This window comes from Mesorhizobium sp. B2-3-13 (assembly GCF_006442195.1).
In the GTDB taxonomy this organism is placed as follows: domain Bacteria; phylum Pseudomonadota; class Alphaproteobacteria; order Rhizobiales; family Rhizobiaceae; genus Mesorhizobium; species Mesorhizobium salmacidum.
The window spans coordinates 164,689-220,315 of sequence record NZ_VFVQ01000006.1; the positions used below are offsets into that span (position 1 = coordinate 164,689).

Sequence of the window (55,627 nt, forward strand, 5' to 3'; positions counted from 1 at the left end):
CGCGCATCATCGAGGCGATCTCCGAGGCGCGCTCGCATGGCGACCTGTCCGAAAATGCCGAATATCATGCCGCGAAAGAGGCGCAGAGCCTCAATGAGGGCCGCGTCAACGAGCTCGAAGATTATATCGCGCGCGCCGAGGTGATCGACGTCACCAAGCTCAGCGGCGACAAGGTCAAGTTCGGCGCCACCGTGGTGCTGGTCGACGAGGACACCGAGGAGAAGAAGACCTACCAGATCGTCGGCGACCAGGAAGCCGACGTGAAATCGGGCCGCATCTCGATCTCCTCGCCCATCGCCCGTGCGCTCATCGGCAAGGAAGTCGGCGACGCCATCGAGGTCAATGCGCCTGGTGGCGCACGCGGGTACGAGATCGTCCAGGTGCAGTTTATTTAGGACCTTTGATAATTCTACTCTGGCCGCCAACTAGCCCGGTTTTCTGCGCTTCCGGTGCTCAACGTACTTTAAAGTACGCTCCGTTCCGGTTCTCGAAGAACCACGCTATTTGACTCGCCAGAGCGAATTCTGAAAGGTCCTAAGCCGGCGCTTGTAATTTCAGTGCCAACAGTTTCTCCGCCTCAGCCACAACCTCGGTCGGCGTCACGCCCCTGCCGGCCGGCGCCAGCAAAGTCGACGCATAAGGCCCACGCGGCCCGGTCAAGCCCGGCTCCGTCGCCAAAAACACCGCAACCGTCGGCAGGCCGAAAGCGCTGGCGAGATGGGTCAATCCCGTATCGGCGCCGATGACCAGTGTCGAGCGCCCGAGGATGGCCGCGATGTCGGCCAGCGGCGATTTGGGCACCACGACCGTGGATGGCACGGCCTTGGCGATCGCTTCGGCCACCGTCTTCTCACGCTCGTTGGACCAGGTGGTGACCGGCGTCATGCCGCGCTCGACCAGCAGGCTGGCGGTTCCGATCCAGTCCTCGACCGGCCATTTCTTGTCCTCGCGGCTGGTGCCGTGCAGCAGGAAGGCGGTTTTGCCGTCGATGCCGGCCAGACTGCCGGAGGGTGGCACAATGCCGGAGTCGAGGGTCGACAAATCGGGCTGGTAGCCAAGCGCCAACCCGAACAGCCGCCGTGTCCGCTCGATGGCGTGCAGGTCGCGCGGCACGGCGTGGGTGATGTCGTAGAACAGCGTCGCCGAGGGTTCGCGCGCACTCGACCGGTTGAAGCCGGCAATCGGCGCACGTGCCTGGCGCGCCACCAGGGCCGACTTCAGCAGGCCTTGCGCATCGATGATGAGGTCATACCGGCAGGCGCGCAAAGCACGGCGCAAGGCCGCCGCCTCGCGCCAGGTGTTCGTGTCGAAAAGGGTCTTTCGCCAGCGCCTTATCGCCACCGTATGGATGGTGCCGATCGCTGGATGCAGGGCGACGATGCCGGCAAAAGCCTCCTCCACGCACCAGTCGAAGATCACGTCCGGCCGGTTGAGGCTGGCATCCTCGAGTGCCGGAAAGGTGTGGATGACGTCGCCCATCGACGAGGTCTTGACGATCAGCACCTTCATGCCGCGGCCGGAAGTTCCAGCAGCCGGTCGGCCGCCGCGGCGACCTGCCGGACTTCCAATGCCTTCAGGCAGTTAAGGTGGCCGAGCGGACAGATTTTCCGGTGGCAGGGCGAACAGGACAGGCCGAGCCAGACCAGTTCGCGTCGCTCCGCCAGCGGCGGCGTATTTTCAGGCGAGGTCGAGCCGTAGACGGCAACGATCGGCGTGCCGACGGCGGCCGCGACATGCATCAGCCCGCTATCATTGGAGACCGCGAGCCTTGCCGCCGCGATCAGGTCGATGGCGTCCTCCAGCCGCGTCTGGCCGGCGAGGTCGACGATACCGGGGGCAAGGGCGGCGATCTCCGCCGTCACGTCGCGATCGTTCTTCGAACCGAACAGGGCGACCTTCAAGCCTTTGCCCATGAATTCGCGGGCAAGGCCGGCATAGCTTTCACTTGGCCAGCGCTTGGCCGGACCGAACTCGGCGCCGGGCATCAGGGCCACGAATTCCCGCGGCGCCAGACCGACCCGGTCGAGCAGGGCGGCTTGGTTTTTCGGATCCACGGTCAGCCGGGGCGCGCGGAAACTGCCGCCCTGGGCGAGCCCGAAATAGGCCTGAGCAGTGCGCCGTTTCACGGCGTCGGGCAATGGCACGATGTCGGTCAGCAGGCCGTAGCGCATTTCCCGAAGGTGGCCGAAACGACGCGGAATGCGGGCAAAGAACGGGATCAGCGCCGACTTCCAACTGCCCGGCAGGACATAGGCCATGTCGTAGCGGCCGCGCAGCAGGCGGCCGAAGCGGCGGCGATGGGTGAATTCGAGCGCGCCGGGCTGCAGCGGAAAGTCGATCTGCTGGCGGATTTCGGGCATGCGCTTGACCAGTGGTGCCGCCCAGGCGGGCGCCAGCACATCGATCGCGGCGTCGGGATGGCGTTCCTTCAGCGCCGAGAACAGGCACTGCGCCATCACCATATCGCCCACCCAGCGTGGGCCGATCACGAGGATCGTTGGGCTTTCAGCCATTCGACATAGTCTCTGACGCCGGTTTCTACTGTGCGGAATTGCCCGTTATAGCCGGCCGCGCGCAAGCGGGACATATCAGCCTGGGTAAAACTCTGGTAGCTGCCCTTGAGATGGTCGGGGAAGGGGATGAACTCGACCTCGCCCTTGCCCAGCGTGTCGATGACCGTTTCGGCGATGGCGCGGAACGGCTGGGCGTGCCCGGTACCGCAGTTGAAGATGCCGCTCGCGCCGCGCTTCCACAGCCACAGATTGACGTCGGCGACATCGCCGACATGGATGAAGTCGCGGCTCTGTTCGCCTGGCCCGAAGCCGTCATGGGCACCGAACAGCTTCGGATTCTCGCCGCGCTCGACCTGGTTGAACAGATGGAAGGCAACCGAGGCCATGGCCCCTTTGTGCGCTTCGCGCGGGCCATAGACATTGAAGTAGCGCAGCCCCGCGACTTGCGAATGATCGGCGTCGAACACCGTGCGCCTGACATAGTCGTCGAAGAGTTTCTTGGAATAGGCATAGACGTTGAGCGGCCGCTCGAGCGCAGCCTCCTCGCGAAATTCGGCGCCGCCGCCATAGACCGAAGCTGAGGAGGCGTAGAGGAAAGGCACGCGCAGCGCCTGGCAGGCATGCAGCAGCCGTTTCGAATAGGCGTAATTCACCTCCATCATGAACTTGCCGTTCCACTCGGTGGTGGTCGAACAGGCGCCCTGATGGAACACTGCTTCGATGCGGCCGAGCGAGCCGGCCTCCATGCGGGCCAGGAAATCGTCCTTGTCGAGATAGTCTGCTATCGTCAAATCGGCCAAGTTGGCGATCTTGTGACCGTCGGTGAGATCGTCGACGACCAGGATGTCGTCATGGCCTTCCGCATTGAGCGCGGCGACGATGTTGGAGCCGATCATGCCGGCGCCGCCCGTGACGATGATCATGAAGGCCTCTGCTTGCGTGCGATTCCGGTCCTTATAAGGGAGGCTGGCCGGGCTGTCGACAAAGCAGGTGATTGCGTCACAGTGGCGCCGCAAAGCTGCCGCTTCTGTCGGTTCGCCGCTGGACGGGACCATGAGGGCCAAGAAATGCCGTCGACCGAACTGCTGATCGCGTTCTTCGCCACCACGGCGATCTTCGCCTACATTCCGGGTCCCGCGATGCTCTACGCCGCCGCGCAAACGATGGCGCGCGGGCGCTGGTCGGGGCTGACGGCGGCACTCGGCATTCATCTCGGCGGCTATGTGCATGTCCTTGCCGCCGCCGCCGGCTTGTCCGTGCTGTTCCATGCCGTGCCGCCGCTCTACATGGCGGTCAAGCTGGTCGGCGCGCTTTACCTCATCTGGCTCGGCATTTCACTGTTTCGCAAGCGCGTGGAGGGCGACGTGGCGCTGCCGGCGATCGGGCGCAAATCGGCCCGCCGGGCGTTTTTCGAGAGCATCACCGTCGAGGTGCTCAACCCCAAGACCGCGATCTTCTTCATGGCGTTCCTGCCGCAGTTCATCGATGCCTCGGCGACCTTGCCGGTCTGGCTGCAATTCGTCGTGCTGGGCACGATCGTCAACCTGATGTTCTCCTCGGCCGACATCGTCTGCGTATTCCTGGCCGGCCTCGTGATCGGACGGCTGCGGCGTTCGAGCGGGGCGCAGCGCCTGATGCAGCGGGCCGGCGGCGCGGTACTGGTCGGCCTCGGCGTCCACGTCGCCCTGCAGAAAACCTGACCTGTCCGGGTTTGCCTCTGCCCCTGGCGTTGCGCTGTGCCGAATTGCGGTATATCGGCAGGCATGACCGGCCGGCCTCGCAAATCTGGTGTTTCGACCTATCTGAGATCGGCGTTTTCCGCACGTGGCAGATGACATGATCAAGCACAATCCGCCTTCACCCGAGCCCCTGCACCGCGCCGTCGCGCGCTTCGGCGACGTCGCCGTGCTGGTGGCCGGCGACCTCATCCTCGACCGCTTCGTCAATGGCGTCATCGAACGGATCTCGCCGGAAGCGCCGATCCCGGTGCTGCATGGGCGGGGCGAAAGCTCGGCGATGGGTGGCGCCGGCAATGTCGTGGCCAACATCGTCTCGCTTGGCGCACGCGCCGTTCCGGTCTCGGTGATCGGCACTGATCCTGCCGGCGACAGCCTGGCGCGGATGCTGGGCGAGCTTGGCGCCGATACGGCGGGGCTTGTGCAGCAGCGCGGCCGCATGACCTCGTCGAAGAGCCGCTTCAGCGCGCTCAACCAGCAGGTGCTGCGTTTCGACGAGGAAGAGATCAAGCCGCTCGGCGAAGCCGAACGGGCGGAGCTGATCCGCCGTTTCCGGGATGCGTTGAAACAGGCGGACATTGTCATCCTGTCCGATTACGGCAAGGGCATATTGCTGGACGGCGTCGCCACCGAACTGATTGCCATCTGCCGAGAGGCGGGCAAGCCGGTGCTGGTCGATCCGAAGGGTCGCGACTATGCGCGCTATGCCGGGGCGACCGCCGTCACGCCCAACCGCAAGGAGCTTGGCGAGGCCGTCGGCCATGCGGTGTTCGCCGATGACGAGATCGTCGCGGCGGCACGCGAGCTGATTTCGGCGCACGGCTTCGACTTCGTCGTCGCCACCCGCAGCGAAAAGGGCATGAGCGTGGTCGGCCCCGACGAGGCACGCCACATCGCCACCCAGGCGCGCGAGGTGTTCGACGTCTCGGGCGCCGGCGATACGGTGATCGCGACCTTCGCGCTGGCGCTTGCCGCCGGTGCCGATCCTGTCGCCGCGGCCTCGATCGCCAACGCCGCCGGCGGCGTCGTGGTCGGCAAGCGCGGCACCGCGCGGCTGAGTGTCGAGGAACTCACCGGCGCGCTGTTCCGCTCGCACGGACCGACCGCGCACAAGGACGCCATCCTCGACGTTACTTCGGCCGCGCGCATGGTGGCGGGATGGAAGGCGGAAGGTCTGAGCGTCGGCTTCACCAATGGCTGCTTCGATATCCTGCATGCTGGCCATGTCAGCCTGCTGCACGCGGCGCGCAGCCAGTGCGACCGGCTGGTGCTCGGGTTGAACAGCGATGCCTCCGTGCGGCGGCTGAAAGGTCCGGGCCGCCCGGTCAACGACCAGCATGATCGCGCCTGCGTGCTCGCCGCGCTCGCCTCGGTCGATGCCGTGGTGGTGTTCGAGGAGGATACGCCTTTGGCGCTGATCGAGGCGCTTCTGCCCGACATACTGGTGAAGGGCGCCGACTACACGATCGACACCGTGGTCGGCGCCGATGTGGTGCAGAAGGCGGGCGGCCGCGTCGTGCTGGTCGACCTGGTCGCCGGCAAGAGCACCACTGGCACCATCGGCAAACTACGCGCCGGCAGCGCCACCAACTGAGGGATCTCATGTCCGAATTGAACGATTATCTGGTCCGCTCGGCGGCCGCCATCACTGCCACGGTCGCGCGGGATTTGACCAGCGAGATGGAACAAGCGGTGAGCGCTGTCGTGTCGGCGCTTTCGTCTGGAAAGGCATTGCTGGTCTGCGGCAATGGCGGCTCGGCCAGCGACGCCATCCATATCGCCACTGAACTGGTCGGCCGCTTCCTGAAGGAGCGCAAGGCCTACAATGTGATCGCGCTGCCGGCGAACGCCGGGATGCTGACCGCCTGGGGCAATGATTACGGCTTCGATACGGTGTTTTCGCGCCAGGTCGAAGCGCATGGCGCTGCAGGCGGCGTGCTTTTGGCGATCTCGACCAGCGGCAATTCGCCGAGCATTCTCGCCGCGGCCGAACAGGCGCGCATGATGGATATGACGGTGGTCAGCCTGACCGGCGATACCGGCGGCAAGCTGAAGCCGCTCACCGACATCCTGCTCAACGTACCCTCGACCTCGACGCCGATCATCCAGCAGGGCCATTTGTGCCTCTATCATTATCTGTGCGAGGTGGTCGAAGCGCGCCTGTCGAATGGCTGACAGGATCGGGAAGCCGCACCCATTGACCGAACCGGGCCTGTGGGTGGAGCGGATCGGCGGCCGGGTTTTCCCAGCACGGTCGCCGGCGCTGTTCCTGGACCGCGACGGCACCATCAATGTCGACACGGACTATCCCAGCGATCCGGCCGAGATCGAGCTGAGGCCGCAGATGCTGCCGGCAATCGCGGCCGCCAACCGGGCCGGAATCCCGGTCGTCATGGTCACCAACCAGTCCGGCATCGCGCGCGGCTATTTCGGCTGGAGTGCCTTTGCCGCCGTGAACGGCCGGGTGCTCGACCTGCTGCGCGGGCAGGGCGTGTCCGTCGACATGGTGCTGGCCTGCGCCTATCACGAGGCGGGCGTCGGGCCTCTCGCTGTAGCCGATCATCCGATGCGCAAGCCCAATCCGGGCATGCTGATAGAGGCGGGCAGGCGCCTTGATCTTGACCTCCAGCTCTCCCTGATGGTCGGCGACAAGCTGGCCGACACGCAGGCCGGCCAACGTGCGGGCCTTGCGCAGGGGTGGCTGGTCGATGGTGAGGCGGCACTTCAGCCCGGCTTCGTCATCAGGCGCTTGCATGACGACCACGATCTCGGCGGCCTGCTCGCCGCCATCGACGCGCTCGGATCGTAGGGCCTACGCTTGGTCGTTGCGTTGCGAGGCTTCGTAGAGCTTGGCCTCGGTGGCGAAGGAATAGATCATCACCGACATCGAGTAGACGAAGCCATGGCGGCCGCACAGGAAGTAGCGCTTGGCCAGGTAGAATTTGAGGAAATTGCCGAACGGCGATAGCACCAGCCGCACCAGGCCGGGCTTCTTGCCTTTCTCAACCAGCGTGACCGCCTTGAGGCCGGAATAGGCGTTGGCCCTGGCAAGATCCTCCTCGACCGATATTTCACGGCGATGCAGCAGGACACCGTCTTCGATCGTGTCGGTCTCGCCCGGCACGCGAACGGATTCATGCACCCGCGCGGTGAGATCCATGGTGGCGCCTTCCCTGCGGAAAAGCCTGAGCAGCCTGTTGTGCAGCACCCAGCGATGGGCATAGCCGTAGCCCTTCAGCCAGTCGCGGCGGCGCATGTACCATCCGCTGGCCTTGCCGCCGGCCGCCTGGGTGATGGCCACGATCGACTGCCGCAACCGGTCGTCGACGCGCTCGTCCGGGTCGATCGAAAGACACCAGGGCTGGTTGGCGTGGTCGAGTGCGAATTGCCGTTGGCGGGGGAAGCCGGGCCAATCATTGTGCAGCAGCGTTATCGGATAGCCCTTTGCGATATAGCTTTCAATGCATTCGACGGTGCCATCCGTCGAGCCGGAATCAACGATGATGATCTCGGCACAGAAATCGATGCTTTCCAGGCACGGGCCGATCATGTCGGCCTCGTTCACGCAGATGATGAGCGCCGAGACCGGACTTGCAAAACGGGTCATGGTCCCCTTCCCATGGCGGATTATCTCGGAATTCACGCTGCTCGTGCCATCTGTTCTCAAGCAATTCCGGGCGGAAAACCGTTACACACCCTTCCTGGAATTGCTTGAGAAACCAGTCAAGCGCCCAGTCGAGCAGTGAAGTCCGGCAGAGCCGTTCAGCCTTGCATATCGGCGTCTTTCGAATACCAACGCGGCGCCGATGTGGCGAACGCAAGGAATTCGCCCAGCGCACGGGCGTTCGCCTGGCCTCAGGGGCGTTCGAACGACACCAAACCCTCATCCTTGACGCGGCGGATGGTGAGCGCCGTGCGCACCGTGTCGACGTTCGGCGTCGAGGTCAGTTCCTCGATGACGAAGGTCTGGAAGCTGCCGAGGTCGCTGGCCACGCAATGCAGCAGGAAGTCGGACTCGCCCGACACCATCCAGGCATCGCGCACGATCGGCCAGCCGCGCGTGCGCTCGGCGAAAATGCGCAGTTCGGCATCGGCCTGATGATGCAGCCCGACCAGGCAAAAGGCGACGACATCGAGGCCGAGCGCAGGCGCGTTGAGCAGCGCGCGATAGCCGCGGATGATGCCGGCTTCCTCCAGCCGCTTGACCCGGCGCAGGCAGGGCGGTGCGGAAATGCCGACGCGGTTCGAGAGCTCGACATTGGTCATGCGCCCGTCCGACTGAAGCTCGCGCAGGATCTTCCAGTCAATGGCGTCCAGATCGGCCTTGAGGGGCATTGGGTTCTCGATGATCGGTATGGCGCAAGAATCTTTCGCGATTTGTAGTTAAACGACTTTTGTCTCGAAGCCAGCCCCCGTCGACGGGATTTTAGAGAGGTAACGAAAGCGCTCGTCGCGCGAAAATCCATATGGGCCGAAGCTTTCCGGGGACGACGGTCCGTTCGCCTTGCTGGCGTGGCTGGCAGCCCTTACATTAAGCGCGATATTCCACGTCTTTTTCCAAGGCACACCCGTGTCCGCCCCGCAGAGGCTCCAGATGATCACCAAGCATGCGCCCGTTCTCATCATCGGTTCCGGTCCGGCCGGCTATACGGCGGCGGTCTATGCCGCGCGTGCGATGCTGAAGCCGATGCTCGTCGCCGGCCTGCAGCAGGGTGGCCAGCTGATGATCACCACGGATGTCGAAAACTATCCCGGCTTCGCCGATCCGATCCAGGGGCCGTGGCTGATGGAGCAGATGCTCAAACAGGCCGAGCATGTCGGCACCGACATCATCAACGACATCATCACCGAGGTGGACCTCAATGTGCGGCCGTTCCGCGCCAAGGGCGATTCCGGCACGACCTACACGGCTGATGCGCTGATCATCGCCACCGGCGCGCAGGCCAAGTGGCTGGGCATTCCGACCGAGCAGGACTTCATGGGCTTCGGCGTTTCCGCCTGCGCCACCTGCGACGGCTTCTTCTATCGCGGCAAGGATGTGGCGGTGGTCGGCGGCGGCAATTCGGCGGTGGAGGAGGCGCTCTATCTGTCCAACCTCGCCAAGAGCGTCACCGTCATCCACAGGCGCTCGGACTTCCGTGCCGAGCGCATCCTGCGTGAGCGGCTGTTGAAGAAGGACAATGTCCGCGTCATCTGGGACACGATCGTCGACGAGATCACCGGGCGCCCCGGCAAGGCACCGCTGCCGCCTTCGGTCGAGGGGCTGAAGCTCAGGCATGCCGTGACCGGTGCCGAGAGCCACCTCAAGGTCGACGGCGTCTTCGTGGCCATCGGCCATGCGCCCGCGGTCGAGCTGTTCGCCGGCAAGCTGAAGCAGAAGCCGAACGGCTATCTGTGGACAGCACCGGATTCGACGCGCACCGACGTGCCTGGCGTCTTCGCCGCCGGCGACGTGACGGACGATATCTACCGGCAGGCGGTGACGGCGGCGGGGCTCGGCTGCATGGCCGCGCTCGAAGCGGAAAAATATCTGGCCGGCATCGAGGTGCATCGCGAGGCAGCGGAATAGGCGGCTCGCAAAACTGGTAGAAAATCGGCTTAGAAGCGCCGTGTAAAAGCCTGATTTTTCATTCAAACGCCAACCGGAACGAGGGGAAATCATGGCGTTGGACTGGGACAAGCTACGCGTGTTTCACGCTGCGGCGGAAGCGGGGTCGTTTACGCATGCGGCCGAGACCCTGCATCTGTCGCAATCGGCGATCTCGAGGCAGGTCAGCGCGCTCGAACACGACGTCGGCGTGCCGCTGTTCAACCGCCATGCACGCGGCCTGGTGCTGACCGAACAGGGCGAGATGCTGTTCCGCACGGCGCATGACGTGCTGATGAAGCTGGAAACCATCAAGTCGCGGCTGACCGAGACCAAGGACCGGCCGTCCGGCGTGCTCAGGGTAACGACGACCGTCGGCCTCGGCGCCGGCTGGTTGACCGAACGGGTGCAGGAGTTCATCGAACTCTATCCCGAAGTCAGCCTGCAGCTGATCCTCGCCAATGAGGAGCTCGATCTCACCATGCGCCAGGCCGATTGCGCCATCCGGCTGCGCCAGCCGCAGCAGCCGGACCTGATCCAGCGCCGCCTGTTCACCGTGCATTTCCATCTCTACGCGGCGCCATCCTACGTCGCCAAGCACGGCAAGCCGGGCTCTATCGCAGAGTTGAGAAGCCATCGCATCGTCACCTTCGGCCTGCCTGTGCCGTCGCATCTGTCGGAGTTGAACTGGCTGGAGACGGTCGGCGATTTCGAGAGCGGCCAGCGCGTGCCGTCGCTGCAGATCAACGACATCCTGTCGATCAAACGCGCCGTGCAGGGGGGCGCCGGCATCGCCATGTTGCCGGACTATGTCATCAGCAAGGATTCCGGCTTGGTGCAGCTGCTGCCGGAAACCGAGGTGCCGTCCTTCGACACCTATTTTGCTTATCCCGACGCGATGAAGAACCAGGCCAAGCTGCATGTGTTCCGCGACTTCATCATCGCCAAGGCCAGAAGCTGGTCCTTCTGATCCAAGGTCAAAGCCTATTCTTTCCAAGGCGTAATCCGCGGCAGCCAGCCCGGTACGTTGCGGCGGTAGGCTTCGTATTCGGCGCCATAGCGGCCGGCGAGCGTCGGCTCCTCATAGAGCTTGACGAAGGTCACCATGGCAGCCGCTGCGATTGCCGCGTACGCGGCGATCGACCAGCTCGAAAACAGCAGCGCCTGGCCGAGAATGATCGACAGCACGGCGACATACATCGGATTGCGGACATGGCGGTAGATGCCGCCGATCACCAGCCTTTCGGTCGGTGCGACAGGGGCGGGTGTGCCCAGCCCCTCCAGTGCGAAGCGGGCGAAGGCATGCAGCAGCACGGCGGCGGCGGCGACGATGAGCACGCCGCCGGCGAAGACAAGGCCGGGCAGGGGCGACCATGGCAGGCCCCAGCGAGCGCTGAGCAGCCAGGGAATCAGCCCGGCGACCACGCCAGGGGCCGCAATCAGGAAAATGCCGCTGCCGGCAATCGCCGAAAACCTACGCATTGGTTGATCTCCGCCTGACTGCCTTTGAATTAAACCATTGCTGCCTCATTCCACATCATCAGTGTTTTTCGGCATTTGGGGAGCAGAATCGGCCGGCATCGGCGTTTTCGAGACGACAATGACCCGAAAGCGAGCTTCATCTTCACGATTCTGCTGGTCCTATTGGCTTCTGGAACGGGTTGGACCACAGCCTGTGCCTTTTTGCATGCGTGTGTTGCAAAATAGATGCTTGTTTCTTGGGCATGATGAGCACATATATAAATCATCTCCTGGGCGCGTTCTCCTCCCATTAGCGCCCTCGAGTGTTCCCCTCTGGAGGTTAGCCTTAACAGGCACTTCCAATCAAACTCAGCCGGATCTTCATTGATCCGGCTTTTTTGTTGCCTGCATGCCAATGGGATGGCTGAAAAGTTCACCAGAATTGCCGCGTAACAGTGTCATGTAACCTCTGGTAACATGACAAGGACACCCCTCATCTGCTAAATGGATCATAGGACGCGGTGTGGTTCGGACGGGAGATGGGGGCATCACTCGGACGACCCGGGCTCAGGCGGCTACCGCGTCCGAACCTTTTCTCGCCGAAGCGCGGCGATCTTGCACGCGGCGGACCTGCCGTTTTTCCTCCCAAGAAAACGGTCCGCAAAACAAAACGGCGTCCGGCCCCCCCCGGACGTCGTTTTTGGTTTGTGCCCCCCTCGATCCTTCGAAGGGGGCGCTTCACATGCATTCCAAATCGGCCACCGGGCGAAATCAGGCGGCCTTGCCGTTGGCGTTCATCGCCTCGTCGGCGAGACGGCCAGTCAGCTCGGCCATGTGGTCGAAGGCGGCCCGGTAGCTGGCAACGCCTGAAGTGGCCGACCGCAGCTCGATGATCAGATCACCGATCTCGGCCTGCGGCATGGTCGCCTCGACGACATCCCATCCAGGCCAGTCGGGCCGCGCGTCATAGCCGAGGATCTGGCCGCGCCGTTGCGGGATCAGCGCGATGATCTTCGACGTCGCGTCCGACGGCGTGACGATCTCGACCTTCATCACCGGCTCCAGAAGCACCGGTGAGCAGGCGGCCATGCCTTCCTTCATGGCGAGCTTGGCGGCCATCTGGAAGGCCATGTCGGAGGAATCGACCGCATGGTACGAGCCGTCCGACAGGTTGACAGCGATGTCGACCACGGGAAACCCGAGCGGGCCGGACTTGAGGTAATCGCGTATGCCTGTTTCAACCGACTGAATGTAAGTCTTCGGGACGACGCCGCCGGTGATGGTGTCGGTGAACTGGAAGCCGGAGCCGCGCGGCAGCGGCTTGATCTCGATCACCACATCGCCGAACTGGCCGTGGCCGCCCGACTGTTTCTTGTGGCGGCCGCGCTGCTGCACCGGTTTGCGGATCGTCTCGCGATAGGGCACCGCCGGAGCATGGCCCTCGACCGGGATCTGGTTCTTGCCCTCCAGCCGCTCGCGCACGACGCGCAGATGCATCTCGCCATGGCCTGACAGCACGGTCTCGGCCGAGTCCTGATTGTGGTGCAGGCTGAGCGAGGGATCTTCCTCGGCCAGGCGCTGGATGGCGGCCGACATCTTGACCTCGTCCTTGCGCTCCTTGGGGCGCAGCGCGAAGGCGAAGACCGGCTGCGGCGGCTCGACATCGAAGAGCTGTTTGGCCCCGCCCTTGGCCGAAGTCAGCGTCTGGCCGGTCTTGACCGCGTCCAGCTTGCCGAGCGCCACGGTATCGCCGGCCCTGGCGGTGGTCAGCTTGACCTGGTCCTTGCCCAGCATCCTGTAGATGCCGGAAACCTTGGCGGTGTCGCCGCCGGGCAGCCATAGTTCCGAGCTGTCGGCGACCTGGCCGGACAGGATGCGCGACACCGACAGTTTGCCGCCATGCGGCGTGTGGATGGTCTTCATCACCTGGACCACCGTCGCATTGCCGTCCGGAGCGCCGAGCCGCTTGCGGGTCGCCTCGATGTCGGGCGCGTCGTGGCGGATCGTTTTCAAGAGGCGCAGCACGCCATTGCCTTTCTCGGCGGTGCCGATCAGCACCGGCGTCACCGCGCCGTCGCGCAGATCTGCGGCGAGATCGTCGAAGATCGCGTCCTTGGGCGGTTCGATCTCTTCCAGCAACTGCTCCATCAGCTGATCGTCATGGTCGGCCAGCGTCTCCAGCATGGAGAAGCGGGCCTCCAGTTCGCGCGCCTTGTCGTCGCTTGGTATCTGAGCCACCTCGCTCTCGGCATATTCGCGGTAGATGTAGGCGCGCTCCAGCGCCAGATCGATCGAGCCGATGACGACGCCGTCCTTGCGCAGCGGGATCTGACGCAGAAGCAGGGGCGCGGCACTTGTCGGCTGCAGCATCTTCAGCGTGTCGCGCACGCCCGCGATCGCCTTGTCGACCTTGTTGAGGAACAGGATGCGCGGCACGCCGAGATCGTCGAGCTTGCGCATGATGAGCTGCAAAGCGGGAATCTTCTTTTCGTCGGCCTCGGCCACGACCACCGCGACATCGCAGGCGGCCAGCACCGGTTCGGCCTCGAAGGAGAATTCGATCGACCCGGGGCAGTCGATGAAGGTGAACTGTTCGCCCATGAATTCGGTGGTGGCGATCGACGCCTCGACGCTCATGGCGTGGGCGCGGGCTTCGGGCGAATGATCTGAAACGGTATTGCCAGAGGAAACCGGGTTCTGGCGGGGAATGGCGCCGGTACGGGCCAATATGGCTTCGAGAAGTGTCGTCTTACCGCTTGCGAAGGGACCGACTATGGCGATGCATTTCGGTCCCGTGCGTCGTCCTCCGGCGCGATTACCCATGGCTGACCTCCACTCAGGCGTTTCCTGGGGACCGACTGGCATTCATGGTTCAGGCCAAGGTCAATCGGTCCTGAGCGGCGGCCGGCCTGTTCGACCGTCGCGGGGGGTCTGTTTCGACCTGCCCGCGATTATCGTCCCACTTGTTTGCCGGGAGGGCAAGGAAAATAGGAGGCCGGTGGGGCTGGCCGGCTCAGGCGCTGAGCGCGAGCGGTTCGACCGAGCGGCCGGCAAGCAGCGCGAGCTTGCCGCGAGGCGCCGGCCTGCCGAAGAAATAACCTTGGAAACGATTGCACCCGGCAGCCTTGGCGAGAGCGAATTCTTCCGCCGTCTCCACGCCTTCCGCCACGATGGTGACCTGCTGGATGCGCGCGATCTGGGCCAGCGCCGAGACGAATATCTGCGCTACCTGGTCATGGGCGAGGGCGCGGATGTAGGAGCGATCGATCTTGATGATATCCACGGGCAAGGTCTTCAGATAGTTGAAGCCGCAATGGCCGGTGCCGAAATCGTCGAGGGCTATGTGAAAGCCGAGGCCACGCAATGCCTCGAGGCGCCGCAGGATCTCGGGCGTGGCGGCGGTCGCCACCGTCTCGGTGATCTCGATGATGAACTGTGATGCCGACCGGCCAGTGTCCTTCAGCACGCGGTCGCACATGGTGACGATCTCGTCGCGCTTGAGCTGCTCGCCGGAGACGTTGATGGAAATGCGGTGGCCGGGGAACTGGCCGATATCGGCACAAGCCCGTTTGAACACCCATTCGCCGAGCATGTCGATCAACGTCGACCGTTCGGCGATCGCAATGAACTCGGCCGGCGCGATCAGGCCGCGAACCGGGTGGCGCCAGCGGATCAGCCCCTCGAACGCCTCGGTGGAACCGTCCGGGCTGACGATCGGCTGATAATGCAGTTCGAGTTCGCCCAGATAGACCGCGGCGCGCAATTCCCGTTCGACCAGACGCCGGTAGCGCTTGTCGGACAGCATCTCCTCGTCGAAGACGGTGACGCGGCCACGGCCCGCCGCCTTGCTTTCATAAAGCGCCAGATCGGCAACCAGCATCAGTTCCGTCGTGTTCGAGGCGTGGGCCGGCGCCAGGGCGACGCCGATCGAAATGGAGAGCGGAATGGTCTTGCCTTCATGCGATTTGCCGTCGCGCATGGCATCCAGCAATCGTCTGACATCCTTGTTGATGGCCGCCAGGTCGCCATGGGGAACGATGACACCGAATTCGTCGCCGCCGAGGCGTCCGACCATGGCGCCGGCAAAGACGCGCTCGGCGGTCTTGACCAGATGCGCCAAGGTAAGGTCGCCGAACTGGTGTCCGAACGTGTCGTTCAACTGCTTGAAATGGTCGAGGTCGATCAAGAGCAAGGCTGCCTCGCGCCTGTCGCGCCTGGTGCCCAGGCCTTCGCGCAGCGCTTCGAGGAAATAACGTCTCGTCATGGCGCCGGTCATCGCATCCCTGGTGAGGAAATGATGTTTCTCGGCCTCCGCCGCGGCGGCCGACTGGAGACGATGGACGACGCTGCTGCGCATGTACATCAACGCCAGCAAGGCCAGGCTCGTGGCCAGGATCGAGATGGCGAAGGCACCGCCGGCGGACAGGTTTTGCGAGACGTCGAAAGCACCAAGCACCGCCGCGCCGATGCTGATCACGAGCAGCGACTGGATACCGCGATAGATCCGGCCGCTGTGGTCCTTGATCGTTGCCAGTATGCTCATCCGCCAGCCCCCGCAATGCAGGCTAACGGCTAGTGCGCAGCCGTTAACAAGACATTGAATTCGCCGGCATTTCGCTTGGCGGTCCCGTGCCGGCAAGGGTCATGGTTAAGAGAAGAATCAGGCCTTCGTCCAAGCGAGGTGACAAGGGCGGTTGCATCAGGGCCAATCCAGACCGAGAATGCGGCTCACTTCAAGGGGCCGGCGTCTCGCCAGCTCCCACCAACTCCAGGGTCAGACGATGAAGATCATTGCTTGCGGCAGCGTGCCGACCATCATAGCGCCGGACAAATACTTCACCGGCCGGGTTCTGCAGACGCCGATCATCGAGACGGAGGCGCCGGCGCGGCTCAGGGCCACGCTGGTCAGTTTCGAGCCCGGCGCGCGCACCTACTGGCACACGCATCCGCTTGGCCAGACGCTTTATGTGACTGCTGGCGCCGGCCTGGCCCAGACATGGGATGGACCAATCCAGGAAATCAGGGCCGGTGACGTCATCTCATTCGCGCCCGGCGAGAAGCATTGGCATGGCGCGGCGCCGAAATCGGCAATGACGCACATCGCCATGCAGGAGGCGCTTGACGGCGTCCATGCCGATTGGCTGGAAGCGGTGACACCGGCGCAATATGGCGGCTGAGTGCTGAGCCTGGGTTGACAAAACCCGGCGGTAACGCCTGAAAGCGGTGACGCCGGGTTTGTTTTGGACTTACCTGATCAGGTCAGCGATGCCGTGAAGCGCTGGATGCGCGTGCAGGCTTCCTCCAGCAGCGTCTCCGAGGTGGCGTAGGAGATGCGGAAATTGGGGCCGAGGCCGAAGGCCGAGCCGAACACCACCGCGACGCCCTCTGCCTCGAGCAGTTCCGAGCAGAAGGTCTCGTCGGTGTCGATCACCTTGCCGGCCTTTGTCTTCCTGCCGATCAGCTGGGCGCAGGACGGATAGACATAGAAGGCGCCTTCCGGCGACGGGCACGTGATGCCACGCGCCTGGTTGAGCATCGATACGACGAGGTCGCGCCTGCCTTGAAAGATCGCCTTGTTCTTGGCGATGAAGTCCTGCGGGCCGTTGAGCGCCTCGACGGAAGCCCATTGCGCGATGGTGCAGGCGCCAGAGGTCTGCTGGCCCTGGATCATGTCCATCGCCTTGATCAACTGGACGGGACCGGCGGCATAGCCGATGCGCCAGCCGGTCATCGCATAGGCTTTCGAGACACCGTTCATGGTCAGCGTGCGCTCGTAGAGCCTGGGCTCGACCTCAGCGATGGTCTTGAAGACGAAGTCGCCATAGGTCAGGTGCTCATACATGTCGTCGGTCAGCGTCCAGACCTGCGGATGCTTCAACAGTACATCGGCCAGCGCGCGCAATTCGGCCTCCGTATAGGCCGCGCCCGACGGGTTGGACGGCGAGTTCATCAAGAGCCATTTGGTCTTCGGCGTGATCGCCTTTTCCAGCACCGCGGGGGTCAGCTTGAAGCCGTTGTCGATCGAGGTGTCGGCAAACACCGACGTGCCGCCGCAGATCGCCACCATTTCGGGATAGCTGACCCAGTAGGGGCGAGGGATGATGACCTCGTCGCCGGGGTTCAGCGTCGCCATGAAGGCGTTGAACAGGATCTGCTTGCCGCCGGTGCCGACGATGGTCTGCTCGGGCCTGTAGTCGAGATTGTTCTCGCGCTTGAACTTCTTCGCGATCGCCTCGCGCAGCGGCACGATGCCCGAAACCGGCGGATATTTGGTCTCGCCACGGCGAATGGCCTCTATCGCCGCATTCTTGATGTTGTCGGGCGTGTCGAAATCAGGCTCGCCGGCGCCAAGGCCAATGATGTCCCTGCCGGCATTTTTCAGCTCGCGGGCTTTCTGCGTCACCGCGATGGTGGCGGAAGGCTTAACGCGGGAAAGGGTGTCGGCAAGAAAGGCCATGACCTTTTGTCTCTCCAAAGGATCGGCGCGGCCAGGAGCGGCCGCGGCGCTTCTCATGTCGCAACATTCCCGTCAGCGCAAGCCTTGTCGGCTGGGCCAGGTGGCGTGGCGCGGTCAACGAGGCGTGATCGGCAACAATAAATTCATTAACGGGCGGTAGAGGCTTGCATGGCAGGATCGCCGTTCAATTCCGCCTGGTCGCGGAGCGAGGAACGCTTGTCACGCAGCATCGGACTTGCCCATATCATCCGTCATGATGGCTCGCAAGTTGCTCGCTGACGGCGACGGTCGCTCTCAGGTTCGCTCCCTCAACGACACCCTCCGGGCTGTCTACATGGGCAAGGTCTCGCTGCGTCTGACACCAGCCGTTTGCCCGACAAAGATATCTAGTCATGGTGGTCGGGACGAATGATGTGTGAGACATCAATTATCAAGCGTAGTACATCAACACTAACGGCCTGACCATCAGATGAGGCTCGCCGGGCGGGGGTACAAGGGGGGACGCCCCCGGCTGGTGCTATAGGTATGACCCCCTGAAAGTTTCTCCAAGAATTTACTGGAATCTGGACCCTCGGCGGGAGCGGGGAGAAATCCCCTTGCTTGGTTCCCCGGCGGGATGACGACGAAGACGGGCTTCCGTTGTGACCAGATTGTGACCGGGACGCCTAAAGGTGGCAAACCTAGAGGTGGCAAACCTATAGGTGGGAGCTAGGGGGCGAGAGCTAGGGGGCGAGAGCTAGAGGGCGAGAGCTAGAGGGCGAGAGCTAGAGGGCGAGAGCTAGAGGGCGAGAGCTAGAGGGCTATAACAAGCACCGCAGGTTACTAGAGTAAACCACCTCCAAAAGATCGAAGGAGCTAAATTCTCTACCCTTCGGGAGTCCATCACCCCTTGAATGATCATAGAACACGGTTCGCTGATGTTATACAATCATTCTACTAGACCTATAGAAAGGAATGATAACATTTCTTTGTCGTGGCAAGCCCGAAGGGCGACAGAGGCAATTACCTTTGACGTTGCGACGACAACATCAGGCCATACGGAATACACCGGGCTTGCCACGTATGAGAATGATCCCCTTGGCCGCCAATGCGGGCATGAAGTCCCGATGGTCGATAACACGGTTCTTGAAGTTGCCCCCGGTCATTTTAAGATATTCCATTACCTCCGTCGTCTTCACGGCGCCGTAAGCGTGAATCTTCGACACAATGAACTCGAATGCGCGCCTGACGTTGCCGGATAGCCTGACCTCGACCGGACCGTCAGGCTTCCAATCTAGAATGTCGGCATTGGGGAAGATCACGGAAAGTTGCCCTTGCGGGAAGCCGCCCTTGCCGTTCGTCGAGAACACCACGTAGAGGTGACAGCCTTCAGGACAGCCACCATTGATCGTCTTCCGAATTGATCCACGGCCAGCCGCTTGGAAGATATGATGGCTTATCTCACCTATCCGCATCTTCTGTAGCTCTTCGGCAGGGAACGCGTCCATGACGTCCGCCTTTTTGGCACCGCGTCCGTCAGCCTCATATGAAGCATCATCGTATTGTAGCAAGCCAGCCAGAATGACGTGCTTGAAGTCGCGGTATTCGTTCGTAGCCGTGTGCCTGCCGTAGTGGAGGTATTCGACGAGAGGAAGCCTCGATGGGTTAAGCCGCCTCTCAACCAATGCCGGAAGCGTGTTGTCCTTCGGACGGTCCTCCCCTGTCGCACGATTACGATACGTCTCCCACTTGTGGGTGATCACCAAGACCCTCTCGCCAGAGGGTGTTTCCGCAATCATTTGGGCCACGTCATCGGCGACACGTTGGGCTTGCTTGTTGTCCTTCACCCGAGAGCTAAAGAGGTGCTTGCCAGCCGCCGTATTGCGGTGACGGATTGTCAGCCCGCTGTAAGATTTCTTCGGCGAGGGTAGCCTTTCAAGCGTCTGTCGATATCGCTCCCAGAAGTCATATGTCTGCCGGAGATCGCCGCTCGCATCCAAGACGAGCATAGGGGCCAGATCGGCCGGAAGAAGCTCGTTATATCCAAGCGTGATGTTATTGTTTCCATCGCGCCTCACGTTCACGACGTGCCCCGACAGCGAGTAGAGCGCGTGTGCCGTTGCCCTTTGCTCTTCGGTCTGGAACAGGCCCTTGAAGTCGACGAGTTCCATCCCCGTCGTGTACCTCTCGATATCAGGCATCGTAATGCGCTCGCCAACGTGATCTTTGAGCGAGTGTGCAAAACCAAGAATCTCGTAAGCCAAATCAGATGAGAGCCTTCTCAATCCCGACGACAGCCCGGCCAACAGGAACTGATCGGCCTTGAGTGTCAGGCTTGGCAATATGGCCTCGTCCCACACACGGACCTGCCTCACCTCCCCATGGTAGTGGAAGGCTTTCATGTCAGCAAAAGACTTGCCGGAATTCGCGTAATCCTCAAGCCGCCTCTGGGTCGTGAACAGCACACGGGCATTCTTGACGTCTGGCTTCTCGTAGGCGTCTAGCCTGCCGAGCTTGTTCACATCGTCGTCAGCCGTAAGGACAGCAAAGGCCCCCGGCTGCAAATCCATCCGTTTTACTGCATCAACAATTTGGTCTCGTCTCGACAGGAAATAGACGACAGAAACGCGGTCAAACTCGGGATCAGCCAAAAGGGCTTTGGTGCTTTCGATGGCGACCGTCGTCTTCCCCATCCCGGTAGGCAACGAAGAGATAAAGAACTTCTCGGCAGCTTGGCCTTCGGCCATCCGCTCGTAGGCCCCGATAATCGAATCCAGTCCATGCCACTGTTCTGGGTTAGGCTCATGCTCATGAACTTCGAAGAACGCCTTAGTGGCATCGTGGGCCACTGTCCCAAGCTTACCGAGTTCTACCGGCGTGTGGCCCTTCTCGGCACTCTTCAGCCACGCTTGGTATTCCTCCCACATCCCGGTTGACTTCAGGTATTGCTCGCCCGAGACCTCGACATCATTGACTCTGTAAACGACCTTTCGGCCCACAGGGGTTTCATCGGAGCCCTCTTGATAAACCTGGACCTCAGGGGCCTCGTATTCATTCATTCCTAGTGCATGCGCGATGTCGTCAAATCCGTTTATCGCCAACGTGTCTCTCCTTTCTCTTGGGCAGTTGCTCTGGATGAAGCCAAAGCCCCAGCTTCACCGGTATGATTTCGGGGTCTTGGATTATGGCAGGATCGACCTTTCTGAGTATAAACAGGCGATTTATTGCAGTGTCGTCTACCTTGCCGAAGAGGTCCCGTCCGTTCTCCCAAAGCTCGCGGACCGAGCCGTAGGCCCTGAAGTCTCGTCCGTTCTTTTGGAGAATGAAGGAGTCGCCGCGCACGACGACCCCCCAGACTTTGTTTAGCTTGACCATCACGCGGTCACCCCAGCGTCTAAAATGCCTCTGTTTGGGTGGTGGTGGTGGCCTTTCAGCGCCTCCAACGGGATCGGATGATACGAGGCAGCGGGAACATCAAAGGCCCGGTATTTTATCCGCTTCGCCACCTTGGTTTGTTCATCGACAACATCGTGATCAGCCCAATAGGCAAGGCTGTGATCCCGCTTGAAGACAGGGACGCCATCCCGCTCGACATGGATGAGGGTATCGGGTGAGAATCCTACCTCATCGCGGATGACACGACAGAGCGGCCCAAGAGGGTCTTTGTAAGTCCGCCGACCGTATGCCGAGTCAGACGTATCGATGGTATTGCCACTGTCGCGATGGGTAGCCCGATAGCTGCCAGTGTATTCGACTACGATGGTCTCGGTCATAGCGCCGTGAACATCTGGTCAAACGACATCGCAGGAGAACCCGGTTTCGCTCCTCTCCGCTTCACAGGCCGAGTGATGATAGGAACCTTGCGGTACCGTGGGGTGTAAGTCCCCGCTGCCTGAGCCAAAAGCTTCTGACGTTCGAACTCGACACAGGCATCGACCAGCATTGCCTTGTCGTGATGGATCGACGCTCCCCATTCTTGAAGACCGAGATTGTCCCGACGGAGGTTCAACGGATCGTTGTCGATAAACACGACACGCTGCCCCGGACGGGCATCAGTCAGAACTCGGGCTATCAGAACCTCGGTCCCGAATGGTCCCCTGGCACCGACTTGACCGCCCCGGAGTTGCCAGTTCGGATAGACCTTCAGATTACTCAAAGTGTTAAAGTCATCGAGGCCAACGACGGCCTCCCGTCCACCATCCCTTGCGAGGGGTACGTGGATCAGAAAGCCGTTCTTTTGGCTCCCGCTGACGCGGACAGCGCGGGGTTTCAATCGACGCTCCGACCCTGACCCTTGCGAGCAAAGACCGAATTCGTTCGGACGGGCTTGTCTTCAGCTGGAATTGAATCGATAGCCCTCTCGACACTGCCAGCCGGAATGACGCCTCGGTTTTCGAGAATCTGAAGGGCTACGATCTCATCGTTGAGGCCGCTCCCTGCAATCGATTCAGCCGCCTGTGAAGCCCGAACCTTAAGAAGCTCCCGCTCTGCGAATGACATCTTGGCAATGGGCTTTGCAAGTAGGCTCTTATCCATAAAGTGGAACTGGGTACTCATAAAAATTCCTTTCTCAAATTGCTTTCATATTGACGGACAGGTGGTTGCTCCCGTCTGCTGAAATAATCGTCATGTCGATTGTCCAACCGGCCTTCAGGGCATGGTCGCGCAGGGCAGCGATAACGAGGTTGTGGTGGGTCCACGTCCCCGAAAGCTCCCTCGGCTGATCGATGCCGATGAATTCGAGCGAAAAGAGTTGATACTCGTCTCGGTGAATCCGGGCGTGTCCGACTATCAGCTTCTCTTTGTTTGGAATTGCGATGGTGATTAACGTCAACCGGTAGGACTCACCGGCGACGTAAGTCAGTTCAGGTGCGGCCACCGTGGCTAACTTCTCCAAGGACCATCGTCCGTCTTCGTGAAATTTGGAATTAACTTCTAAAAAATGCTCTTGATCAAAAACCCCTAACAGGGAATCGGTAGACAAGTTCAATTTATTCCTTTCGTGTTGGTAGCGGTTTAGAATGGAGGAGACTTGTTGGAATATAAACTCCCACAATCCTATAATATTATAACATAAGTGCCGAGCAAAGTCAAGAAAAAACTGGAGTAGGAAATTTGAGTATTCTCTTAATACCTTGAGAAATCAGGACTTTGTCCCCCTCGAAAGTTTGCAAGAACGGGGGTAGGTGTTCGGAAAGGGAGGGATCAAGTTGCTAGTGGACGATCCGGGTAGGCTCCCTACGGTCCACAGTGGCCAAACAGGAAGGGCCAAAGGCTTTACGCCACCCATTCCCGACCAGTCCTCTTGGTGCAAAAGTGTGGAGCTATTCCCAGACTCAGAATTAGACGATACGAATCCATCATTCCTTGGGCGGGATCAAAAGATTGCAGAATCAAAAGGGGCATAAGATGACGGAAATAACCGACCCTTCCACCGAACTCTTACGGCTCTGCGAAAAACTCAAAGGCAATGACTCGAAGGACGAGACACGCAAAGCTTTGGCAAGGCAATTTGGCCTGACGGTCGACAGTCCCGAATTTTTCACTGTACTTGCAGCCATTTCTGCCAGGATCGCGCGCCTGCGCTCATTGGTAAGTTCAATGTCCTCGACCTCAGAAACGTTCCGCAAGAGATTTGACGAAGCTTGCGTCAAGGTATCGTCAGTTACATCGTCGTCCAATTTTAACAACCCGTGGCGGGCGGTCCGTGATAGCGCCTTGGATCCTGTTTCGCTCAACACTCTTGTGATGGCAGGGCACACGGTTCAAGGGGTCGCGCCGTTGCGTGTTCCGACAGAGGCCGAGCGGGCAGAGTTTGTTCAAAAGATTGACGAGGCGATCAACTCAATCGATGATAGGAAAGATGTTTTCGCCGCGATATTCGTAACATCGTTCGTTACTCTCAGGTTTATGATTGATAAGCTAGACTTCTACGGAGTAGACGGAGTATTCGAGCAGTTGTTGAACACTCACGCAATTCTCTCAAGCGTCGAATCATCGAATTCCAAAGACACACCCGGTAGGAAATTCCCCAAGGTGTGGGCTGTCCTTGCAAATATATATGTCGCTTTGACAATTCCAGACGCTGGTATAACTGCGATAGAGAACTACTACGCTGACTATCAGATGGGAATCCAATATTACTCGCAGCAAATTCCACCCGATGCTCCTAAGCTGATTGCAGGGCCAGCTTCCAACGAACAGGCTACACAGATCGATGATACGATTCCGCCCACGTCGGGAGTGGACGAACATGGCCCGGAATCCATCAACTAACGGCAAATCGGCGAGCGCAAGGGCGACGCTGGCGGCGCGTGGCAGGAGGCAACAATGATTGATGACGGCCATGCACATCTTCAGGAAACTAGTAAAGATAGTGACGATGTGGTTATTCCATCGCAAGTATATCACCCCGGTGACATCAAATGTACCAACTCTCTTTGGCAGTTCTTATCTGACTACAAGAAAGTATTAGATAGCCTTTTTTTCATAGTGACTTTGGCCACTCGAATGGATGCTGCATCAGAAACTATTGCAAAGGTGATGGGAATACTTGATGAAAATGAAAGGAAAGACAGTGATCCGCCTAAAACATTTGAGAAGCTGAAAGAATTTTCCACCCTTACTTCTCGGAACATAGTTACGAATGTAGCGGACAGCTTCCTCTGGTATCTCTCGGACGTTATACAGAGAGCTATGAGGAAGCGGCCAGAGCTTGTCAAGTCCGGGCAATCTATAAAGATTGAGGAAGTGTTCGACTTCAAAAGCCGTCGTGAGATGATCAACTATCTGATTGATAGGAAAATAAACGCGCTCTCCTATGGTGGAATGAACGAAATCGAAAGATTCATTGCTGAGTCGCTTGGAATACCTATGTTTAATTCTGATGATGAGCGCATAAAGATGAAGGTTTTGATCGAGTCAAGAAATGTTCTTGTGCACAACCGGGGAATAATCAATAGCCTATTCCTTAAAAGGATCGACAAAGCGACAGCTGAAGAATTCCGGGGACGGAGCACCGTATACATGGGACTGGATCAGCTTCTTATCTATACAGGTATCTCTGCGAAAACCGCTGTGGGACTAGATGAAAAAATAGCTAGAAAGTTCCGGTTGGAAACGAAAGCTTTGTCCGAGTGGCGAAGAGAGAAGGATGAGAAGAACAAAGGGTAAAAGAAAAGGCCCAAGACGGGTGCAAGGGCCTAGTAAGTCTGTGTGACCTTCCGATGGTCCGGAAACATATGTAATTCAGAGAGTTAGCTCTGAGGGGAGCGCCCTTTGGTCTGTGATCAATGTCGATGGCCGATCCAAGAGTTTCGCCCTGACTACCTCCTGACTGGCGTGGGAATACCTCATCAACTGGGCAAGTGTCCTGTGGCCCGAGATCGAGGCGACTTCTGGCACCGTCAGACCAAGCTCAAACAGGCGGGAGATCGCTTCGTGCCTGAGGTCATGGAAATGAAGGTCCTCAATCGTTGGCGTTGCCCGTCTGCATATCCGCGTCCATGAGGTCTTCAGAACTTCGACATGGATCGGGAATGCTTTCGTCGTCGGAATCACATGAGGTGGCCCGATCTGGTCAGGACGTGGTTGAGCGAAAGCCAGTGTGAGACAACCCCTTGCCTTGTTCGTCAGCGGGATCGTTCTGGAATGGCCGTTCTTGGTGAGAGGGATGACCAAGAGTGAGCGTTCGAAGTCGATGTGCCGGAACTCTATCCCGAGGATTTCACCCTGCCGCATGGCCGTCTCTGTGGCGAACATGATGATAGGACCGACAAAGAGTTGTGGTTGACCGTCGAGCGTCGTGAGTTTCCCGGCTTCTAGGAGCAATCGTTCTTCCTCTCCGGGACGTAGCCGGCGCTCACGCCTGACATCAATCGCGGGCAGATACAGGTCTTGGAGAGGGTTTCCGGTCGGGATGTGCCATTCGGTCCTAGCCATCTTGAACATGTGATAGAGCGGGGCGAGTTCCCTCCGGAGTGACTTCGCAGTCACGGGGCGACCGGTCAGCCTCGAAACCTCTTTAAGCCTTTGGTCACGGTAGTGTGCGAAATCCATCGGCTGGAGGTCGTTCAAGCTTTTCGAAGCGATGGGGTAGCGGATGAACCTGTCCAGCAAGATGGTTTCAAATCGGCATGACCGCTTCTTGGGCAAGACCTCATCACGGTATCTGGTGACGAGTTCAGCCAGGGTGACCGATTTCAGTGTCCTTCGGTCGGGGCCTAGCTCTTGTCGGTCCAATGATCGTTCGATCTCTCTGGCCCATTCGAGGGCGTCTGTCTTGACGAGGAAACTTCGTGATCTTGGTGACGACCCCTTCCGTCTGACTTGGACGTTCCATTTGCCGTTACGCTTGCGGATTGATGCCATTTCGGATGCTCCGTGTGACCCAGTTGTGACTCGAAGACCGATGCCCAAAGTTTGTCGTGGGAAATCAGATGCTTCGACTGGGTGACCATATCATCCGTCATGATGACGGCACCTCGAGCGGTGTCTGGGGCATTTATACGCTGCAAAGCGCCTTCCAGCCGATCTTTGCCTTCAACGAGGGCAAGCTGTCGGTCGCCGCCTTCGAAGGGTTGATCCGCCCATTTCGCGACGGCGAGCCGCAATCGCCGATGACCTTCTTCTCGACATGTCCGGCGGCCGACCGCCTGCATGTCGAAGCGCTGACCAGGACACTGCATCTGCTCAATGCCGGCGCCTGCCTGCCGCGGGAGGCATCGATCTTCATCAATTTCGACCCGTCGGTGTTCACCGAGCGATCGATCGTCGACAACGCCTTGCGTGACATGCGGCTGGTGCTGCACGAGGCCGGTATCGATCCGGGCCGCGTCGTTTGCGAGGTGACGGAGCAGAGATCGGCATCGCAGGAGACCCTGCACGGCTTCGTCGCCGCGCTCAGAGCCAACGGCTTCCGGATCGCCGTCGACGACTATGGCGCCGACGATTCCGACATCACCCGCGTCAAGGAGCTGAGCCCTGACATCGTCAAGTTCGATGCGCACTGGATCACGCAACTGATGGAATCGGGCGCTGGTTTCGCGCTGCTGACGTCCATGGTGAGGAGCTTCGAGGACCAGGGCATCCGCACCGTGTTCGAGGGTATCGAGGAAGGTTGGCAACTGGAGCTGGCGGAGCGATCGGGCGCCTCGATGGTCCAGGGTTACGTGCTGGCCCGTCCCGAACTGGCGCCGACGAGTTTCCGCGCTTTCGCAAAGAGCAGTCCGGAACCTGCCCCCGCCGCAAGCCATGCGTCCGCTCCCGTCACCGCGACGCCGCGCAAGGGGCGGCCCGCAAAAGCCTTCGGACGCAGGGTATCGCCATGAGCGTCGAGCGGCGGCGCACCATGGGCGATGCGATCTTCGCCGACGAGATCGGCATCGAATATGGCATCCATGGCGACTTCCGCCTGCGCAGCGCCTACCAGCCGATCTACGCCCCGCGCGGCGGCAGCTTGCATCCGGTGGCCGTCGAGGGCCTGATCGAACCGCACCGCGCCGGCCGGCCAGTGTCGCCGCGAATGTTCTTCGACAGCGTCGCGGCTCCGGAGCGGCTGTACGTCGAAACCATGTGCCGGGTGCTGCATCTGAGGAATTTCCACAATATCGGCGTCGACGGGCTCGACCTGTTCTTCAACTACAATCCACTGGTCAACGATCATGCTGGACGTGCGCTGGCCGAGATTCGGCTGATGAGCCGGCATCTCGACGAACTCGGCCTGGCGCCCGCCATGCTGGTCTGTGAAATCACCGAACAGGCGGCGGACGATGCGCTGCTGGCCAGGCTGGTGCGTGAAATGCGACGCGACGGCATCCGCATTGCCATCGATGATTTCGGGACCGGCCATTCGACCGAGGAGCGGGTGAGCCTGCTTCAGCCCGACATCGTCAAGATCGATGGCGGCTGGTTCGCGGAATTCTGCCGCCACGCCGCCGCGGAACGCTTCTTCCGCCCGCTGGTGTCCAGCCTACACGACCGCGGCGCCAAGGTGCTGGTCGAAGGCATCGAGCAGCCCACCCACCTGCGTGTGGCGCTCGAAGGCGGGGTCGATTTGCTGCAGGGTTTTCTTCTCGCGCGTCCCGCGCTTGCCGGCACCATCTTCAACGAAGAGCCGCTTGCGGTCGATGCGCTGCTGGGCTTCGACAACAAGGTCGTGCCGTTGCATAAGCGGCGTTGATGGTCGCGCCAAAAGAAATCACTGGTTGATGATGGCGCCGCTGCGATAATCCGCACGCAGAAGCAGCGCTCCGGGGAACCACAATGATACTCTACAGCATGATCGACAGCGGCAATTGCTACAAGCCGCGGCTGCTGATGGCCAAGCTCGGCCTCGCCTTCACCACTGTCGAGGTGAGTTCGCATACCGGCGATACGCGCAAAGCTGACTTCGTCGCCAAGAACCCGAACGCGATGGTGCCGCTGCTGGAATTGGACGATGGCCGGCGGCTGGCAGAATCCAACGCCATCCTGCTCTATCTCGCCGAAGGCACGCGCCTGCTGCCGACGGACAAATACGAGCGCGGGCTCGCCTATCAATGGCTGTTCTTCGAGCAGTACAGCCACGAGCCCTATATCGCGGTGCGCAAGGCGCTGCTGACCTTTCCCGAACGCGCCGCCGATGCCACGCCCGAGCGGCTGGCGGTGACGCTGGAGCGCGGCAACAAGGCGCTTGGCGTCATGAACACATATCTCGAAAGCAACGCCTTCTTCGCCGGCCGCGCATTCAGCATCGCCGACATCGCGCTCTATGCCTATACCCACACGGCTGAGCATGGCGGCTTCCAGCTCGACGCCTATCCGGCGGTGGTCGCCTGGCTCGGCCGCGTGGAGGCGGACCCGGGGCATGTACCGATCGAGTGGGTGGGGTAGGCGTTGCCACAGCATCCTTCTCCCCGTTCACGGGGAGAAGGATGCTAGTCGTCCAAAATCCAGACAAATAAAAAGGCGGGATGAATCCCGCCTTCCCATTTCGGTAGCCTGATCGGGAGCGTCCGGTCCGGGCTGGCAGCTATCCGCTGTTCCAGCTTGTCGGGTCTTTCCGCTCCGGCGCGCTTCTCGCGCGACCGTCAGTACATCCGTGACTTGCCGCGCGCCCCGAACTCTCGTCCGGCGCGCGCCATTTTCAAAATCAGGCTGCCTTGCTCAGAGAACCAGCGGACGACTTGCCAGTGCGGCGGTCCTGCTCGATCTCGAAGTTGATCTTCTGGCCTTCGACCAGGGTCGACAGTCCAGCGCGCTCGACAGCCGAGATGTGGACGAAAACGTCCGCGCCGCCGCTGTCAGGCTGGATGAAGCCGAAACCCTTGGTGGCGTTGAACCACTTGACCGTTCCAGTTGCCATAAAAATAGTCCTTCACATTTGCTTTGGTATGACCGGACCGAAGTCCAGCCGGTGTGCATCGAGATTTTGGAGATAGACGTCAGCAAACGCGAAGATCGCGAGGCCCGGATCGATCGGCCGAAATATCAATGGGGCTGATATAGGCTGCTTTCGCACAAAAAACAAGACTGCGTGAAAAAGCCGTGATCGGGGCCGCCCAACGGCCGCCCCAATCTGGTGAAACCGTGGCACAAGATCGTGCAGTCCCCGGGCGGCGGATCGAGGGGAGGGACCATGAAGACCATCCTGCTTGCCGCCTGCCTCACGCTGGTGGCCGCCCAGGCGCAGGCGATCTCGCGCTACGACCCGACGCGTATGAGCTGCGGCAAGGTCCAGTCGACGATCGCGCGCCAAGGTGCGGTCATCCTGCGCTATCCGTCGGCACGGGTGCCGGGGTTGCCGCTCTACGACCGCTATGTCCAGAGCCAGCAGTTCTGCACCATGGGCGAGGTGAGGACGCGCGCCTATGTGCCGAGCGCCGACACCAGGTCCTGCCCGGTCTATATCTGCAAGCGTCCGGACAATGAGCGTTTCAGGCACCGATTCATCCGGCGCCATTAGGGTGTATTGATATTCAGGTGATGCCGGCCTGCAAACCGTGGCTTCCTGCGCTTCCGGTACTCACAGCGGGAGCGGTTACTGCTCTCAAAACCCGAAGGACACCTGCGCCGGCGGCGGCGGGCCGACGCGCACGCCTTCCATGGCCAGCATCTTTTCCTTGGTGACCGAGCCGCCGGGCGCCGAGAAGCCGCCGATCTTGCCGCCGGCGGCCAGGATGCGGTGGCACGGGATGACCAGCGGCACCGGATTGGCGCCAAGGGCCGCACCGGTTTCGCGCGGCAGGCCGGCATGGCCGGCGCGCTTGGCGAGTTCGCCATAGGTGGTGGTTTCGCCATAGCTGAGTTTTCGTGCCGCGTCGTAGATGGCGAGGCGGAAGTCGTCGACGCCGTCGAGATCGAGGGGAAAGCCGGTGAAATCGACGTCCTCGCCCGCGGCATAAGCCTTGATCGAGGCGATCAGCTCGACCACCCATAACGGCTGGGCTGTGGAGGTGGAAACGCCGGGGTGGCGCATCAGCCGCCGCTCCACCGCTTCGCGGCTGCGTTCGGGCAGGCAGAGCCGGATCAGGCCCTTTTCACTCCAGGCGATGCCCATGAAGCCGATCACTGTTTCTAACACTGCGTGGCCAGCCGTGATCGAAGATGCCGTTTTCATGCTGCGCTCCTTTCCGCAAAGCGGCGGAATCCGGGATTCCCGCCAGTACATATCAGGAACAATATGGCATCGCTGCCTGCATCCCGCCACCCGAAAACCACCAGATGGCCCCGATTGCTACCCACGAATCGCTGGTGTAAGGGAAATCTTAATAACCCGACAAACCGGACTCCGAGCGCGGCTTGCCAGCAAAACAAACCCTTATCGCCATCGGCGTGATCGTGGCGGCAGCCGGCATGAGCGGCTGCACCTCGACCTCGCAGATGAAAGCCGCGCCGTCCCTTACCGAAACCGCGACCACGGCAGGCAGCGATGCCGGCTTCACCGTGCCGCTGCCGGACACGGTTTCGGTGCTGCCGCAATCCTCCGGAATCGCGCCCGTCCAGACCGCTGAGTTGACCCCGAGCCCGGCTACGCCGGCACTCGATCCGGCCGTCCAGCCGGCCGCGGCGACCGCCGCCTTTGCCGGGGTGACCCCAACCTCGCCGGCTATGCCCGCGGTGATGGCCGCCAGTGCCTGGCAGGCGCCTCCGCCGTCCAAGGCCGGCCAGCCGATCGAGGCGGCCGGGACTTACACGACCGCCGGGCTTGTCGTGCCGGCGGTTGCCAAGGGCGGCCAGAAAATGCCCGGCGTGCAGCAAGTAGCCTATGTCGTGCCGCAGAACCCGGCCGCACTGGTGCAGTTCCCGTCGGCGCCCGTCGAGCCGGAGCAGCATGCGACAGGCATGCGCGGCGACGTCGACCGGCTGATCGTCAAATACGCCGCCTTCTACCAGGTGCCGGTGGATCTGGTGCGCCATGTCGTCAACCGCGAAAGCACCTTCAATCCCAAGGCCTACAATAACGGCCATTGGGGGCTGATGCAGATCAAGCATGCGACGGCGCGCGGCATGGGCTATGACGGGCCGGCCAAGGGCCTTTTCGACGCCGAGACCAACCTCAAATACGCGGTCAAATATCTGCGCGGCGCCTGGCTGGTGTCGAACGGCAACGCCAAGAAGGCCGACTGGCTCTACCAGACCGGCTATTATTTCGACGCCAAGCGCAAGGGCCTGCTCGAGGCGACCGGCCTCGGTGTCGACCGCAGGCGCGGGCGTCTTCAGCCCGACGCCTGAGCGCGATGCCCGAACCGCGCCCGCCGGCTCCAAACGACATCCGGCTGCGCAAGATCCTCGACGAGACACTCGTTCCACCGCATTGGCCGGACGGCTTCGTCATGCGCTCGTTCGAGCGCGGCGACGCTCTGCCCCTGCATGCGTTGCTGGGCGAAGTGTTCGACGATGGCACCGACGGCCCCTTCGACGAATGGTGGCCGCGCATTTCCGAAGACCCCGAATTCGACCCGGCGTTGTGTTTCCTCGTCATCGATGCCAAGGGCCGGCTGGCGGCTGCTGCACTGTGCTGGACCTCGGCGTTCGTCAAGGACTTGGCCGTTCATCCCGAGGCGCGCGGCAAAGGGGTCGGCGAGGCGCTGATGTGGCACGCCTTCGCCATTTTTCGCCACCGCGGTGCCGCCCATGTCGACCTCAAGACCAATACGCTCGAGAACGCCGCCGCCGTGCGGCTCTACGAGCGGCTGGGCATGGGGCCCGTCGCCTGGGAAGGCTGACCAGCGACGCTGATCGGTGCCGTCATCGCGACCGAGGATGGCCTGTTCGGGAACCCAAAGCGCTGCTCCGCATTCAATGAACGGTGGGGTCTGACCGGCTGCTGGTGCTGTGCGCCGCCGGCTGCCAAGGGAGATCCACCGATGAAGGTTTTCCACGCATTGCTGGCGTTGAGCGTCGCTGCCGTTCTCGCGGTAGGTTCGGCGCGCGCGGTCGAGCTGTCGATCGTGTCGGGCGACACCGGCAACGGCATCAAGGTGCTGCGCGAGATCCTCGACCGCTATGAGAAAGAAAGCGGCAACCAGGTCACTATCGTCGCCATGCCGTCGTCCGGGACCGACCAGTTCGGCCAGTACAGGCTGTGGCTCGCCGCGGGCAACAGCGACGTCGACGTCTACCAGACCGACGTCATCTGGGCGCCGCAGCTCGCCAGCCAGTTTGTCGACCTGACCGAGGCGACCAGGGATGTCGTGGCCAAGCATTTCCCCTCGATCATCCAGTCGCAGACCGTCGACGGCAGGCTGGTCGCGCTGCCGATCTTCACCGATGCGCCGGCGCTCTACTACCGCAAGGATCTGCTCGACAAATACGGCGCCAAGGTGCCGGCCACCTGGAAGGAGCTGGGCGACACCGCCAGGCTGGTGATGGACAAGGAGCGCGCCTCGGGCAACAGGGATATCTGGGGCTTCGTCTTCCAGGGCAACGCCTACGAGGGGCTGACCTGCGACGCGTTCGAATGGGTGGTGTCGAACGGCGGCGGCCATATCGTCGAGCCGGATGGCGCCATCTCCATCAACAACGCCCGGGCGGCGGCCGCGCTCGACATGGCCAAGGCCTGGATCGGCACCATCGCGCCGCCCGGCGTGCTCGCCTACCAGGAAGAGGAATCGCGCGGCGTGTGGCAGACCGGCAATGCGGTCTTCATGCGCAACTGGCCCTATGCCTATGCGCTGGGCAACAGCCAGGGGTCGCCGATCAAGGGCAAGTTCGACGTCGCGCCGCTGCCGGCCGGCACGGGCGAGGGCGCCCGGCCGGCGGCGACGCTCGGCGGCTGGAACCTTGCGGTCTCGAAATATTCCAGGCACCCGGACGCGGCGATCGAACTGGTCAAGTTCATCGCCTCGCCGGCAATGCAGAAATACCGCACGCTCAAGACCGCCAACCTGCCGACCATCCAGGCGCTCTATGACGATGCCGACATCGCCAGGCAACAGCCGATCATTCCACATTGGAAAGGGGTCTTCCTCAATGCCGGGCCGCGGCCCTCGGCGGTGACCCGGAACAAGTACAACGAAGCGTCGAGCCAGTTCTGGAACGCCGTGCACAAGACCTTGTCCGGCGAAGGCAGCGCCGCCGACAACCTGGCCGATCTCGAGGCGACACTGACCCGATTGAAAGGCAAGGCCTGGTGAGCGCGCACCCGGCCGATGCGCGCTCTGGTTCGAGCCTGATGCGCCGGCGCGTGCGCTCGGCATGGCTGTTCCTGGCGCCGATGCTCGTGGTGCTCGCCGCCGCCGCCGGCTGGCCGCTGGCGCGCACGGTCTATTTCAGCTTCACCGATGCCTCGCTGTCCGATCTCGATGCCCGCCAATGGGTCGGCTTGGCCAATTATGTCTCGGTGCTGCGCATGCCGAGCGGGCGGGTCATTTACGACGGGCTGCTTCTCGATCCGGTCTGGTGGGGCGCCGTGTGGAATACCGTGCGGTTCGCGGTGATTTCGGTGACCTGCGAGACGATCCTCGGCATGGTCGTCGCCCTGGTGCTCAACGCCGAATTCCCAGGGCGCGGCATCGTCAGGGCGGCGATCCTCATCCCCTGGGCGATCCCGACCATCGTCTCGGCGAAGATGTGGCAGTGGATGCTGAACGACCAGTTCGGCATCATCAATGTCGTGCTGATCAATCTCGGCCTGATCGACCACAAGATCGCCTGGACCGCCAGCGCCGACACGGCAATGGCCGCGGTGCTGATCGTCGACATCTGGAAGACGACGCCTTTCATGGCGCTGCTGATCCTGGCCGCGCTGCAGATGCTGCCGCGCGAGATCATCGAGGTCGCCAGGCTCGACGGCGCCAATCCATGGCAGATCTTCTGGCGCGTGACCTTGCCGCTGATCCGCCCGGCGGTGATGGTGGCGGTGATCTTCCGGGCGCTCGATGCGCTGCGCATCTTCGACCTGATCTATGTGCTGACGCCTAACAATGCGCATACCAAGTCGATGTCGGTGTTCGCCCGCGAGAACCTGTTCGAATTCGACAAGTTCGCCTATGGCTCGGCCGCCTCGACCCTGCTCTTCCTCATCCTTGCTTTGCTCACTATCCTCACCATCCGCATCGGCCGGATAAGCCTGGATGGAGGCCGCTGAGATGTGGCTCCTGAAGCGCGCGGCCTTCTATCTGCTGATCGGGGCAATCGTTCTCATCGCGGTGTTCCCGTTTTATTATGCCATCGTCACCAGCCTGAAATCGGGGACCGCGCTGTTCCAGGCCGATCTGTGGCCGAAGGCGCCCAGCCTCGGCAATTATCGCAATGTGCTGGCCGAAGGCGCCTTCGTGCACAACCTCCTCAATTCGCTGATCGTCTCGGGCGCGGTCGTGGCGCTCTCGCTGTTCCTTGGCGTCACCGCCGCCTACGCGCTGGCGCGTATCCGTTTTCGAGGCCGCTCGGCGTTGCTGTTCGCCATCCTGTCGGTCTCGATGTTCCCACAGGTGGCGGTGCTGGCCGGGCTGTTCGAGCTGGTGCGGATGTTCGGCCTCTATAATTCGCTCTTCGCGCTGATCTTCTCCTACATGATATTCACCCTGCCGTTCACCGTCTGGGTGCTCACCGCCTTCGTCCGCGACCTGCCGGTCGAGGTCGAGGAGGCGGCGATCCTCGATGGCGCGACGCCATGGATCATCATCACGCGCATCTTCCTGCCGCTGATGTGGCCGGCGCTGGCGACAACCGGGCTGCTGGCCTTCATCGGCGCGTGGAACGAGTTCCTGTTTGCCCTGACCTTCACCTCCAACGATGCGCGGCGGACCGTGCCGGTGGCGATCGCGCTGCTCTCCGGCAATTCGCAGTTCGAAATCCCCTGGGGCAACATCATGGCGGCCTCGGTGATCGTCACCGTGCCGCTGGTGGTGCTGGTGCTGATCTTCCAGCGCAAGATCGTCTCCGGCCTGACCGCCGGCGGAGTGAAGGGGTGAGGCAGTTGCGGGCGCGTAAAAATGTCGGACCCGGTTACGGCGAAACGTCCTTGGGTCGTAGAGCACCCTGCCGGGACGCCGGCGCGACGACTTGAAGGAGCCGATCATGATCACCTTTCCCAACGAATCCGCCAAATACCGCACCGCGCGCGAAAAGCTGCTGAAGAAGGAAATCGAGCTGCGCCGCGCCATGGAAGCCGTGGCCGAGGCGCGCCGGGCGCTGCCGCCGGGCGGGCTGGTGCCGCAGGACTATGTGTTCGATGGGCTGGATATGTCAGGCAAGACCGCGAAGATAAAACTCTCGGAGTTGTTCGCGCCCGGCAAGGACACGCTGATCCTCTACCAGATGATGTTCCCGCGCCATCCGCAGGAGACGCGCGACGTGGCAACCAGCGGCGGCACGGCGAAGCTCGCCCGGCCCGACCAGCCATGCCCGTCCTGCACCGCGCTGCTCGACCAGTTCGACGGCGCGGTCGGCCATCTCGAAGCCGCCGGCTTCAACTTCGCCGTCGTGGCCAAGACGGCGCTCGAAAACCTCGTCACGCTCGGCCGCGATCGCGGCTGGCGCAACATGCGGCTGGTGTCGTCGGCCAACAACAGCTTCAAGCGCGACTACAACGCCGAGGATGCCGACGGTGCGCAGATCCCGCTGCTGTCGGTGTTCCACCGCGACGGTGACGGCATCAGGCATTTCTGGTCGTCCGAACTCGGCTTCGCGCCTACGGAGCCCGGCCAGGACCCGCGGGCCATCGGCACCTGCGAGATCCTGTGGAACCTGATGGATTTCACGCCGGAGGGCCGGCCGAACTGGAACGAGCAGCTGCAATATGGCGAGGCGTGCTGCCACTGAGGGGCCTGGCGCAACTTCGTCTCGCCTGCGGCGTTGGAACCCCGAGGGAACCATTCCGATCGGAGATCCCAGATGAAAATGTTCCTGACCATGGCCGCCGTCGCGCTGACCGCCGTCGCGCCCGTCGCGCTTGCCCAGACGAACGGCACCAGTTCGAACGCGGTCGCGCCCATGTTGCCCGACAGCAAGGTCGACACCCCGACCTTTGTCGGCACCGTGCCCAGTGCCAATGAATTCGAGATCCAGTCGAGCCAGCTCGCCGAACAGAAATCCGCCTCGGCGGACGTCAAGGCCTTCGCCGGCCAGATGATCAAGGACCACACCAAGGCCGGCGAGGACTTCAAGCAGGCGCTGAGCAAGGGGCAGACCACTGCCTCGGTCAAACCCGCCGGACCCGCGCTGCAGCCCAAGGACCAGCAGATGCTGGACCAGCTGAAAGGCGCCAGCGGCAAGGAATTCGACCAGAAATACGTCATGATGCAGACCGAGGCCCACAAGCAGGCGGTCGCCCTGTTCAGCACCTATGCGAAATCCGGCGACGACCCCGCGCTGAAGGAATTCGCCAAGAAGACGCTGCCGACGCTGAAGGAGCATGAGAAGCACGTGAAGGAGCTCGGCGCGGCGCATTAGGGGCTGGGCGAGCTGTTCGGTCAAGGGCAGGCCATCCTTCTGGCTGGTGGAGACCTCCTTCATTTCGTCATCCACGGGCGGAGCAAGGAGCGCAGCGACGCGGCGCAGACCCGAGGATCCATGCCGGGACTTCAAAGCGTCGCTACGGTTCGTAATTCTGTTCCGCTGCGTCCCCGATTGATGTAGCGGCATGGATCCTAGGGTCTCCGCGACGCCGCTCCGCGGCTGCTTCGCCCTAGGATGACGAAGTTGGAGTGTCAGGCGCTCTGCCCCTGGCAAACCCCCACCCCGCAAGGTGGCCCTGTGCCTCCACCCGCCATGCGCTAGACTGCGCACATCACCCGGGAGCACCCCATGCCCAAGATCGACCTCGCATCCGTTCCCGTGCGCAAGGGCTCGGGCTACCCCGCGCCCTTCGACGCCCCTTGCGCCGACCGCACGCGCCGCCGCCTTGGCGATGCCGGCGGGCTTACCGATTTCGGCGTCAACCTGGTGACATTGCCGCCCGGCGGCTGGTCGAGCCAGCGTCACTGGCACAGCCACGAGGACGAGCTCGTCCATGTGCTGGAGGGCGAACTGGTGCTGGTCGAGGATGGCGACGAGACGCTGCTCAAGGCCGGCGATAGTGCTGCCTTCGCCAAGAACAGCGGCAACGGTCACCACATGATCAACCGCGCGTCGGTCACCGCGCGTTACCTGGAAGTCGGCTCGCGCAATCGCGATGATGTGATCACTTGCTCCGACATCGACATGATGAGCCCGAGTTCGGACGGGCGCTTCCTGCACAAGGACGGCACGCCCTATCCGGGACAGGGGTGAGGTCTGGACCATGCGTCGGCGCTGGCGTTCCGCCCGTGCCGGGATAAGCTGCCTATGACCGCGGGAGTCGGCGCCAGCCCCCTCATCCGGCCGCTTCGCGTCCACCTTCTCCCCGCAGGGAGAAGAGATTGGCGCTGGCGCTCGTAACCTCCTCTCCCCTCGGGGGTCCGAAGGACGGGCGAGACAAGCGGCTCGCCCGGAAGCCGAGCGAAGCGGAGGCTGGGTGAGGGGGCCTGGCGCCGGCCTTGCCAACCCAGGGAGGACATCCATGAAAAAAGAAATCATCGAAGTGCCCGTCATGTCGGACAAGGTGCGGGCGCTGGGCCTGCCCTGTTCGACGGCGGTGAGGGCAAACGGCTTCGTGTTCATCTCGGCGACGCCGCCGGTGGACATGGTGACCGGCGAGATGGTGCGCGGCGACATCGAGGTCCAGACAGACGCGTCGCTGAAGGCGCTGAAACACTGCCTGGAAGCGGCCGGCACCTCGCTGGAAAACGTGGTGATGGTGCGTATCTACGCCGTCAATTCCGGCTTCTACAACGCGATTAACCGGGTCTATGCGCGGTATTTCAGCGTGAACCCGCCGGCGCGGAGTTTTGTGCCGGTGGCGTCGTGGCCGATGGAGTTTGATATTGAGATTGAGTGCGTGGCGGTGGGGTGAATCCTAGGTTTCCTGAATGGGAGGAGATGTTGTTACGGCGACAGGATGCTTGACCAAATGGAACGTCAACGCTGCTTCAGTGAGCCTATCTACTCGTACTTGCTTCGTTGTGTTGTAATGGACGCTTCTGGCGCGTTCAGGTGATCAACAAGTTCCTTTAGAACGATCAGCTCGCAATGTTTTGCCCCCGACTCCAGGTCTGACAGGATGTGGGTAACTCCATGATACTGGCGTTGATCAGCGTTCTCAGGGACAAGCAGGGATGAAATGCCATATCTCTCTTTATATAGGTCGCCGGTATCCCAAACGATGCAAAGGTCTACATCTTTGATGTTTTTGTCGTGGCTATCGAAGTCTTCAATTAGGCCATCAAGAGAAAACTTATATTCTAGAACTCTTGGATCTGTGATTTTACCTGCCAAGGCAGAGGCTGTGTCCGCCGGAACTCCGAGCGGATTCTTCTCTGGGTCATATATGTACAGAGCCGAATCTAGGTCGAACGCCACTTTGTAGAGTCCATCGTATGTAAAGCGTTCGTTGGTTGACATCACCCTTATGCCACGAACGACGCCTCCGGCGATCAGTTGATGAAAAAGCGCTATGACATCCTGCTCGCGAGTTGGCGCGGAGGTGATCGAAACACGTTCCGTGGGCAGGAAGAAGTGCTTGCTGGTAAGTTGGAGGGGTTTGCCTTGTTCGTGTTGGAGCATGTCCTTCTTCCATTCGCCAATAGCCAGCTCGCGGGCCAAATCAGGTGCAACGCCCGTATTCGCCTTAAGGTGTTGCCTCAGCTTGGAGAGGTGATTCTCGGTTATTGCTCTAGCTACAGTTTTTGCAAAATCGTTGAGCTCTCGATGGAAGCCTTTTCGGCCCAAGTCAGGAGAATAGTCGTCGAAGTGGATGAGAAAATGAAGCTGATTTTGTCGGCCTATATTCCTATTTAAAGGAATTAGAATGGTCTCTCCCTGAGGCATATTATTTGCTGCTAGCTGAATTCCGCTAGTTAACACCTTATATCCATTACGAAGGCCGAGATTATCGTTGAACTGGTTCCAAAGCTTTGCCGTATAGCCAAACTCTACGCTGACAATCGGCTTATGTTTCAATAAGACAGCTCTCTCTTCATCGTCAAGAGCTGTCCCAACCATTTTTTCTATTTCGTCATGTTTCCAGGTATCGTAAATAAAATCAAGGTTGGAGTATTTATCAGGTAATTTTCTTCCTGCTCCAAATTTGGCATATATTGTGTCTGCGGCGGCCTGCAATTCCCGTATTGAGGATGTCTTTGAGGCGTGCCGGTGCAGCCAAAGGTATGATGTTCCTTTGTATTCTTCCGTTGTTGTTTTTTTATTTGATACAACAGAAATCAAAATCTCTGTTTCTTTACTTTCGAATATGGACCCTAAACCTGTCTTTACAGAAAGAATCTGTCGCCATTTGACTGCCGTGTTGGCTCTAATCCAATCGAGACGTCTAGGATGTGTGTCGTCGTCAAATCGAACGGTTATCGAGACGCCACGGTCAATGTCCGCATAAGCAGGATCTGTGAAGGACGAACTGTCAGGCTCGACTTTCGGGTTTCCACCAGTCGCGTTCCCTTTCAGCCAGGTCTTCGCACCAATGATCCTACCTGAGGCCTGAAACCCAGGCACTTTGGTGGAGACTCTCATGAAGTTAAAGCCATAGGCCACGTATGTAGCGCCGACGCCCTTGTGGCCTCTAGTTGAACCGGATTTGAACGAAAAATTTGGCGCAAGAAATTGCTCAAATTTTTCTTTGTCTAGGCCTATTCCATTGTCGGTCACAGTAAGAGCGTTTTCGTCAAGATCGACAATTATTCTAATTTTCGGTACATACGTCGAGGCTGTGCCTGCGGAACTCTCAAGTGTTACTCTTGCTTCAACAGCATCAAGTGCATTCTGGATCAATTCGCAAAACGGGTCGTACCAGCCAACATATGAGCTTAAGATATTACTGATTTCCCTTTTCAGCGCATTCAGTGCTGCGTCGTTTATTTTAGTATTCTTGAATTCAAGCGGATCGAACGGAGTAAAGGTCATGCTGAAAACACACTTCTTGAAGTTTGAGTCATAACTCATATCCCATCCGATGAGAAAATGTCAGGTGCTGAAGTACTCCTGCAGCGGCCTGACCTCGAGGCTCCCCGCCTTCAGCGCGGCAATCGCCTCGGCCACCGCAGCAGCCCCCGACAGCGTCGTGTAATACGGCACCTTCTGCATCAGCGTTGCCCTGCGCAGCGACTTCGAGTCCGACACGGCCTTCTGGCCATCCGTGGTGTTGAAGACGATCTGGACCTGGCGGTTGCGGATGGCGTCTTCGATGTGGGGGCGGCCTTCCAGGACCTTGTTTATTTTCTCGGCCACCACGCCGTTTTCGGCGAGGAAGCGCTGCGTGCCCGAGGTGGCCAACACCTTGAAGCCGAGGCCGGCGAGGCGCTTGACGGCCGGCAGGATGCCTTTCTTGTCCTCGTCGCGCACCGAGACGAACAGCGTGCCTGAGCGGGGCAGGTCGACGCCGGCGCCGAGCTGGCTCTTGGCGAAGGCCAGGGCGAAATCGCGGTCGAGGCCCATGACCTCGCCGGTCGAGCGCATTTCCGGGCCGAGCAATATGTCGACGCCGGGGAAGCGGGCGAAGGGGAAGACGGCTTCCTTGACCGCGATGTGGCCGGGATTCCTAGGGTCGGGCATGGCGCCGTAATGTGAGAAGGCGTCTTCCAGCGTCTCGCCGGCCATGATGCGGGCGGCGATTTTCGCGATCGGGCGCCCGATGGTCTTGGCGACGAAGGGCACGGTGCGCGACGCCCGCGGGTTGACCTCCAGCACATAGACCGTGCCGTCCTTGATCGCGTATTGCACGTTCATCAGGCCGCCGACATTGAGCGCGCGGGCAAGGGCCGCCGTCTGGCGCTCCAGCTCGTCGACCAATTCCGAGGGCAGCGAGTGCACCGGCAGCGAGCAGGCGCTGTCGCCCGAATGGATGCCGGCTTCCTCGATGTGTTCAAGAATGCCGGAGACGAAGGTCGCGTGGCGATCGCAGAGGCAGTCGACATCGACCTCGATCGCGCCACTGAGATAGGTGTCAAACAGCAGCGGGTTCTTGCCCAGCAGCGTGTTGATCTGGCCGGTCTTGTCGTTGGGGTATTTCTGCTTGATGTCCTCCGGCACCAGGCCGGGCACGGTGTCGAGCAGATAATTCTGCAGCATGCCCTCGTCATGGATGATCTGCATGGCGCGGCCGCCGAGCACATAGGAGGGGCGCACCACCAAGGGGAAACCGAGTTCGCCGGCGACGAGGCGGGCCTGCTCGACCGAATAGGCGATGCCGTTCTTCGGCTGGCTGAGGTTGAGCTTGTGCAGCAGCTTCTGGAAGCGGTCGCGGTCTTCGGCGAGATCGATCATATCGGGCGAGGTGCCGAGGATCGGTATTCCGGCCTTCTCCAGCGCGTCCGCCAGCTTCAGCGGCGTCTGGCCGCCGAACTGGACGATGACGCCGACCAGCTCGCCCGAGGCCTGCTCGGCGCGCAGGATCTCCAGCACGTCCTCCGCCGTAAGCGGCTCGAAATAGAGCCGGTCCGACGTGTCGTAGTCGGTCGACACGGTCTCGGGATTGCAGTTGATCATGATCGCTTCATAGCCGGCATCGCGCAGCGCGAACGCCGCGTGGCAGCAGCAATAGTCGAACTCGATGCCCTGGCCGATGCGGTTCGGCCCGCCGCCGAGGATGACGACCTTTTTCCGCGCCGACACCTGCGCCTCGTTGGCGAGCGCACCGGCGAAGGGCACTTCATAGGTCGAATACATGTAGGCGGTGGGCGAGGCGAACTCGGCGGCGCAGGTATCGATGCGCTTATAAACTGGATGAACGTCGAGCTTTTCACGAATCTTCTGAACGACTTCGGCGTCGGTCTTCGTCAGCGACGCGAGGCGGGCATCGGAGAAGCCCATGGCCTTGAGCATGCGCAGGTTGACGGCGTCCTGCGGAATACCGTGCTCGCGGATGCGGGCTTCCATGGCGAGGATGCCGGCGATCTGTTCGAGGAACCATGGGTCGATCTTGCACATGGCGTGCACGTCTTCGAGCGACGTGCCCATGCGGATTGCCTGCGCCACCATGCGCAGCCGGTCCGGCGTCGGGGTGCCCAAGGCGGCGCGGATGGCGTTGCGGTCGTCCGGGTTGTTACCTAGGGCATGGCCAAGGCCGGGAATCTCGATCTCGTCGAGGCCGGTGAGACCGGTCTCCAGACCGCGCAGTGCCTTCTGCAGCGATTCCTGAAAAGTGCGGCCGATGGCCATGACTTCGCCGACCGACTTCATGGCGGTGGTCAGCACCGGCTCGGCGCCGGGGAACTTTTCAAACGCAAAGCGCGGGATCTTCGTCACGACATAATCGATGCTTGGCTCGAATGAGGCGGGCGTGGCGCCGCCGGTGATGTCGTTCTCCAGCTCGTCCAGCGTGTAGCCGACGGCGAGTTTGGCGGCGATCTTGGCGATCGGGAAGCCGGTCGCCTTGGAGGCGAGCGCGGATGAGCGCGAGACGCGCGGGTTCATCTCGATGACGACGAGGCGGCCATCGGCGGGGTTGACGGCGAACTGCACGTTGGAGCCGCCGGTCTCGACGCCGATCTCGCGCAGCACCGCGATCGAGGCGTTGCGCATCATTTGGTATTCTTTGTCTGTGAGGGTGAGGGCAGGGGCGACGGTGATGCTATCGCCCGTATGCACGCCCATCGGGTCGATGTTCTCGATCGAGCAGACGATGATGCAGTTGTCCGCCTTGTCGCGGACGACCTCCATCTCATACTCCTTCCAGCCGAGCACGCTTTCCTCGATCAGCACTTCGGTGGTCGGCGAGGCGTCGAGGCCGGACTGGACGATGTCGTAGAATTCGGCCCTGTTATAGGCGATGCCGCCGCCGGTGCCGCCCATGGTGAAGGAGGGGCGGATGATGGCGGGCAGGCCGACATGGTCGAGCGCTTGTGCCGCGATCGCCATGCCATGGCTGATGTAGCGCTGCTTGCGGTCGCCTTCGCCGAGGTTCCAGCGGGTTTCCAGCGCGTCGAGTTCGGCGTCGAGATTGTCCGGCTTCTCGGCCTTCAGCGCGGCGCGCTCGGCCTCATGCGTCTTGCGGTCGGCGTTCTTGACGTCGGTGGCGTTGGCCAGCATCGACTTCGGCGTTTCGAGCCCGATCGTCTTCATCGCCTCGCGAAACAGCGCGCGGTCCTCGGCCTTGTCAATGGCATGCGCGTCGGCGCCGATCATCTCGACATTGTAACGCTCGAGCACGCCCATGCGGCGCAGCGACAGGGCGGTGTTGAGCGCGGTCTGGCCGCCCATGGTCGGCAGCAGCGCATCGGGCCGCTCCTTGGCGATGATCTTGGCGACGACTTCGGGCGTGATCGGTTCGATATAGGTGGCATCGGCCAGTTCCGGGTCGGTCATGATGGTGGCCGGGTTGGAATTGACCAGGATGACGCGAAAACCCTCTTCCTTCAGCGCCTTGCAGGCCTGGGTGCCGGAATAGTCGAACTCGCAGGCCTGGCCGATGACGATGGGGCCGGCCCCGATGATCAGGATCGACTTGATGTCGGTGCGTCTTGGCATGTCTGTGAATTCCGTTCGGCAGCGGGCTTGCACAAAAAACCGGGACGGGAAGACCCGGCCGGTTGTGCTCGCGATTCTGGTATCAGGCTAGGAGGGCCTTATAGGGAAGAGTTTTGCCCGATGTAACCCCGAAAATGAAGGGTTCACAGCGCCAAGCAAACAAGCGCCTCATTCCCTCGCGCCAGCGTCCTAATCCCCCAGCACCACAGTATCCGTGATCTCAAACCGCTCCGCCACGCCGATGCGGATCATGTTGAGGTTGCCTTCCCTGGTGAAGCGGAAGTTGCTGCCGGCGTCCGAGCTTGCCGGCAGGCCGGCATCGAAGGAGATGACGCGGCTGCCGCCATCGGGCCAGGTCACGGTCACGTCGGCCTTATCAGTGCCCTTGCGCGTCACGCTCGCCGCGCAGGGCGCCATGGGCTGTCCAACGTAGCGGGCGCAGGGAATTTGCAGGGTTCCATTCGCCGCCAGCGCCAGGCCATAGGCATCCTGCATGGCGATCTCCGCCGCGGATTTTGGCATGGGTTCGGGACTGGCCGGCTGGCTCGCGCCACCCAGACGTGCGGTCAGGTCGGGCGTCGCGTCGGCTTCGGCGGCCATGGCGTCCGCCGCCTGGTCGGGCACCGTCGCCGGATTGAGGGGCACGAGATAGCGGGCGGGGGCCCAGCCGGTGGCTTTGGGGTTGTCGGACTCGATCTTGCACCAGGGATGGCCGTCAATGTCGTTGCAGCCGAGGTTTCTCACACTCGCACCGGCAGCCAGGCGGGCCTCGGTCTTGCCGATCGCCGACGGTTTGGCGCGGATATTGAGCAGGTCGTCGGGGGCGAGCCCGGTGACGACGGAGATGAACGGCGCCTCTTCGGCATGCGCCGGGACAACAGACGGCCACGCCGCCATCAGCAGCGGAGCGGCAATCAGCGCATGCAAACTTTTTCGGAGCGTAACTGTGCGCCTCATCATTTGGCCGTGCGCCGTACTCAAATCACCATGCCGCGGCGGTCTCGCCGCATGTCCGGCCGGTTTTATAAGGGACGGCGCGCCGGCATGTAAGCCGGAAAATTCAGCCCAATCATGATGGCAAACCATGGCGCCGCGTGGTGCGGTTCAAGGATTACGGCCGCGCCGCTTCCGGCATGAAGCCGGTGCGCAGGCCGTGCGCCCATTCCGGGCGTCCCGCCTGTTCGGCCTGCCGTGCCGCCGCCTCGTGGTCGTAGTCCACCGCGATCATCTCGAAGCGGTCCTGCTGACCGGCGCCGCCCAAGGTGACGATGCCATAGCGCGCATGCGGCGAGCCCTGTTCGGAGACATGCGCCGGCGGCGTGTCGTCGTCATAGGCGGGGCAGCCGATGCTGCCCGGGTTGAAGATGACTGGGCCATTCGGGATGCGGATCAACTCGGCCCGGTGGCTGTGGCCGCAGAGCGCGATGCGGCAGGCCGGGTCGAGCGCCTTCAGCCGGCGCCGGATTGCCGCCAGCGGCGCGCGCACCAACTGGCCATCGACGATCGCGTCGAGCAGGTATTTCTCGTCGTGATCGGGGCGGGCATGGAAGGCGATGACGCCAGGTGCGATCTCAAGGATCAACGGCTGGGCGAACAGTGCATCGCGCTGCGCTGGCGTCAATCGCTGCTGCGCATAGACGTCGGACGCCCACATGGTCTCGTCGGCCGGATCGGCGGCGACGCGGCGGTCATGGTTGCCACGCACAGTCGGCAGCTTGAGCGCTTCCAGCCGTTCCATCGTTTCGCGCGGCCAGAGCGGACCCGAAACGCTGTCGCCGAGATTGACGGTGAGGTCAGCGCCGCCGCGATGCCTGAGATCGTCGAGCACGGCCTCGAGGGCGAGAACGTTGCCGTGGATGTCGGCGAGAACGGCGATGCGCATGAGGAGCTTCCGTGGGTGGGCGGCAGGACTTGGTTCCCTCACCCGCTTCGCGAGGGAAAGGAAAAGCTTCAGGCCGGCACTTCCAAATCATGACCGCCGACCGCCGGCAGGGCGGCGTCGTCGGCGGCCGCCGCGATGACGCTGTCGAGCAGGCCGGGGAAACGGGCGTCGAGGTCGGCGCGGCGGAGCGTGATCATGCGGTTTGTGCCGACCACTTCGGTGCGGGTGACTCCAGCCTCGCGCAGTTTGGCGAGGTGGTAGCTGAGGTTGGTCTTGGAGGCGAGGTCGAGAAAGCGGCTGCAGTTCAGCGGCACGCCTTCCTTGCTGGCGAGATAACGCACGATGGCGAGCCGCGTCGGGTCGCCAAGCACGCCGAGCACGATGGGCAGGCTGATCTGGTCCGTATTGGGGTGGGGCAAGCTCATGGCTGGAACCTAAGCGCAGTTCGGGCCGATTTCAACGCGTCGATCCTGCTCAGCCCATACACACGGTTTCTCCACTTCATGACCGTCCTGACACAGTGCTGTCAGCATGGTTCTGCTATTTTGCCGTGGCTCATTGACATGATGCCCCTTTATGTCCAATTGTTCAATAACTTTTGAACTAAGGACGCTTTCCCATGGACAAGAGAATCTTCTGGCTTGCGCTTGGATCGTTTGCGATCTCGACCGAAGGCTTCGTCATCTCCAGCCTCCTGCCCGATATCGCCAGGGATGCCGGCATCTCGGTGCCGCTCGCCGGTTCGCTGATCACCGCCTTCGCGCTTGCCTATGCGATCGGCACGCCGATCCTGGCAACGCTGACTGGTGAATGGGACCGGCGCCGCGTCATCCTGTGGACGCTGGTGTTCTTCGTCATCGGCAACGTCGTTGCCGCCCTGAGCTCATCCTTCGAAGTGCTGCTCGTCGCACGCATCATCATGGCGCTGTCGTCGGGTCTGTTCGCGGCGACCGCGCAAGGCACGGCGGTGGCGCTGGTCGATGATCATCACCGGGCCCGCGCCATTGCCGTCGTCGTCGGCGGCACCACGGTTGCGGTCGCTATCGGTGCGCCGCTTGGCGCGCTGGTCGCGGCCATCGCCGGCTGGCGCGGCACTTTCTATGCCATTGCCGGCCTGGGCGCGCTCGCCGGCGCCATCCTGTGGTACCGGCTGCCGCGCGGCATCATCGGCACCAGGCTGCCGCTGAAGCGCCGGCTGGCGGCGGCCATGCGTCCCGGCGTGATGCCGATCCTGGTGACGACGGTGCTTGCCCTCGTTGGTGCCTTCACCGTGTTCAGCTTCATCGCGCCGCTGGCCATTGAAGGCGCCGGGCTGTCGCCGATCGCGCTGCCGGGCATGCTGCTCGCCTTTGGTGTCGGCGCCGTCATCGGCAATATTGCCGGGGGCCAGGCAGCCGATCGTTTCGGCGCGACGCGCACTGTCGGTTGGTCACTGGCGCTGAGCGCGGCCATGCTCGTCACCTTCTCGCTGATCCCGACCTTCCTGCCGCATCACCTCGCCGGACCGGCGCTGATGGGCATGATGGTGCCGTGGGGCATCGTCGGCTGGGCCTTCCCGCCGGCGCAGGCGAGCCGCATCATCAAGCTCGCACCCGACGCGGCCCCGATCGTGCTGTCGCTTAACGCCTCGGCGCTCTATCTCGGCGTGGCGCTCGGCGCGGTGGTCGGCGGCGCGGTGCTGCGCTACGGCGCGCCGGCCGATCTCGGCCTGATCGCGGCGGTCTTCCCGATCATCGGGCTCGGCATCGTTCTGGCCGGGCGGATGTTTGCCAGACCGGTGGCGATGCCGGCGGAATAAGACCTGGCATTGAAATGATGCCGGCCGCTCTTCAGTTAGAAGAAGCGGCCGGCGGCATATCGAAATCCAGCGCGCTGATGTCATCCAGCACCGCGCGGAGGTTTGTCGCCTGATCCTTGCCCACCACCGCTTCGAAGCGTTGCTGGGCGACATGCCACAGTTTCATCACCTCATCGAGCTTGACGAGGCCTTGCGGCGTCAGCCGCACCCGCTTGATGCGGCGGTCGGCCGGGTCGGCGAAGGTCTCGACATAGCCGTCGCGGATCAGGGGCTTCAGCGTGTGGCCGAGCGCCGACAGATCCATGATCAGGGAAGCCGCTATGGCACCCATGGCCGGCTCGTTGCCGATGTGGATCTGGTAGAGCAGGCCCTGCTGCGTGGCCTTGAGACCCGAGGGCGCTAGCACATCGTCATAGTACTGGCCAATCTTGCGCGTCGCGCGACGCAGCATGGCGTTGTTGCAGAGCGTCAGTCCGGACGGGGCCTCTTTCGACATGATGGTTCCTTGGCGGCGACGACATTCTGTCCGGCTGCTGCCTGATAAATAATCCCGGATGCGCTCATTGACAAGATAGTGGCATATGCCTATTTCCACAAAGGTGGCATATACCACTAAATCGATCAATCGGCTTGCCGGCAAACCGAGAGGCCAATGCCTGCGATGCCTCGGCTAGGTCGAAGCAACAATTTGAGATAGAAGGAACAGGATTATGAGTGGACAGACAAACAAGGGCACGGCGGTCGTCACCGGCGCTTCATCGGGTATCGGCGCAGTCTATGCGGACCGGCTGGCGGGGCAGGGCTACGATCTGGTGCTGGTGGCGCGCCGTGCCGACCGGCTGCAGGAGCTCGCTGAGAAGCTGCGCCATGCCTACAGCCGCAACGTCAGCGTGATCGCAGCGGACCTGTCCGACGACGACGATGTGCGCCGTGTCGAGCAGGCGATATCGGCCGACGAAACCGTGACGCTGCTGGTCAACAATGCCGGCCTTGGCGGCCAGGCGGTGGTGGCAATCGCCGATGCCGACGCCGCCGAGCGCATGATCAAGGTCAACGTCGTGGCGCTGACCCGGCTGACGCGCGCCGTGCTGCCCGGGCTTTTGGCGCGCAACCGTGGCGCCATCGTCAATATCGCCTCGGTGCTGGCCTTCGACACCTCGTTCGGCGGTATCTACAGCGGCACCAAGGCCTATGTCGTCAACTTCACCGAAGCTCTGCAGCGTGAAGTCGCTGATACCGAGGTAAGGGTGCAGGTGGTGCTGCCGGGCGCGACCCGGACCGATTTCTGGGAGCTTTCCGGCAGCGATATCGATAGCCTTCCGAAGGAGATCATCATGACCGCCGACGATATGGTCGATGCCGCCCTTGTCGGCCTGGCGCGGGGCGAAGCCGTCACCGTGCCGGCGCTTGCAGATACGGGAAAGCTGGACACGTTCCTCGGCGCCCGGCAGGCCTTCTACGGCAGCCTGCACGCCGACAAGCCGGCGGCTCGCTACGCCGCTTGAGGCTGGACGGGAAGGCTGGCGCCGACTTTGCAAGACTTAGGTTCCTCGCCCCCGCGACGCGGGGGAGAGGAAATGGGTATGCGCCTTACGCCGACCGCCACATCGGGATGATCGAGGCGGCGAGCACCAGCGCCAGCACGATGTTGAGCGCGCGCCATTGCCACTCGGTCTTGAGCAGCCGTGCCAGCACCATGCCGGCCACGCACCAGACGGACAGCGAGATGGCGGCGGTGAGGCCGAAGGTCGAGCCGAGCAGCAGCGCCAGTTGGCCCGGCCCGTCGGCAAGCGCGGCGAAGGAGGCAGCCGCGCCCAGCCCCATCGCCCAGCCCTTCGGGTTCATCCACTGGATGCCGGCGCCGCCCAGGAAACTGTTGGGCCTGGCCATGGCCACATCGAGATTGGGCGGCCCGGCGCGGCCGATCTTGATTGCCAGCCAGACGAGGTAGAGCGAGCCGGCGATCTTCATGGCAAGCTGCAGCGACGGCATGGCAAGCAGCAGGCCGGCAAGCCCGGCGGCCGCCGCACCCGTCACGGTCGCGAGGCCGGCAGCACTGCCGATCATCAACGGGACCGAGCGGCGAAAGCCGAACTGCGCGCCTGAAGCCGTCGACAGGGTGGTCGCGATGCCTGGTGTGGCAGTGGCCACGAAGGCAAACAGGATCAGCGGCAAGATAGGCTGGAGCATGGGGACGTCCTTTGTCGGAAGCCCCATGGTAGACGCCGGCTCGCATCAGTAAATGCAATGTTTGCGATGATCAGCATTAGCCTCTATAATGCTGGAATGATCCGCAATCTCGATACCAGCCTCGTGCGCACTTTCGTCACCGTCGCCGATAAGGCGAGCATGACGGCGGCGGCCAACGCGCTGCACCTGACGCAGGGCGCCGTCAGCCAGCAGGTCAAGCGGCTGGAAGAAACGCTCGGCTGCAGCCTTTTCGAACGCGACCGGCGCGGTCTGCGCCTGACCCATTCCGGTGAGCGGCTGTTCGATAAGGCAAGGCGCCTGCTCAGCCTCAATGACGAGATCTGGACCGACATGATGGGGAGCGCGGTGGCCGGCCAGGTACGGCTCGGCGTGCCCTACGATCTTGTCGGCACCTTGCTGGCGCCGGTGCTGAAGACCTATGCCGAGGCCTATCCGCAGGTCGAGATATCGCTGGTCTGCGCCTCCTCGCCGGAACTGGCGGCAGCACTTGCTGCGGGAACCATCGATCTCGCGGTGATCGAGGAGCGGGTCGGTCCGAGGTCAGGCGAATGCCTGGCCATCGACCGGCTGGTCTGGGTCGGGGCAAGGGGCGGGGCGGCCCGCGCCAAGCGGCCGCTGCCGGTCTCGATCGTCGCCGACACCTGCGCCTTCCGGCCGGTGGTGCTGTCGGCACTCAACGAGCATGGGCTGGAATGGCGCAGCGTGTTCGAGAACGGCAACATCGACGCGACCACGGCGACGGTGCGCTCGGACCTCGCCGTCACCACATGGCTGGCTTCCACCGTGCCTCCGGATCTCGACATATTGCCGTTCGACGCCGGCCTGCCGCCGCTGCCGAATTTTGCCATCAACCTGCATCTGCCGAGGCATGGCGTCGGGCCGGCGGCGCAGGAGTTCGCACGGCATATCCGTGAGGGGCTGGGGCGGCGATTGCAGGCGGCTTGAGGAGTCGCGTCTAGCTGGTCACAAGGGGAGAAGGAAGAGTCATCGATGTCATGGCTAATTGCCAACGTTGGAGAGTGGCAGAGCCGAATGCGCCAGGCTCCACCTTCTCCCCCTTGTGGCCTCGCGAAGCGAGGTCGGATGAGGGGTGTTCCAGCTTGATGCCAGAGGTCGAATTTACTTCCAGTTCTTGCGCCGTTCGAGTTCGGCGTCGGAGGGTTTGCCCGTGACAAAGGAGCCGACCTCGATTTCGCCCGCGCGCTCGTAGGTCGCCATGATGACGCCGGTGGCGGAAGCCTGCGATTTGACAAGCCTGAAGGCGGCCGGCATCGCGGCATCGCCGAACAGCCGCTTGCCCTTGCCCAGCAACAGCGGGAACGTCATCAGCCGGATCTCGTCGATCAGCCCGTTGGCGAGCAAAGTCTGAATGAGATTGCCAGATCCCTGGATGAGCAGGTCAGGTCCATCTTCCTGCTTGAGCCGGCGCAAAGTCGCGATGATATCGGGCCCAAGCGACTGCGTGTTCTGCCAGGTCAGAGTGTCCGGCCGATGCGTCGCCACATATTTGGTCGCGGGGTTGAAGGCATCCGCGATCGGATCTTTCTGGTACGGCCAATACGCGGCGAAGATGTCGTAGGTTCTGCGGCCGAGCAGCAGGGCGAAGGGTTTGGAAAATAGATCATCCATTGCCGCGCCCGCCTCCTCGTCAAAGTAGTGGAAAGTCCAGCCGCCGAATTTGAAGCCGCCGACCGGATCTTCTTCCGGTCCACCGGGTGCCTGCATGACGCCATCGAGGCTGACGAAGGTTGCGGCGGTGATCTTTCTCATTGTGCTCTCCCTTGCTTTCGTCCACGCCGTCGCGGCCGGACTTCAGTCCAAGGACGGACCAGCCGCGCCCATCCCGACAGCGGCCGCGAATCTGGTTCGCCACCGATGCTTAATCACGCGCGCTCGGGGTTTCCGACGAGAACCAGACATGCTCGAAGATTGCCGTGGCGGTGCTGTCTGGCTGCCTATCCTCGATCAGCCAGATCGAGCGGCTGCGCGCGGCCTCTTCGCGTGTCGGGATCTTCGCGGCGGAGTCGGCGGTCGACGCGCCGACACAAGGGATGAACCACGAGCGCATGAACGGGTGGCAGGCGAAGCCTTTTTCGCCGCGGGTCACCATCACCGCGAACGGAACGCGCTCGGCCGGACGCCACGGGAAGATCATGCGGCCGCCGGGGCGCAACGCCTTCAGCCATCCGGCGGGAGGGGCCACGACACCGGCGTTGACATAGATGATGTCGGATGGTGGCAGGGGCGAGGTCACGGCATCGCCATGGACAACAGTCGCATTGCCGTAGGCTTCGAGATTTTGCCGGGCCAGCTCTGCCAGCTTCTTGTCGAGCTCGAAAGCGGTGACGGTGCCGCCCGGCGAAACCAGTCTGGCCAGCACCGCAGTGTAGTAGCCGGTGCCGGCGCCGATATGACAAACGGCCTCGCCGGGTCTCGGCGCAAGCTTTCCGATCCACATGGCGTGCAGGAATGGCTCGCCATTGTTGATGCCCTTGTCGTCGTCGAGCGCCACCAGCACGTTCTGGTAGATGTGGGCCGGATCGGCGCTCGGCGTCGTGATCTTGCCGTTGCCGGCGATGATCGTCCACGGTCCGGGGCCGAGAAAGGCTTCGCGCGGCACTTCGGCGAAGACCGTCTGCAGGCGCGGATCGGGCGATCCGGCATTTGCGGCCATCAGCCGCGCATAGAATTTCCTGAAATCTTCGATCCCGGTCATGACGAGGGGAAGATAGCGCGGATCGCCGATTTGTCGCGGGACCATCTGCGGCCGGACTGTGTGAGAAGAAGCACGGGGCGGGAGCTCCCCGCCGTGTTTCATCGTTTGAAATTCGAGGTTCCCGCAGCTCTACTGCATTTGCGTTTGTGCACAGCGTGCCAGGTTGGCCCTGACCACCAGGTGATGAAAAGGCCTGATCGCGTTGAGATAGGTGAAGCCCAGGGCATTGTGGGTATGCACAACGGTTGTCGCGATGATCAACGTGCCTGTTGGAGAATGGCGTCGGAGCAGAGATAGACGGAAGTCCAGGTGTCGGTCATCCGTACCGAGCACGATTTCGTCCTTGCCCTCCCAGTGCACCGGGAAGAAGTCCACCCGTTCACGGCTGTCCTGGAACGTCCTGACCGTGTCGGAGGCTTTGATGCCGAAGGGCGTAACAATGGCGTCGCGCAGCGCGATCAACGCCTTTTGCCACACGGGTGGATTGACGAGTGTCCGCGTCGCCAACTCGCGCATGCTCGACTGTTCCGATGCACTCAAGTCAATGCTGTAGCTATCGAGTGAACTGGCGTTATCGTACCAGCTCGCAATGATACTTTCCGACGGCGGCGTTGTCCGGCGTACCTGCGGTTTGCGGTCTAAACCCATGCTGAAAGCTCAATCATGGCAGCTGGCCAAATAGCGGTAGGAGTACATGCCTTAGAACGAAGCCGACCGAGAACGATATAATATGGTGCGTGAGCGCTATACAAGCGGCGCGGTCGCAAGCCGATATCGGCGCGCACGAGGGCACAATCGAATCGGCCCTCGCCTGGATGCAAATTGCCTTCGTTGCGATACTGTTGCGCAGACCGGGTTATGATGGATCTTAATTTCGACTCAGGTTCTTAGCCAACCCCGGACATGGTCTCGTAGAGCAGCTTGAAATTGAGCACCAGGATGATGGCCGCGACTACCCAGGCCAATGCCGCCACGCCGCGCGGGATGGCGAGGTTGCCCATCTTCTTCTTGTCGGAGACGAACTGCACCAGCGGGATGACCGCGAAGGGCAGCTGCATGGACAGGATCACCTGACTGAACACCAGCAGCTGGCCGGTGCCCTTCTCGCCATAGAGCGCGGTGACGACCACCACCGGAACGATGGCTAGGCCGCGCGTCAAAAGACGCCGTGCCCAGCTGGGGATGCGCAGGCGCAGAAAACCTTCCATGATGATCTGGCCGGCCAGCGTCGCCGTCACCGTCGAGTTGAGGCCCGAGGCCAGCAGTGCCACGGCAAACAGGATCGAGGCGATGCCCAAGCCAAGCAGCGGCGACAGGAGCTGGAAGGCCTGGTCGATCTCGGCGACATGATGGTGGCCGGTGTCGTGGAAGGCGACCGCCGCGACGATCAGGATGGCGGCGTTGACGAACAGCGCCAGCATCAGGGCGATGGTGGAGTCCATCGTCGCCCATTTGATGGCATCGCGCTTGCCCGCGTCGGTGCGTTCATAGGCGCGGGTCTGCACGATCGAGGAATGCAGATAGAGATTATGCGGCATGACCGTGGCGCCGATGATGCCGATGGCGATGTAGAGCATCGCCGGGTTGGTGATGATGTCGGAGGACGGCACGAACATCGAATGCAGGATCGTGCCGGCCGGCGGGGCGGCAACGAAGATCTGGATGGCAAAGCAGCTGAAGATGATGATCAGAAGCGCGACGACGAATGCTTCCAGATAGCGGAAACCCTTGTTCATCAGGAGCAGCACCAGGAAGGCGTCGAGCGCGGTGAGCATGGCGCCGCCGATCAGCGGGATGCCGAACAAAAGCTGCAGCGCGATCGCGGTGCCGATCACCTCGGCGAGGTCGCAGGCGATGATGGCGAGCTCGCAGGCGATCCACAGCACGAAATTGACCGGGCGCGGGTAGTAAGCGCGGCAGGCCTGGGCGAGGTCGCGGCCGGTGGCGATGCCAAGCCGCGCGGCCAGCGCCTGCAGCAGGATCGCCATCAGGTTGGACAGCATGATGATGAACAAAAGCGTGTAGCCGAACTGGGCGCCGCCGGCGAGGTCGGTCGCCCAGTTGCCCGGGTCCATATAGCCGACCGAGACCATGTAGCCCGGGCCCATGAAGGCGAACAGCCGGCGGAACCAGACGCCTGACGTCGGCACCGCGATGGTGGAATTGACCTCGCGCAGGCTGGGCTGATCGTCTTCCTCCCGTCTGGCGAGCCGCCATGCGGACCGGGGGGCTGTGACGTCTGCTTCTAACATGAAAAGGCTTTCCGCGGCTTCCGGAGGATACCCATAAGCTATGCCATGGCTCAACATTATGCAATAGGCTATATTTCATTGTCGGTGCTTGTTGCGAGGGCGGGCGACCGGAGACGCCGATTGCGCCTCTCGTGGAATGCAAATAAACGGCCTGAAGAATCAGAGCCCATGCTATAAAAGCAGCGACGGCTAAACTTCCGAGGAGGAGCGCGCATTGGCGCTGAAGAACAGACCGGTTCCGCGTGAGCCGTTGCTCGATGCCGATATCCATTCGGAAGGGTTCCGGCAGACGCGCGAAGCGCGCCGCAGCGCGCTGGTCGAGGATTATGTCGAGCTGATCGCCGACCTGATCGAGGACGGCAATGAGGCGCGCCAAGTCGACATCGCCGCTCGTCTCGGCGTCGCCCAGCCGACGGTGGCCAAGATGCTGACGCGGCTCTGCGCCGACGGGCTGGTGTCGCGAAAACCCTATCGCGGCGTGTTCCTGACCGAAGCCGGCCGCAAGGTCGCGGAGGAAAGCCGCATTCGCCACCAGACGGTGGAAGCCTTCCTGCGCTCCCTCGGCGTCAGCGCCGAGACGGCGCGCATCGACGCCGAGGGCATCGAGCACCATGTCAGCGCCGAGACGCTGGAAGCGTTCCGCAAGGCGATGACGGCCCGCTGAAAGGCGCTTCATTGCCGAGTTTTCGAACACGTTGCAGCATGTCGCGGCGAATAGGATTCGCCCGATCTGCCGTAAGCTTCTGATTTTATGCATGTCGTTATTCCGAAACCGAGGACACTTCCGGGCGACATGCTTTAGTTGCTGGAACCGTCGGCGCTTATGCGCGTTGGCTCTCATCGCGCGCTTGTTGAGCGCAGGGAGGAAGCCATGGGCGTTGAGCAGGCACCGACCGCAAAAGGCAAGCAGGCAGCCACAGGATTGAAACAGGCGGCCGCCAGGGACGAGCGCAAGACCGAGGCCGAAACCGGACATTCGCTGAAGAAAGGCGCCGATCGTTTCGAGGAACGCTCGAAGAGCTCGGACGGCAAGAGCGCCGGTGCCAAGCAGAAAGAGT

At 61.9% G+C, this 55,627-nt stretch carries 57 protein-coding genes (2 of these 57 running past the window's edge); 28 read left to right on the forward strand and 29 right to left on the reverse strand.

Annotated features, from left to right (window positions below; translation table 11 throughout):
* On the forward strand, window positions 1–395 hold the 3' portion of the coding sequence (gene greA / locus FJ941_RS09560) for a transcription elongation factor GreA (RefSeq protein ID WP_023671981.1). The gene continues 79 nt to the left of window position 1, outside the view; the window shows 395 of its 474 coding nt (coding positions 80–474); its start codon lies beyond the left edge, outside the window; the stop codon is at window positions 393–395.
* Window positions 396–534: 139 nt separating this feature from the next.
* Here the strand turns inward: greA and waaC are convergent, their stop codons facing one another.
* From waaC to rfaD, 3 genes are read right to left on the reverse strand one after another with little or no spacing between them, the layout of a single operon-like run.
* Entirely contained in the window at window positions 535–1,509 is a 975-nt protein-coding gene (waaC, locus tag FJ941_RS09565; RefSeq protein WP_140505018.1) for a lipopolysaccharide heptosyltransferase I, read from the reverse strand.
* Entirely contained in the window at window positions 1,506–2,513 is a 1,008-nt protein-coding gene (gene waaF, locus FJ941_RS09570) for a lipopolysaccharide heptosyltransferase II (RefSeq protein ID WP_140505020.1), read from the reverse strand. Before waaF ends, waaC begins: the two co-directional genes overlap by 4 nt.
* The gene (gene rfaD, locus FJ941_RS09575) at window positions 2,486–3,436 is read right to left on the reverse strand and encodes an ADP-glyceromanno-heptose 6-epimerase (RefSeq protein ID WP_140505021.1); all 951 of its coding nucleotides are present in this window, start codon (window positions 3,434–3,436) and stop codon (window positions 2,486–2,488) included. Before rfaD ends, waaF begins: the two co-directional genes overlap by 28 nt.
* A 144-nt stretch (window positions 3,437–3,580) precedes the next feature.
* On the opposite strand from rfaD, the gene FJ941_RS09580 reads away from it, so the two are divergent.
* The 4 genes from FJ941_RS09580 (at window position 3,581) to gmhB (ending at window position 7,058) form a co-directional block, all read left to right on the forward strand.
* Entirely contained in the window at window positions 3,581–4,213 is a 633-nt protein-coding gene (locus FJ941_RS09580) for a LysE family translocator (protein WP_140505023.1), read from the forward strand.
* Between the two features lie 136 nt (window positions 4,214–4,349).
* Window positions 4,350–5,843, forward strand: a complete 1,494-nt coding sequence (gene rfaE1, locus FJ941_RS09585; RefSeq protein WP_140505025.1) for a D-glycero-beta-D-manno-heptose-7-phosphate kinase — start codon at window positions 4,350–4,352, stop codon at window positions 5,841–5,843.
* Between the two features lie 8 nt (window positions 5,844–5,851).
* Entirely contained in the window at window positions 5,852–6,424 is a 573-nt protein-coding gene (locus tag FJ941_RS09590; protein ID WP_140505027.1) for an SIS domain-containing protein, read from the forward strand.
* Complete coding sequence (gene gmhB / locus FJ941_RS09595) at window positions 6,417–7,058, forward strand: D-glycero-beta-D-manno-heptose 1,7-bisphosphate 7-phosphatase (protein WP_140505029.1); 642 nt, start codon at window positions 6,417–6,419, stop codon at window positions 7,056–7,058. Before FJ941_RS09590 ends, gmhB begins: the two co-directional genes overlap by 8 nt.
* Window positions 7,059–7,061: 3 nt before the next feature.
* Here the strand turns inward: gmhB and FJ941_RS09600 are convergent, their stop codons facing one another.
* Both FJ941_RS09600 and FJ941_RS09605 read right to left on the reverse strand, forming a co-directional pair.
* On the reverse strand, window positions 7,062–7,856 hold the full coding sequence (locus FJ941_RS09600; protein ID WP_140505030.1) for a glycosyltransferase family 2 protein: 795 nt from the start codon (window positions 7,854–7,856) through the stop codon (window positions 7,062–7,064).
* Window positions 7,857–8,104: 248 nt separating this feature from the next.
* Window positions 8,105–8,584, reverse strand: a complete 480-nt coding sequence (locus tag FJ941_RS09605; protein WP_027143279.1) for an Lrp/AsnC family transcriptional regulator — start codon at window positions 8,582–8,584, stop codon at window positions 8,105–8,107.
* Window positions 8,585–8,843: 259 nt separating this feature from the next.
* On the opposite strand from FJ941_RS09605, the gene trxB reads away from it, so the two are divergent.
* Window positions 8,844–9,818, forward strand: a complete 975-nt coding sequence (gene trxB, locus FJ941_RS09610; protein ID WP_140505032.1) for a thioredoxin-disulfide reductase — start codon at window positions 8,844–8,846, stop codon at window positions 9,816–9,818.
* A gap of 91 nt (window positions 9,819–9,909) precedes the next feature.
* Window positions 9,910–10,806, forward strand: a complete 897-nt coding sequence (locus FJ941_RS09615) for a LysR family transcriptional regulator (protein WP_027143277.1) — start codon at window positions 9,910–9,912, stop codon at window positions 10,804–10,806.
* 14 nt (window positions 10,807–10,820) lie between these two features.
* Here the strand turns inward: FJ941_RS09615 and FJ941_RS09620 are convergent, their stop codons facing one another.
* The 3 genes from FJ941_RS09620 to FJ941_RS09630 form a co-directional block, all read right to left on the reverse strand.
* Window positions 10,821–11,318 carry an isoprenylcysteine carboxylmethyltransferase family protein gene (locus tag FJ941_RS09620; RefSeq protein ID WP_140505034.1) on the reverse strand — a complete coding sequence of 166 codons (498 nt, stop codon included), beginning with the start codon at window positions 11,316–11,318 and terminating at the stop codon, window positions 10,821–10,823.
* A 750-nt stretch (window positions 11,319–12,068) separates the two neighbouring features.
* Window positions 12,069–14,120, reverse strand: coding sequence for an elongation factor G (locus FJ941_RS09625; RefSeq protein ID WP_140505036.1), 2,052 nt, complete (start codon window positions 14,118–14,120; stop codon window positions 12,069–12,071).
* A gap of 190 nt (window positions 14,121–14,310) precedes the next feature.
* On the reverse strand, window positions 14,311–15,840 hold the full coding sequence (locus FJ941_RS09630; protein WP_140505038.1) for a GGDEF and EAL domain-containing protein: 1,530 nt from the start codon (window positions 15,838–15,840) through the stop codon (window positions 14,311–14,313).
* A 238-nt stretch (window positions 15,841–16,078) separates the two neighbouring features.
* Between FJ941_RS09630 and FJ941_RS09635 the strand changes: the two genes are divergently transcribed.
* The gene (locus FJ941_RS09635; RefSeq protein ID WP_140505040.1) at window positions 16,079–16,474 is read left to right on the forward strand and encodes a cupin domain-containing protein; all 396 of its coding nucleotides are present in this window, start codon (window positions 16,079–16,081) and stop codon (window positions 16,472–16,474) included.
* Between the two features lie 77 nt (window positions 16,475–16,551).
* Here FJ941_RS09635 and FJ941_RS09640 read toward each other — a convergent pair whose 3' ends face one another.
* The 7 genes from FJ941_RS09640 to FJ941_RS09670 all read right to left on the reverse strand — a co-directional run bounded on the left by FJ941_RS09640 (window position 16,552) and on the right by FJ941_RS09670 (window position 22,717).
* A complete protein-coding gene (locus FJ941_RS09640) occupies window positions 16,552–17,754 on the reverse strand; it encodes a pyridoxal phosphate-dependent aminotransferase (RefSeq protein WP_140505042.1) in 1,203 nt (400 codons plus the stop codon).
* 1,028 nt (window positions 17,755–18,782) lie between these two features.
* Entirely contained in the window at window positions 18,783–20,834 is a 2,052-nt protein-coding gene (locus FJ941_RS09645; protein ID WP_140505044.1) for a hypothetical protein, read from the reverse strand.
* Window positions 20,815–21,108 (reverse strand): hypothetical protein, encoded by a 294-nt coding sequence (locus tag FJ941_RS09650; RefSeq protein WP_140505046.1) that lies wholly within the window; start codon window positions 21,106–21,108, stop codon window positions 20,815–20,817. The genes FJ941_RS09645 and FJ941_RS09650 overlap by 20 nt, the downstream gene beginning before the upstream one ends.
* Complete coding sequence (locus FJ941_RS09655; RefSeq protein ID WP_140505048.1) at window positions 21,108–21,506, reverse strand: hypothetical protein; 399 nt, start codon at window positions 21,504–21,506, stop codon at window positions 21,108–21,110. The genes FJ941_RS09650 and FJ941_RS09655 overlap by 1 nt, the downstream gene beginning before the upstream one ends.
* Window positions 21,503–21,763: a hypothetical protein gene (locus FJ941_RS29185; RefSeq protein WP_140617753.1), complete on the reverse strand. Its 261-nt coding sequence runs from the start codon at window positions 21,761–21,763 to the stop codon at window positions 21,503–21,505. The genes FJ941_RS09655 and FJ941_RS29185 overlap by 4 nt, the downstream gene beginning before the upstream one ends.
* A gap of 239 nt (window positions 21,764–22,002) precedes the next feature.
* Window positions 22,003–22,290 (reverse strand): hypothetical protein, encoded by a 288-nt coding sequence (locus FJ941_RS09665; RefSeq protein WP_140505052.1) that lies wholly within the window; start codon window positions 22,288–22,290, stop codon window positions 22,003–22,005.
* A gap of 13 nt (window positions 22,291–22,303) precedes the next feature.
* Window positions 22,304–22,717, reverse strand: a complete 414-nt coding sequence (locus tag FJ941_RS09670; RefSeq protein WP_140505053.1) for a hypothetical protein — start codon at window positions 22,715–22,717, stop codon at window positions 22,304–22,306.
* Between the two features lie 425 nt (window positions 22,718–23,142).
* On the opposite strand from FJ941_RS09670, the gene FJ941_RS09675 reads away from it, so the two are divergent.
* Together FJ941_RS09675 and FJ941_RS09680 are read left to right on the forward strand one after the other, a co-directional pair.
* Window positions 23,143–24,009, forward strand: a complete 867-nt coding sequence (locus FJ941_RS09675) for a hypothetical protein (protein WP_140505055.1) — start codon at window positions 23,143–23,145, stop codon at window positions 24,007–24,009.
* Between the two features lie 54 nt (window positions 24,010–24,063).
* Window positions 24,064–24,906, forward strand: a complete 843-nt coding sequence (locus FJ941_RS09680; protein ID WP_140505057.1) for a hypothetical protein — start codon at window positions 24,064–24,066, stop codon at window positions 24,904–24,906.
* A 75-nt stretch (window positions 24,907–24,981) separates the two neighbouring features.
* Here the strand turns inward: FJ941_RS09680 and FJ941_RS09685 are convergent, their stop codons facing one another.
* Window positions 24,982–26,103: a site-specific integrase gene (locus FJ941_RS09685; protein WP_140505059.1), complete on the reverse strand. Its 1,122-nt coding sequence runs from the start codon at window positions 26,101–26,103 to the stop codon at window positions 24,982–24,984.
* A gap of 68 nt (window positions 26,104–26,171) precedes the next feature.
* Here FJ941_RS09685 and FJ941_RS09690 point away from each other — a divergent pair, with 68 nt between their 5' ends.
* The 3 genes from FJ941_RS09690 (at window position 26,172) to FJ941_RS09700 (ending at window position 28,605) form a co-directional block, all read left to right on the forward strand.
* The gene (locus FJ941_RS09690) at window positions 26,172–27,062 is read left to right on the forward strand and encodes an EAL domain-containing protein (RefSeq protein ID WP_140505061.1); all 891 of its coding nucleotides are present in this window, start codon (window positions 26,172–26,174) and stop codon (window positions 27,060–27,062) included.
* Window positions 27,059–27,913 carry an EAL domain-containing protein gene (locus FJ941_RS09695; RefSeq protein ID WP_140505063.1) on the forward strand — a complete coding sequence of 285 codons (855 nt, stop codon included), beginning with the start codon at window positions 27,059–27,061 and terminating at the stop codon, window positions 27,911–27,913. The genes FJ941_RS09690 and FJ941_RS09695 overlap by 4 nt, the downstream gene beginning before the upstream one ends.
* An 83-nt stretch (window positions 27,914–27,996) precedes the next feature.
* Window positions 27,997–28,605: a glutathione S-transferase family protein gene (locus tag FJ941_RS09700; protein WP_140505065.1), complete on the forward strand. Its 609-nt coding sequence runs from the start codon at window positions 27,997–27,999 to the stop codon at window positions 28,603–28,605.
* Window positions 28,606–28,864: 259 nt separating this feature from the next.
* Here FJ941_RS09700 and FJ941_RS09705 read toward each other — a convergent pair whose 3' ends face one another.
* Entirely contained in the window at window positions 28,865–29,077 is a 213-nt protein-coding gene (locus tag FJ941_RS09705) for a cold-shock protein (protein WP_015316174.1), read from the reverse strand.
* Between the two features lie 273 nt (window positions 29,078–29,350).
* Between FJ941_RS09705 and FJ941_RS09710 the strand changes: the two genes are divergently transcribed.
* Window positions 29,351–29,677: a hypothetical protein gene (locus FJ941_RS09710; protein WP_140505067.1), complete on the forward strand. Its 327-nt coding sequence runs from the start codon at window positions 29,351–29,353 to the stop codon at window positions 29,675–29,677.
* Between the two features lie 84 nt (window positions 29,678–29,761).
* On the opposite strand, the gene FJ941_RS09715 is transcribed toward FJ941_RS09710, so the two are convergent.
* Window positions 29,762–30,331: a methylated-DNA--[protein]-cysteine S-methyltransferase gene (locus tag FJ941_RS09715; protein ID WP_140505069.1), complete on the reverse strand. Its 570-nt coding sequence runs from the start codon at window positions 30,329–30,331 to the stop codon at window positions 29,762–29,764.
* Between the two features lie 182 nt (window positions 30,332–30,513).
* Between FJ941_RS09715 and FJ941_RS09720 the strand changes: the two genes are divergently transcribed.
* From FJ941_RS09720 to FJ941_RS09760, 9 genes are all read left to right on the forward strand, one after another.
* Window positions 30,514–31,446, forward strand: coding sequence for a lytic transglycosylase domain-containing protein (locus FJ941_RS09720; protein WP_140505071.1), 933 nt, complete (start codon window positions 30,514–30,516; stop codon window positions 31,444–31,446).
* A gap of 5 nt (window positions 31,447–31,451) precedes the next feature.
* On the forward strand, window positions 31,452–31,940 hold the full coding sequence (locus FJ941_RS09725) for a GNAT family N-acetyltransferase (RefSeq protein WP_140505073.1): 489 nt from the start codon (window positions 31,452–31,454) through the stop codon (window positions 31,938–31,940).
* Between the two features lie 141 nt (window positions 31,941–32,081).
* Window positions 32,082–33,350, forward strand: coding sequence for an ABC transporter substrate-binding protein (locus FJ941_RS09730; protein ID WP_140505075.1), 1,269 nt, complete (start codon window positions 32,082–32,084; stop codon window positions 33,348–33,350).
* Between the two features lie 38 nt (window positions 33,351–33,388).
* The gene (locus FJ941_RS09735; protein WP_140505194.1) at window positions 33,389–34,303 is read left to right on the forward strand and encodes a sugar ABC transporter permease; all 915 of its coding nucleotides are present in this window, start codon (window positions 33,389–33,391) and stop codon (window positions 34,301–34,303) included.
* Between the two features lies 1 nt (window position 34,304).
* Window positions 34,305–35,129 carry a carbohydrate ABC transporter permease gene (locus FJ941_RS09740; RefSeq protein WP_140505077.1) on the forward strand — a complete coding sequence of 275 codons (825 nt, stop codon included), beginning with the start codon at window positions 34,305–34,307 and terminating at the stop codon, window positions 35,127–35,129.
* A gap of 106 nt (window positions 35,130–35,235) precedes the next feature.
* Complete coding sequence (locus tag FJ941_RS09745; protein WP_140505079.1) at window positions 35,236–35,979, forward strand: DUF899 family protein; 744 nt, start codon at window positions 35,236–35,238, stop codon at window positions 35,977–35,979.
* Between the two features lie 72 nt (window positions 35,980–36,051).
* A complete protein-coding gene (locus tag FJ941_RS09750) occupies window positions 36,052–36,609 on the forward strand; it encodes a DUF4142 domain-containing protein (protein ID WP_140505081.1) in 558 nt (185 codons plus the stop codon).
* 354 nt (window positions 36,610–36,963) lie between these two features.
* Complete coding sequence (locus FJ941_RS09755) at window positions 36,964–37,428, forward strand: cupin domain-containing protein (RefSeq protein WP_140505083.1); 465 nt, start codon at window positions 36,964–36,966, stop codon at window positions 37,426–37,428.
* Between the two features lie 268 nt (window positions 37,429–37,696).
* Complete coding sequence (locus FJ941_RS09760; RefSeq protein ID WP_140505085.1) at window positions 37,697–38,089, forward strand: RidA family protein; 393 nt, start codon at window positions 37,697–37,699, stop codon at window positions 38,087–38,089.
* A gap of 89 nt (window positions 38,090–38,178) precedes the next feature.
* On the opposite strand, the gene FJ941_RS09765 is transcribed toward FJ941_RS09760, so the two are convergent.
* The 5 genes from FJ941_RS09765 to FJ941_RS09785 all read right to left on the reverse strand — a co-directional run bounded on the left by FJ941_RS09765 (window position 38,179) and on the right by FJ941_RS09785 (window position 46,017).
* Window positions 38,179–40,188, reverse strand: coding sequence for an ATP-binding protein (locus FJ941_RS09765; RefSeq protein ID WP_140505087.1), 2,010 nt, complete (start codon window positions 40,186–40,188; stop codon window positions 38,179–38,181).
* 21 nt (window positions 40,189–40,209) lie between these two features.
* The gene (carB, locus tag FJ941_RS09770) at window positions 40,210–43,710 is read right to left on the reverse strand and encodes a carbamoyl-phosphate synthase large subunit (RefSeq protein ID WP_140505089.1); all 3,501 of its coding nucleotides are present in this window, start codon (window positions 43,708–43,710) and stop codon (window positions 40,210–40,212) included.
* A gap of 189 nt (window positions 43,711–43,899) precedes the next feature.
* Window positions 43,900–44,670 (reverse strand): SH3 domain-containing protein, encoded by a 771-nt coding sequence (locus FJ941_RS09775; protein WP_140505195.1) that lies wholly within the window; start codon window positions 44,668–44,670, stop codon window positions 43,900–43,902.
* A gap of 151 nt (window positions 44,671–44,821) precedes the next feature.
* Complete coding sequence (locus FJ941_RS09780; RefSeq protein WP_140505091.1) at window positions 44,822–45,592, reverse strand: metallophosphoesterase family protein; 771 nt, start codon at window positions 45,590–45,592, stop codon at window positions 44,822–44,824.
* A 68-nt stretch (window positions 45,593–45,660) separates the two neighbouring features.
* Window positions 45,661–46,017 (reverse strand): helix-turn-helix transcriptional regulator, encoded by a 357-nt coding sequence (locus FJ941_RS09785; RefSeq protein ID WP_140505093.1) that lies wholly within the window; start codon window positions 46,015–46,017, stop codon window positions 45,661–45,663.
* Window positions 46,018–46,211: 194 nt separating this feature from the next.
* On the opposite strand from FJ941_RS09785, the gene FJ941_RS09790 reads away from it, so the two are divergent.
* Entirely contained in the window at window positions 46,212–47,390 is a 1,179-nt protein-coding gene (locus FJ941_RS09790; protein ID WP_140505095.1) for an MFS transporter, read from the forward strand.
* 31 nt (window positions 47,391–47,421) lie between these two features.
* On the opposite strand, the gene FJ941_RS09795 is transcribed toward FJ941_RS09790, so the two are convergent.
* Window positions 47,422–47,886 (reverse strand): MarR family winged helix-turn-helix transcriptional regulator, encoded by a 465-nt coding sequence (locus FJ941_RS09795; protein WP_140505097.1) that lies wholly within the window; start codon window positions 47,884–47,886, stop codon window positions 47,422–47,424.
* Window positions 47,887–48,100: 214 nt separating this feature from the next.
* Between FJ941_RS09795 and FJ941_RS09800 the strand changes: the two genes are divergently transcribed.
* Window positions 48,101–48,895 carry an SDR family oxidoreductase gene (locus tag FJ941_RS09800; protein WP_140505099.1) on the forward strand — a complete coding sequence of 265 codons (795 nt, stop codon included), beginning with the start codon at window positions 48,101–48,103 and terminating at the stop codon, window positions 48,893–48,895.
* 85 nt (window positions 48,896–48,980) lie between these two features.
* Here FJ941_RS09800 and FJ941_RS09805 read toward each other — a convergent pair whose 3' ends face one another.
* On the reverse strand, window positions 48,981–49,580 hold the full coding sequence (locus FJ941_RS09805) for a LysE family translocator (RefSeq protein WP_140505101.1): 600 nt from the start codon (window positions 49,578–49,580) through the stop codon (window positions 48,981–48,983).
* A gap of 57 nt (window positions 49,581–49,637) precedes the next feature.
* Between FJ941_RS09805 and FJ941_RS09810 the strand changes: the two genes are divergently transcribed.
* The gene (locus tag FJ941_RS09810) at window positions 49,638–50,546 is read left to right on the forward strand and encodes a LysR substrate-binding domain-containing protein (RefSeq protein ID WP_181169752.1); all 909 of its coding nucleotides are present in this window, start codon (window positions 49,638–49,640) and stop codon (window positions 50,544–50,546) included.
* Window positions 50,547–50,720: 174 nt separating this feature from the next.
* On the opposite strand, the gene FJ941_RS09815 is transcribed toward FJ941_RS09810, so the two are convergent.
* From FJ941_RS09815 to FJ941_RS09830, 4 genes are all read right to left on the reverse strand, one after another.
* Window positions 50,721–51,371, reverse strand: coding sequence for a dihydrofolate reductase family protein (locus FJ941_RS09815; RefSeq protein WP_140505103.1), 651 nt, complete (start codon window positions 51,369–51,371; stop codon window positions 50,721–50,723).
* A 109-nt stretch (window positions 51,372–51,480) separates the two neighbouring features.
* Complete coding sequence (locus FJ941_RS09820) at window positions 51,481–52,317, reverse strand: protein-L-isoaspartate O-methyltransferase (protein ID WP_181169753.1); 837 nt, start codon at window positions 52,315–52,317, stop codon at window positions 51,481–51,483.
* 129 nt (window positions 52,318–52,446) lie between these two features.
* Entirely contained in the window at window positions 52,447–52,965 is a 519-nt protein-coding gene (locus FJ941_RS09825; RefSeq protein ID WP_140505107.1) for a DUF2867 domain-containing protein, read from the reverse strand.
* A gap of 239 nt (window positions 52,966–53,204) precedes the next feature.
* The gene (locus FJ941_RS09830) at window positions 53,205–54,569 is read right to left on the reverse strand and encodes an Nramp family divalent metal transporter (protein WP_140505109.1); all 1,365 of its coding nucleotides are present in this window, start codon (window positions 54,567–54,569) and stop codon (window positions 53,205–53,207) included.
* A gap of 214 nt (window positions 54,570–54,783) precedes the next feature.
* On the opposite strand from FJ941_RS09830, the gene mntR reads away from it, so the two are divergent.
* Window positions 54,784–55,233, forward strand: a complete 450-nt coding sequence (gene mntR / locus FJ941_RS09835) for a manganese-binding transcriptional regulator MntR (protein ID WP_027145749.1) — start codon at window positions 54,784–54,786, stop codon at window positions 55,231–55,233.
* 207 nt (window positions 55,234–55,440) lie between these two features.
* Window positions 55,441–55,627 carry the 5' portion of a hypothetical protein gene (locus FJ941_RS09840; protein WP_140505111.1) on the forward strand. Its footprint extends 2 nt past the window's final position, so 187 of the gene's 189 nt are visible here — the first part of the coding sequence; the start codon lies at window positions 55,441–55,443; only part of the stop codon is in view: it crosses the right edge, with 1 base visible at window position 55,627.

Coding starts and splice junctions, on each gene's coding strand:
- FJ941_RS09675 (WP_140505055.1), top strand. CDS start 23,143: ATGACGGAAATAACCGACCCTTCCACCGAACTCTTACGGCTCTGCGAA.
- FJ941_RS09600 (WP_140505030.1), bottom strand. CDS start 7,856: ATGACCCGTTTTGCAAGTCCGGTCTCGGCGCTCATCATCTGCGTGAAC.
- waaC (WP_140505018.1), bottom strand. CDS start 1,509: ATGAAGGTGCTGATCGTCAAGACCTCGTCGATGGGCGACGTCATCCAC.
- FJ941_RS09685 (WP_140505059.1), bottom strand. CDS start 26,103: ATGGCATCAATCCGCAAGCGTAACGGCAAATGGAACGTCCAAGTCAGA.
- FJ941_RS09730 (WP_140505075.1), top strand. CDS start 32,082: ATGAAGGTTTTCCACGCATTGCTGGCGTTGAGCGTCGCTGCCGTTCTC.
- FJ941_RS09815 (WP_140505103.1), bottom strand. CDS start 51,371: ATGAGAAAGATCACCGCCGCAACCTTCGTCAGCCTCGATGGCGTCATG.
- FJ941_RS09715 (WP_140505069.1), bottom strand. CDS start 30,331: ATGAAAACGGCATCTTCGATCACGGCTGGCCACGCAGTGTTAGAAACA.
- FJ941_RS09690 (WP_140505061.1), top strand. CDS start 26,172: ATGCTTCGACTGGGTGACCATATCATCCGTCATGATGACGGCACCTCG.
- FJ941_RS09695 (WP_140505063.1), top strand. CDS start 27,059: ATGAGCGTCGAGCGGCGGCGCACCATGGGCGATGCGATCTTCGCCGAC.
- gmhB (WP_140505029.1), top strand. CDS start 6,417: ATGGCTGACAGGATCGGGAAGCCGCACCCATTGACCGAACCGGGCCTG.
- FJ941_RS09725 (WP_140505073.1), top strand. CDS start 31,452: ATGCCCGAACCGCGCCCGCCGGCTCCAAACGACATCCGGCTGCGCAAG.
- trxB (WP_140505032.1), top strand. CDS start 8,844: ATGATCACCAAGCATGCGCCCGTTCTCATCATCGGTTCCGGTCCGGCC.
- waaF (WP_140505020.1), bottom strand. CDS start 2,513: ATGGCTGAAAGCCCAACGATCCTCGTGATCGGCCCACGCTGGGTGGGC.
- FJ941_RS09630 (WP_140505038.1), bottom strand. CDS start 15,840: ATGAGCATACTGGCAACGATCAAGGACCACAGCGGCCGGATCTATCGC.
- FJ941_RS09830 (WP_140505109.1), bottom strand. CDS start 54,569: ATGTTAGAAGCAGACGTCACAGCCCCCCGGTCCGCATGGCGGCTCGCC.
- FJ941_RS09615 (WP_027143277.1), top strand. CDS start 9,910: ATGGCGTTGGACTGGGACAAGCTACGCGTGTTTCACGCTGCGGCGGAA.
- FJ941_RS09605 (WP_027143279.1), bottom strand. CDS start 8,584: ATGCCCCTCAAGGCCGATCTGGACGCCATTGACTGGAAGATCCTGCGC.
- FJ941_RS09655 (WP_140505048.1), bottom strand. CDS start 21,506: ATGACCGAGACCATCGTAGTCGAATACACTGGCAGCTATCGGGCTACC.
- FJ941_RS09795 (WP_140505097.1), bottom strand. CDS start 47,886: ATGTCGAAAGAGGCCCCGTCCGGACTGACGCTCTGCAACAACGCCATG.
- FJ941_RS09765 (WP_140505087.1), bottom strand. CDS start 40,188: ATGAGTTATGACTCAAACTTCAAGAAGTGTGTTTTCAGCATGACCTTT.
- FJ941_RS09580 (WP_140505023.1), top strand. CDS start 3,581: ATGCCGTCGACCGAACTGCTGATCGCGTTCTTCGCCACCACGGCGATC.
- FJ941_RS09665 (WP_140505052.1), bottom strand. CDS start 22,290: ATGAGTACCCAGTTCCACTTTATGGATAAGAGCCTACTTGCAAAGCCC.
- FJ941_RS09620 (WP_140505034.1), bottom strand. CDS start 11,318: ATGCGTAGGTTTTCGGCGATTGCCGGCAGCGGCATTTTCCTGATTGCG.
- FJ941_RS09785 (WP_140505093.1), bottom strand. CDS start 46,017: ATGAGCTTGCCCCACCCCAATACGGACCAGATCAGCCTGCCCATCGTG.
- FJ941_RS09810 (WP_181169752.1), top strand. CDS start 49,638: ATGTTTGCGATGATCAGCATTAGCCTCTATAATGCTGGAATGATCCGC.
- FJ941_RS09735 (WP_140505194.1), top strand. CDS start 33,389: ATGCGCCGGCGCGTGCGCTCGGCATGGCTGTTCCTGGCGCCGATGCTC.
- FJ941_RS09700 (WP_140505065.1), top strand. CDS start 27,997: ATGATACTCTACAGCATGATCGACAGCGGCAATTGCTACAAGCCGCGG.
- FJ941_RS09650 (WP_140505046.1), bottom strand. CDS start 21,108: ATGGTCAAGCTAAACAAAGTCTGGGGGGTCGTCGTGCGCGGCGACTCC.
- FJ941_RS09825 (WP_140505107.1), bottom strand. CDS start 52,965: ATGGGTTTAGACCGCAAACCGCAGGTACGCCGGACAACGCCGCCGTCG.
- FJ941_RS09635 (WP_140505040.1), top strand. CDS start 16,079: ATGAAGATCATTGCTTGCGGCAGCGTGCCGACCATCATAGCGCCGGAC.
- FJ941_RS09640 (WP_140505042.1), bottom strand. CDS start 17,754: ATGGCCTTTCTTGCCGACACCCTTTCCCGCGTTAAGCCTTCCGCCACC.
- FJ941_RS09780 (WP_140505091.1), bottom strand. CDS start 45,592: ATGCGCATCGCCGTTCTCGCCGACATCCACGGCAACGTTCTCGCCCTC.
- rfaE1 (WP_140505025.1), top strand. CDS start 4,350: ATGATCAAGCACAATCCGCCTTCACCCGAGCCCCTGCACCGCGCCGTC.
- FJ941_RS09740 (WP_140505077.1), top strand. CDS start 34,305: ATGTGGCTCCTGAAGCGCGCGGCCTTCTATCTGCTGATCGGGGCAATC.
- FJ941_RS09710 (WP_140505067.1), top strand. CDS start 29,351: ATGAAGACCATCCTGCTTGCCGCCTGCCTCACGCTGGTGGCCGCCCAG.
- FJ941_RS09625 (WP_140505036.1), bottom strand. CDS start 14,120: ATGGGTAATCGCGCCGGAGGACGACGCACGGGACCGAAATGCATCGCC.
- carB (WP_140505089.1), bottom strand. CDS start 43,710: ATGCCAAGACGCACCGACATCAAGTCGATCCTGATCATCGGGGCCGGC.
- FJ941_RS09800 (WP_140505099.1), top strand. CDS start 48,101: ATGAGTGGACAGACAAACAAGGGCACGGCGGTCGTCACCGGCGCTTCA.
- FJ941_RS09590 (WP_140505027.1), top strand. CDS start 5,852: ATGTCCGAATTGAACGATTATCTGGTCCGCTCGGCGGCCGCCATCACT.
- FJ941_RS09805 (WP_140505101.1), bottom strand. CDS start 49,580: ATGCTCCAGCCTATCTTGCCGCTGATCCTGTTTGCCTTCGTGGCCACT.
- FJ941_RS09680 (WP_140505057.1), top strand. CDS start 24,064: ATGATTGATGACGGCCATGCACATCTTCAGGAAACTAGTAAAGATAGT.
- FJ941_RS09750 (WP_140505081.1), top strand. CDS start 36,052: ATGAAAATGTTCCTGACCATGGCCGCCGTCGCGCTGACCGCCGTCGCG.
- FJ941_RS09775 (WP_140505195.1), bottom strand. CDS start 44,670: ATGATGAGGCGCACAGTTACGCTCCGAAAAAGTTTGCATGCGCTGATT.
- FJ941_RS09755 (WP_140505083.1), top strand. CDS start 36,964: ATGCCCAAGATCGACCTCGCATCCGTTCCCGTGCGCAAGGGCTCGGGC.
- rfaD (WP_140505021.1), bottom strand. CDS start 3,436: ATGATCATCGTCACGGGCGGCGCCGGCATGATCGGCTCCAACATCGTC.
- FJ941_RS09760 (WP_140505085.1), top strand. CDS start 37,697: ATGAAAAAAGAAATCATCGAAGTGCCCGTCATGTCGGACAAGGTGCGG.
- FJ941_RS09705 (WP_015316174.1), bottom strand. CDS start 29,077: ATGGCAACTGGAACGGTCAAGTGGTTCAACGCCACCAAGGGTTTCGGC.
- FJ941_RS09820 (WP_181169753.1), bottom strand. CDS start 52,317: ATGACCGGGATCGAAGATTTCAGGAAATTCTATGCGCGGCTGATGGCC.
- FJ941_RS09790 (WP_140505095.1), top strand. CDS start 46,212: ATGGACAAGAGAATCTTCTGGCTTGCGCTTGGATCGTTTGCGATCTCG.
- FJ941_RS09745 (WP_140505079.1), top strand. CDS start 35,236: ATGATCACCTTTCCCAACGAATCCGCCAAATACCGCACCGCGCGCGAA.